We start from the raw sequence: 55,482 nt of genomic DNA, 5'->3' as shown, positions 1-55,482 counted from the left end.
CTGGGCCGGCTCGGACACACGGGGGTGCGCAGCGTCCGCCAGGGCAAGCACTTCGTGCTCGAGGTGGAGGGCACCCCGGACGCCGACGAGCTGCGGCAGATCGCCGAGACCCTGCTGGCCAACCCCGTCATCGAAGACGTCGAGCTGCACCTCCCCACCGACTGAGTCTGGGCGAAGTCCAGACCGGACCACCGACTGAGAGAGACACAGTGCGCATCGGTGTCATCACCTTCCCGGGCTCCCTGGACGACGTCGACGCCGCGCGCGCGGTGCGGCTCGCCGGCGGCGAGCCCGTCTCCCTCTGGCACGCCGACCACGACCTGAAGGACGTCGACGCCGTCGTCCTGCCGGGCGGGTTCTCCTACGGCGACTACCTGCGGGCCGGCGCCATCGCCGCCCGCTCGCCGCTGATGCAGGACGTCGTCGCCGCGGCGAGGGGCGGCCTGCCGGTGCTCGGCATCTGCAACGGCTTCCAGGTGCTCTGCGAGGCCGGGCTGCTGCCGGGCGCGCTCACCCGCAACGGCCACCTGCACTTCCGCAACCGCGACCAGGTGCTCGGCGTCGAGCGCGCCGACACCGCGTGGACGTCGTCCTACGCCACCGGCCAGCGGATCACGATCCCGGTGAAGAACGGCGAGGGCCGCTACGTGGCCGCCGACGCCGACCTGGACCGGCTCGAGGGCGAGGGCCGGGTCGTCGTCCGCTACCTCGACGGCAACCCGAACGGCAGCTCCCGCGACATCGCCGGGGTGTGCAGCGAGGACGGCCGGGTCGTCGGGCTCATGCCGCACCCCGAGCACGCGGTCGAGGACCTCACCGGTCCGAGCACCGACGGCCTGGGCTTCTTCACCTCCGTGCTGACCGCCCTGGTGGTCGCCGCGTGACCGCCGACGTGAGCGCCGTGGAGCACCCGGCCGACGGCCCGGCCGACGCCGCCGTCCGCTCGATGCCGGACCTGGACACCGTCGAGCGGGCCGCGCAGGAGCCCGACGCGCAGCAGCCGTGGGCCGAGCTCGGGCTGCGCGCGGAGGAGTACCAGCGGATCCGGGAGATCCTCGGCCGCCGGCCCACCACCGCCGAGCTGGCGATGTACTCGGTCATGTGGAGCGAGCACTGCTCCTACAAGTCCTCCAAGGTGCACCTGCGGCAGTTCGGCGACCTGCCGCCGAGCGACGCGCTGCTGGTCGGCATCGGCGAGAACGCCGGCGTGGTCGACGTGGGCGACGGCTACGCGGTCACCTTCAAGGTCGAGTCGCACAACCACCCCAGCTACGTCGAGCCCTACCAGGGTGCGGCCACCGGGGTCGGCGGCATCGTGCGCGACATCCTCACCATGGGCGCCCGGCCGGTCGCCGTCATGGACTCGCTGCGCTTCGGCGCGGCCGACGCCCCCGACACCGCCCGGGTGCTGCCCGGCGTGGTGGCCGGCGTCGGCGGCTACGGCAACTGCCTGGGCCTGCCCAACATCGGCGGCGAGCTGCTGTTCGACGCCACCTACGCCGGCAACCCGCTGGTCAACGCGCTGTGCGTCGGCGTGATGAGGCACGAGGACGTCCGGCTGGCCAAGGCCGAGGGCGTCGGCAACAAGGTCGTGCTGTTCGGTGCCCGCACCGGCGGCGATGGCATCGGCGGGGTGTCGGTGCTGGCCAGCGAGACCTTCGACAGCGAGGGCCCGGCCAAGCGCCCCGCCGTCCAGGTCGGCGACCCGTTCACCGAGAAGCTGCTCATCGAGGCCTGCCTGGAGATCTTCCGCGAGGACCTCGTCACCGGCATCCAGGACCTCGGCGGCGCCGGCATCTCTTGCGCCACCAGCGAGCTGGCCAGCGCGGGCACCGGCGGCATGCACATCGACCTGGACGCCGTCCCGCTGCGCGACTCGACGCTCACCCCGGCCGAGATCCTGATGAGCGAGTCGCAGGAGCGCATGTGCGCGATCGTCGAGCCGGGCAAGGTCGAGGCCTTCCTCGCCGTCTGCCGCAAGTGGGACGTGCTGGCCACCGTCATCGGTGAGGTCACCGACGGCGACCGGCTGGTCATCGACTGGCACGGCGAGCAGATCGTCGACGTCCCGCCGCGCACCGTCGCCCACGAGGGCCCGGTCTACGAGCGGCCGATGGCCCGCCCGGCCGACCTCGACGCGCTGCAGGCCGACGCCCCGCCGGCGACCTCGGCCGACCTGCGCGCCGACTGGCTCGCGGTCGTCAGCAGCCCGGACGGCGCGGACAAGACCTGGGTCACCGAGCAGTACGACCGCTACGTCCGAGGCAACACGGTCCTCGCCCAGCCCGAGGACGCCGGCCTGGTGCGCATCGACGAGAGCAGCAACCGCGGCATCGCGCTGGCGCTGGACGGCAACGCCCGGTTCGCCCGGCTCGACCCGTACACCGGCGCGCAGCTCAACCTCGCCGAGGCCTACCGCAACGTCGCGGTCACCGGCGCCACGCCGCTGGCGGTCACCAACTGCCTGAACTTCGGCTCGCCGGAGAACCCCGAGGTCATGTGGCAGTTCGCCGAGGCCGTCCGCGGCCTGGCCGACGGCTGCCGCGCGCTGGGGCTGCCGGTCACCGGCGGCAACGTCAGCCTCTACAACCAGACCGGCGACGTCGCGATCAACCCGACCCCGGTCATCGGCGTGCTCGGCGTGCACGACGACGTCACCCGCCGGGTGCCGGCCGGCTGGCGCGCGGACGGCGAGACGGTGCTGCTGCTCGGCGAGACGAGGGCCGAGCTCGGCGGGTCGGCGTGGGCCGCGGTCGTGCACGGGCACCTCGGCGGGCGTCCGCCGGCGCTGGACCTGGCCGCGGAGCAGGCGCTGGGCGGGCTGCTGGCCACCCTCGCCGCCGACGGGCTCGTCAGCTCGGCGCACGACCTGGCCGACGGCGGGCTGGCCCAGGCCCTCACCGAGTCCGCGCTGCGGTACGGCACCGGGGCCCGGTTGACCCTCGCCGGCGACCCGACGACCGCGCTGTTCAGCGAGTCGGTGGCCCGCGCCCTCGTCACCACCACCGACCCGGCCGCGGTGCGCGCCGCGGCGGAGGCGGCCGGGGTCCCGGTGACCGAGCTGGGGACGACGGGCGGTGACGAGCTGCGGCTCGACGGCGTGCTGGAGCTGCCGCTCGCGGAGCTGCGCGACGCCTGGACCCGCACGCTGCCGGCGCTGTTCGGCAGCCCCGAGGTCACCGTGGGCTCGGTCCCGGCGGGCACGGTCCCGACGAGCTGAGCGTGGCCGGCACGGCACCGATCCCGGCGGACGAGCTGCGCGCCGCCGTCGACCCGGTGCGCGCCTGGCTCGCCGGGGAGGCCGACCGGCCTCCCCGGCCGGTGCTGGGCGCCGCGGTGAAGACCTCCGCCCGCTGGCTGGCCCAGCAGGTGCCCGGCCGGTCGGTGGAGGTGCGGGTACCGCCGTTCGTCGCCGTCCAGTGCATCCCCGGGCCGCGGCACACCCGCGGCACCCCGCCGAACGTCGTCGAGACCGACGCCGAGACCTGGCTGCGGCTGGCGACCGGCGCACTGACCTGGGCCGAGGCGGTCGCGGAGAGCAAGGTCACGGCCAGCGGCAACCGCGCCGACCTCGCCGAGCTGCTCCCGCTGCGCCCGTTGACCCGCTGAGGTGTGCTCTGCCGCGGTGATCATGGAGATCGTGCACGCAGACACGCCGCGCGCCGGCGCGTCGCTGGCAACAACTCCATGATCAACGATTGAGGGCATGAACAACAGCGCCCCCTCTGCCGCATGGCAGAGGGGGCGCTGTCGGGTCAGGTCAGCTGAACAGCTTCGCGGCCGTGCTGATCGTCTGGTAGAGCCCGTAGAGGAGTGGGACGCCGACCAGGGTCCAGGCGAAGGCGACCAGGCCGACGGGGGTGGTGGACTCCTGCTGCTCGCTCATCGGGTGGCACTCGCTTCCTGGGTCTCGGTGGACACGGCATCGGCCGTGGGCTCGTGCCACTTGCCGGCGACGGGCCTGATCAGCAGGTTGGCCACGAACCCGACGGCCAGCAGGCCGACCATGATGAACAGCGCCGGCCGGTAGTCGCCGGCGACCAGGCTGCCGGGCTCGCCCTGGGTGTCCAGGACGCGGTTGACGATGAGCGGCCCGGCGACACCGGCGGCCGCCCACGCGGTCAGCAGCCGGCCGTGGATGGCGCCGACCTGGTAGGTGCCGAACAGGTCGCGCAGGTACGCCGGGGCGGTGGCGAAGCCGCCGCCGTAGAAGCTGATGATCAGCGCGGCGAGGACGACGAACAGCCAGGTGGCGCTGCTGCCGACGGTGGCCAGCAGCACGTAGAGCACCAGCCCGACGCCCAGGTAGACCATGTAGATGGGCTTCCGGCCGATGAAGTCCGAGGTCGTGGACCAGGCGAACCGGCCGGCCATGTTGAACAGCGACAGGACGCCGACGAACCCGGCGGCCGCGGTCACGGCGACCGTGGAGGTGTCGCCGTCGCGGAAGAAGTCCTGGATCATCGGGCTGGCCTGCTCGAGGATGCCGATGCCGGCGGTCACGTTGCAGAACAGCACGATCCACAGCAGCCAGAACTGCGGGGTCTTGATCGCGTTGGCGGCCGAGACGCTGCTGGTGGTGACCAGCGCCTTGGTCCGGACCGTCGACGGGTCGAAGCCGGCGGGCTTCCAGCCCTCGGCGGGCACCCGGACGATGAACGCGCCGAACATCATGAAGACCAGGTAGAGCACGGCCAGGGTGAGGAACAGCTTGGCGACCGCGTCGCCGCTGGCGACCGTGGCGGCGGTGCCGTCGTAGTCGGCGTCGTAGAAGCCCATCAGCTGGCGGGACAGCGGGGTCGCGATGAGCGCGCCACCGCCGAAGCCCATGATCGCCATGCCGGTGGCCAGGCCCGGGCGGTCGGGGAACCACTTGATCAGCGTGGAGACCGGCGAGATGTAGCCGATGCCCAGGCCGATGCCGCCGATGACGCCGTAGCCCAGGTACAGCAGCCACAGCTGGTCGGTGGCGATGCCGAGGGCGCCGACCAGGAAGCCGGTGACCCAGAAGACCGCCGAGGTGAACATCGCGGCACGGGGACCGTTGCGGTCGACCCAGGTGCCGAAGAGCGCGGCGGAGAGGCCGAGCATCACGATCGCGATGGAGAAGACGATCCCGATCGCGGTGAGGCTGGAGTCGAAGTCCGCGACGAGCGCGGTCTTGTAGACGCTGGTGGCGTAGGCCTGGCCGATGCACAGGTGCACGGCCAGTGCAGCCGGCGGGATCAGCCACCGGTTGAAGCCCGGGCGCGCGACGATGCGCTCCCGGGCGAGGAAGCTGGGTACTGCCACGAACGACCTCCGAGGAGCGGGACGGTGGGTTGACGCAACCTGTTCGTCTGCTGTGTGATCCAGGTCGCGGTCCCGGGACCGTACGACGCGCCCGGCGGAACGGCGCGCCGACGTCCCCCTTCCGGGCGACACCGATACCGTTTCGTTGCCTCAGCAGTTCCGGATCTCCGGCCGGGCGGGACCGCCGCAGGGGTCCCTAGGCTGGGCCCATGCCGTACGAAGTGAAGGGCGTCATCGCCCGCAGCAAGGGTGCTCCGGTCGAGCTGGTCGACATCGTGGTCCCCGACCCCGGCCCGGGTGAGGCGGTCGTCGACGTGCAGGCCTGCGGGGTCTGCCACACCGACCTGCACTACCGCGAGGGCGGCATCAACGACGAGTTCCCGTTCCTGCTGGGCCACGAGGCGGCCGGCGTCGTCTCCGCGGTCGGCGAGGGCGTCACCAACGTGGCGGTCGGCGACTTCGTCGTCCTCAACTGGCGCGCGGTCTGCGGCGAGTGCCGCGCCTGCCGCAAGGGGCAGCCGCAGTACTGCTTCAACACCCACAACGCCGCGCAGAAGATGACGCTGACCGACGGCACGGAGCTGACCGCCGCGCTGGGCATCGGCGCGTTCGCGGACAAGACGCTGGTCCACTCCGGCCAGTGCACGAAGGTCGACCCCCAGGCGCCCGCGACGGCGGCCGGGCTGCTCGGCTGCGGCGTCATGGCCGGCGTCGGCGCGGCGATCAACACCGGGGCCGTGCAGCGCGGCGAGAGCGTGGCCGTCTTCGGCTGCGGAGGCGTGGGTGACGCGGCGATCGCCGGTGCCGCGCTGGCCGGCGCGACCACGATCATCGCCGTCGACATCGACGACCGGAAGCTCGAGTGGGCGAAGGGCCTGGGCGCCACGCACACCGTCAACTCGAAGGACTCCGACCCGGTCGAGGCGATCAAGGCGCTGACCGGTGGGTTCGGCGCGGACGTCACCATCGACGCGGTGGGGCACCCGGCGGTCTTCGAGCAGGCCTTCTACTCCCGCGACCTCGCCGGCCGGGTCGTGCTGGTCGGCGTCCCGCGGCCGGACATGGAGATCACCCTGCCGCTGCTGGAGGTCTTCGGCCGCGGCGGGGCGCTGAAGTCCTCCTGGTACGGCGACTGCCTGCCCAGCCGCGACTTCCCGATGCTCGTCGACCTCTACCTGCAGGGCCGCTTCCCGCTGGAGGACTTCGTCTCCGAGACCGTCGGCCTGGGCGACGTCGAGCAGGCGTTCGAGAAGATGCACCACGGCGACGTGCTGCGCTCGGTCGTGGTGTTCGGCAAGTGAGCGTCGACCAGTGAGCAGGGCGCGCATCGAGAAGGTCGTCGTCAGCGGGGTCTTCAGCCTCGACGGCCAGGACTTCGACGTCGACAACAACGTGTGGCTGGTCGGGGACGACGACGAGGTGGTCGTCATCGACGCGCCGCACCGGGCCGAACCGATCGTCGAGGCGGTCGGCGGACGGCGGGTGAAGGCGATCGTGCTCACCCACGGGCACAACGACCACATCACCGCCGCGATCGACCTGCGCGAGGCCACCGGCGCCGCGGTCTGGCTGAACCCGGCCGACCGGATGCTGTGGGAGGCCGTCTACGGCACCACCGGTGCCACCCCGGACGGCGCGCTGGAGGACCACACCCGCTTCCGGGTGGCCGACGTGACGCTGGAGGCGCTGCACACCCCGGGGCACTCGCCGGGCAGCACCTGCCTCTACACCGGCGACCTGCGGACCGTCTTCTCCGGCGACACCCTGTTCCACGGGGGGCCGGGTGCCACCGGGCGCTCCTACAGCGACAAGCCGACGATCCTGACCTCCATCCGGGCGCGGCTGCTCACCCTGCACGGCGACACGGTGGTCCGGACCGGCCACGGCGACGACACCACCGTCGCCGCCGAGGTCGGCAACATCGCCTGAGCACCGTCGTCCGACCTGGCCGTTCCGGGGAACGGCCAGGTCGGACGGGTGTTGCGGACGGTTCCGTCCGACCCCGGTGGTGAGAGGGACCACCCGGGCGGACGGACGACGGGGCCGCGGCACCGGTACCCTCGACCCGTGCCTCGCGGTGACGGACGGCTGACGCACGACCTCGACCCCCATTCCCCCGGACCCCAGGACGCGTGCGGCGTCTTCGGTGTCTGGGCGCCGGGCGAAGAGGTCGCGAAGCTCTCCTACTTCGGCCTGTACGCGCTCCAGCACCGCGGGCAGGAGGCGGCAGGCATCGCGGTCTCCGACGGCTCCTCGGTGGTGGTCTTCAAGGACCTCGGGCTGGTGAGCCAGGTCTTCGACGAGCCGACCCTGGGGAGCCTCCGCGGCCACCTGGCCGTCGGCCACACCCGGTACTCCACCACCGGTGGGTCGACCTGGGAGAACGCCCAGCCGACGTTCCGCACCACCGGCGACGGCACCGGCCTGGCGCTGTGCCACAACGGCAACCTGGTGAACACCGCCGAGCTCGCCAGCCGCGCCGCCGACGAGGGCGTGCAGGGGGCGTTCAGCGCGACCACCGACTCCGACCTGGTGACCTCGCTGATCGCGGCCCGCCAGGACATGTCCGTGGAGGCCGCGGCGATGGAGGTGCTGCCCATGCTGCGCGGCGCCTTCAGCCTGACCTTCATGGACGAGACCACGCTCTACGCCGCCCGCGACCCGCAGGGCGTGCGCCCGCTGGTGCTCGGCCGGCTCGAGCGCGGTTGGGTGGTCGCCAGCGAGACCGCGGCGCTGGACATCGTGGGCGCCTCGTTCGTCCGCGAGGTCGAGCCCGGTGAGCTGCTGGCCATCGACGAGGACGGGCTGCGCAGCCAGCACTTCGCCTCGGCCGACCCCAAGGGCTGCATCTTCGAGTACGTCTACCTGGCCCGCCCGGACACCACGATCGCCGGCCGCGGCGTGCACGCCGCCCGGGTCGAGGTGGGCCGCCGGCTGGCCAGGGAGCACCCGGTCGAGGCGGACCTGGTCATCCCGGTGCCGGAGTCGGGCACCCCGGCGGCGGTCGGCTACGCCGAGGCGTCGGGCATCCCCTACGGCCTGGGCCTGGTCAAGAACTCCTACGTCGGCCGGACGTTCATCCAGCCCAGCCAGACGATCCGGCAGCTCGGCATCCGGCTGAAGCTGAACCCGCTGCGCGACGTCATCCGCGGCAAGCGGCTGGTCGTCGTCGACGACTCGATCGTCCGCGGCAACACCCAGCGCGCGCTGATCCGGATGCTCCGCGAGGCGGGGGCGCTGGAGGTGCACGTGCGCATCTCCTCGCCGCCGGTGAAGTGGCCGTGCTTCTACGGCATCGACTTCGCCAGCCGCGCCGAGCTCATCGCCAACGGCCTGGACGTCGACGGCGTGCGCGCCTCGATCAACGCCGACTCGCTCGGCTACGTCTCCGAGCAGGGCCTGGTCGCGGCCACCGAGCAGCCGGTCAACCGGCTGTGCACCGCGTGCTTCTCCGGCGAGTACCCGATCCCGCTGGGCGAGCCGGAGGTGCTGGGCAAGCACGTGCTCGAGGGCATCGGCCGCCGGGCGATGGCCGGCCACCCCGGCGGCGGCGCCGACGACGCGCTGGCGCGGCCGTGAGCGAGCTGACCTACGCGGCGTCCGGCGTCGACATCGACGCCGGCGAGCGCGCCGTGACCCTGATGCGGGCCGCGGTGGAGAAGACCAACCGCCCCGAGGTGGTCGGCGGGCTGGGCGGCTTCGCCGGGCTGTTCGCGCTGGACACCCAGAAGTACCGCAAGCCCCTGCTGGCCAGCTCCACCGACGGCGTCGGCACCAAGATCGCGCTGGCCCGGCAGCTGGACCGGCACGACACCGTGGGCATCGACCTGGTCGCGATGGTCGTCGACGACCTGGTCGCCTGCGGCGCGGAGCCGCTGTTCCTGCAGGACTACGTGGCCTGCGGCCGGGTGGTGCCGGAGAAGATCGCCGCGATCGTCACCGGCATCGCCACCGGCTGCACGCTCGCCGGTGCCGCCCTGGTGGGCGGGGAGACCGCCGAGCACGGCGACCTGATGGACGCCGACGAGTACGACCTGGCCGCCACCGCCGTGGGCGTGGTCGAGGCCGACGGCGTGCTGGGCCCGGAGCGGGTGCGCGAGGGCGACGTGGTGGTCGCCATGGCGTCGTCCGGCTTCCACTCCAACGGCTACTCGCTGGTGCGGAAGGTGGTCGCGACCGCGGGGCTGGACCTCGCCGCGGCGCACGGCCTGGACCGCCCGCTGGGCGAGGAGCTGCTCGAGCCCACCCGCATCTACGCCCGCGACTGCCTGGCGCTGGTCGACGAGCTCGGCGTCGACGGGGTGCACGCCTTCGCGCACATCACCGGCGGCGGGCTGGCCGGCAACACCGCCCGCGTCGTCCCGGCGGGGCTCGAGGCGGTGCTGGACCGCAGCACCTGGGTGCTGCCCGGCGCGGTACGGCTGATGGAGGAGCACGGGGTGCCGCGGGCGGAGTCCGAGCGCGCGTTCAACTGCGGCGTCGGCATGGTCGCCGCCGTCGCCCCCGAGGTCGCCGGCCGCGCCGTGGCGCTGCTGACCGACCGCGGCGTGCCCGCCTGGGTGGCCGGCACGCTCACCGCCGCCGGTGACGGTGGCGGGACCGCCCGGCTGGTCGGCTCCTACCGCTGACGGAGGAGGGCCCCACCGCTGCCGGCGGGGCCCTGGCAGGGGGCCGTCAGGACGCACGCCAGCACCGCCAGGCCCCGAGGGGGCTGGCGGTGCCCACGTGCACGACCAGGGGCTGAGCTCGCGCTCAGCACGTCAACGGCTGGCAGCCCAGTCGTCGTCCTCGTCGTCCTGTGCCCAGCGATCGGCGAACTCGTCGTCCTCGTCGTCGTCGTCCTTGGTCCCGCGAGCGGGGAACGTCGACGGCTGACCAGCCAGCTCGCGCTGAAGGGCCGTGAGGTCGGTGTTGGGTGAGCTGTACTTGAGCTCACGGGCCACGCGTGTCTGCTTGGCCTTCGCTCGGCCGCGCCCCATTGGCTCGACCCCCTCGTGACGGAGTACGGGCGCCCGGCTCCGGGCTGGACGGCCCGTGCTCGCGACCCCGACTGAGTGACTGTGTCCTGGTGCGAGCTTACGACACGTATCGGTCGGCAGCACGCGTCCGTCTCCGCGTGACCCCCTCGGAAGGGGAGGGGTGACCCAGGTCTCACCCCTCCGGGTGACCTGCGGACGACGAACCGCAGGTCAGCGGGGCAACCGGATGGTGGCCAGCCGGCCGACCGAGGAGATCCGCTCTTCCGCCATCCGGTCCGCGGCGACGGCCGGGGAGACTCCCTCGGCCTCGGCGGCGGCGAACACCCGGACGGCGACGTCGAAGATCGTCGTGGCCTTGGCCTCCGCCCGGGCGAAGGAGAACCCGTGCCGCTCGTCCTCGACCTGGATGACGCCGCCGGCGTTCACCAGGTAGTCGGGGGCGTAGAGGATGCCGCGGGCCTGCAGCAGGTCGGCGGTGCCCTCGTGGGCCAGCTGGTTGTTCGCGCCGCCGCAGACGATCGCGGCCGGGAGCACGGCGACCGTCTCGTCGTCCAGCGCCCCGCCCAGCGCGCAGGGCGCGTAGACGTCGTGGGGGGTGCGCACCAGCGCCGCGGTGTCGGCCACCGCGGTCACCTGCGGGTGGCGCGCCAGCAGCCGGTCCACGGCCGCGCGGTCGACGTCGGTGACCACCAGGGCGGCCCCGTCGGCCACCAGCAGGTCGGCCAGGTGCGAGCCGACCTTGCCCACCCCGGCGATCGCGACGGTGCGCCCGGCCAGCGACGGCGCGCCCCACCGGTGCTGGGCGGCGGCGCGCATGCCCTGGAAGACCCCGTAGGAGGTCAGCACGGAGGAGTCGCCGCAGCCGCCGTACACCTCCGACCGGCCGTGCGCGAAGCGCGTCTCGCGGGCCACCACGTCGAGGTCGGCGTTGTAGGTGCCGACGTCGCACGCGGTGAGGTACCGCCCGCCGAGGCTCTCCACGAACCGGCCGTAGGCGCGCAGCAGCGCCTCGGTCTTGTCGGTGCGCGGGTCGCCGATGATCACCGCCTTGCCGCCGCCGAGGTCGAGGCCGGCCAGGCTGTTCTTGTAGGCCATCGCCTTCGACAGCGCCAGCGCGTCGGTGACCGCGTCGGCCTCCGAGGCGTAGGGGTAGAAGCGGGTGCCGCCCAGCGCCGGGCCCAGTGCCGTCGACCAGATCGCGATGACCGCGCGCAGGCCCGACTGGGGGTCGGAGCAGAAGACGACCTGTTCGTGCCCGGAGGCCAACACGTCCACGGGGCGAGGGTAGGCGGGCCCGCCGGGCCGGGCGGCAGGGTCTCGGGCCGGTCTCGGCGCGGAGGTGCGTGCAGGGTCCCGGCCGGCCGCCAGGCATGATCAGGGGTCGACGACAGGCGCCGGGGCTCCCCGGTGCCGCACACTCTCCAGCGGGTGCCCGAGGCCAGGGTCCGCCAGGAGGGAGACCAGCGGGGCAGCGCTGCGCCGCGACACGGGAGGACACACACGATGGCTCGACCCAAGCGGCTGCTCGCCCTGGCGCTCGCCGCGCCGCTGTTCCTCGCCGCCTGCAGCTCCGACGGTGGCGGCGACTCCAGCGGCTCCGGCGGCGGCGACAGCGACCTGAGCTTCGCGGTGGTCACCCACGGGTCGGCCGGCGACGCCTTCTGGGACGTGGTGAAGAACGGTGCCGAGGCCGCGGGCAAGGACCTGGGCGTCGACGTCGACTACCAGAGCGACGGCGACCCGCAGCGGCAGTCGCAGCTCATCGACACCGCGGTGAACCAGGAGGTCGACGGCATCGTCGTCTCGATGGCCAACCCCGACGCGCTGCAGGACTCGATCTCCAAGGCCGTCAAGGCCGGGATCCCGGTCGTCACCATCAACTCCGGCGCCGACCGCTCGGCGGCCTTCGGTGCCATCGGGCACGTCGGCCAGGACGAGACGATCGCCGGCCAGGGCGCGGGCAAGCGGCTCGCGCAGGACGGCCGCAAGAAGGTGCTGTGCGTCGTCCACGAGGCCGGCAACATCGGGCTGGACCAGCGCTGCGACGGCGCCTCGCAGGGTCTGGGCACCCAGGTGACCCGGGTGCAGGTCGACATCAACGACCTGCAGGCCGCGCAGTCCGCGATCACCGCGCAGCTGCAGAGCGACCCGTCGATCGACGGGGTGCTCGCGCTGAACTCGGCCGTCGCGCAGGTGGCCGCGGCGGCCGCGAAGGCGGCGGACTCCGACGCGGAGATCGCCACCTTCGACCTCAACGCCGACGTCATCAAGGCCATCCAGGACGGGTCGGTGTCCTTCGCGGTCGACCAGCAGCAGTACGAGCAGGGCTACCTGCCGATCGTGATGCTCAAGCTGTACGCGCAGAACAAGAACACCGTGGGCGGTGGCCGCCCGGTGCTGACCGGCCCGGCGATCGTCGACGAGAGCAACGTCAAGGACGTCGCCGACCTCGCGTCGGCCGGCACCCGCTGACCCCGGCGGGCCGGCCACCGGGCCGGCCCGCCCGCCCCGGGCGCGCACGGCGTCCGGGGCTGCGCCACGAGCGGGCCGGGGGCCCGCGCCGCGGCACCGGACTCGAGGAGGACCACCGATGAGCGCCACCCGGGAGGCGCCGGCCGCCCCGCGCGACCGCGTCGACGAACGCGTGGCCCGGGTGGGCTGGTGGCGCCGGCTGCTGGTCAGGCCCGAGCTCGGGTCGCTGATCGGCGCGATCGTCGTCCTGGTGTTCTTCGCGGTGCTCTCCGAGCGGTTCCGCGCCCCCGGCGGCGTCGCGAACTGGCTGGACCCGGCCTCGACGCTGGGCATCATGGCCGTCGCCGTGGCGCTGCTGATGATCGGCGGCCACTTCGACCTCTCCGCGGGCGTCATGACCGGCACGACCGCGCTCACCGTCGGCATCGCCACCAGCGAGTGGGGCTGGAACATCTGGGCGGCGATCGTGCTGTCGCTGGCCGTCGCGCTGCTCATCGGCCTGTTCAACGGCTGGCTGGTCACCCGCACCGGGCTGCCCAGCTTCATCATCACGCTGGGCAGCTTCCTCATGCTGCAGGGCCTCAACCTGGGCCTGACCAAGGCGTTCACCGGCACGGTCATCGTCGGCGGGATCGCCTCGGCCCCCGGTTACGACTCGGCGCAGAAGGTGTTCGCCTCCAGCGTCGAGATCGGCGGCACCGGTTTCCGGATCACGATCCTGTGGTGGGTGCTGGCGACCCTGCTGGGCACGTGGGTGCTGCTGCGCACCCGCTTCGGCAACTGGGTGTTCGCCACCGGCGGCGACGACGTCGCGGCCCGCAACGTCGGCGTCCCCGCCCGGCGGACGACGATCACGCTGTTCATGACCACCGCCGGCGCGGCCTGGTTCGTCGGGACGACGCTCGCGGTGCGGCTGACCTCCGTGCAGGCCAACACCGGCGCCGGGCAGGAGCTCATCTACATCGTCGCGGCGGTGATCGGCGGCTGCCTGCTCACCGGCGGATTCGGGTCGGCGATCGGCGCCTCGCTCGGCGCGCTCGTCTTCGGCATGACCCAGCAGGGCATCGTGTACCTGCGCTGGAACGCCGACTGGTTCTACTTCTTCCTGGGGGCGATGCTGCTGCTCGCGGTCCTGACCAACCGGCTGGTCCGCCGCTACGCCGAGGCGGCCCGGCGATGACCGCGGCCGGGACGAGCGCGGAGGCCGCGCCGCTGCTGGAGCTGCGCGGCATCGGCAAGGACTACGGCTCGGTCATCGCGCTGGACGGCATCTCCACCACCGTGCGCGCCGGTGAGGTCACCTGCGTGCTCGGCGACAACGGCGCCGGCAAGTCGACGCTGATCAAGGTGCTGGCCGGCGTGCACCAGCCCTCCCGCGGGGAGCTGCTGCTCGACGGCCGGCCGGTCACCTTCGCAGCACCGCGCGAGGCGCTGGACGCCGGGATCGCGACGGTCTACCAGGACCTGGCGATGATCCCGCTGATGGCGATCTGGCGGAACTTCTTCCTCGGGTCGGAGCCGACCACCGGGTGGGGCCCGTTCCGCCGGTTCGACAGCGCCACGGCCAAGGACGTCACCCGCCGCGAGCTCGCCGCGATGGGGATCGACATCCGTGACCCCGATCAGCCGGTCGGCACCCTCTCCGGTGGCGAGCGGCAGTCGGTGGCGATCGCCCGCGCAGTGCACTTCGGCGCGCGGGTGCTCATCCTCGACGAGCCGACGTCGGCGCTGGGCGTGAAGCAGGCGGCGGTGGTGCTGCGCTACATCGCGCAGGCCCGCGACCGGGGGCTGGGCGTCGTCTTCATCACGCACAACCCGCACCACGCGCACCCGGTGGGTGACCGGTTCCTGCTGCTCAACCGCGGCCGCAGCCTGGGCGACTTCCGCAAGGACGAGGTCACCCGCGAGGAGCTGACCACGATGATGGCCGGCGGCGACGAGCTGACCGAGCTCGCCGAGGAGCTGGAGCGCCCCGCGGCGGGCTGAGGCGACCGTCGCTCACCGTGATGAGGTGATCGCGGCGTGTTGTCTTTGTGACGGGTGGTACGGCTGCGACAGTCGAGGGGTCCACGATCCCCCGAGCCCACCGTCCCACCCTCTCCCCAGGGAGCACCCATGCCGCGGCAGCCGCTGCGCACGTCCCGGGCTGCCGTCCTCGCCGGCCTGGTGGCCGCCGTCCTCGCCGTCGGGAGCACCGCCCCGGCGCTCGCCGACCCGGTGAACCCCACCGACGGCCAGCTCGCGGACGCCGCCGGCGCCAAGGACCAGGCCGCTGCCGAGGTGGGCCGGCTGCAGGGGCTGGTCGCGGTGGCCCAGTCGGAGCTGGAGAAGGCCGCCGTCCAGGCCGAGGCAGCCGGCGCCGCCTACGACGCCGCCGAGGAGGCCCGCCGCCAGGCGGACGCCGCCGCCGAGCGGGCCGCCGAGGAGCTGCAGGCCGCGCAGGCCGCGGTGGCCGCCGCGCAGGGGCGGATCGCCGACTTCTCGCACGACACCTACAAGAACGGCGGCTCGCTGACCAGCGAGATGGCGCTGCTGGACGTCGCCGGCCCGGGGGAGCTCATCCAGAAGGCGGCGATGCTGCGCTACGTCGCCGACCACCAGCTCGACGTCCTCGGCACGCTGCAGACCGCGCAGGTGCAGCAGGCCCGGGCCGAGACCGCCGCCCGCGACGCCCAGCGGGCCAAGGCGGCCGCCGAGGAGCAGGCCGAGCAGGCCAAGGCCACCGCCGACCAGGAGGTGGCTGCGCACCAGGCGGCGGTGCAGCAGGCGAGCGCGCAGAAGGCGCAGCTGGACCAGCAGCTGCAGGCCGCCGAGGTGCGGCTGCTCGAGCTGCAGGGCGCCCGCAACGCCTACGAGCAGTGGGTGGCGCAGAAGAAGGCCGCGGAGGAGGCCGCCCGCCGGGCGCAGGCGGAGGCCGAGGCCCGCGCGGCCGCCGACGCGGCGGCCGCGGTCAAGGCCGGCGGGTCGGGGTACGTGCGGCCGGCCAGCGGGACCACCAGCAGCTGCTACGGCGCGCGCTGGGGCGTCACCCACCTCGGCGTCGACATCGCCGCCCGGATCGGCACGCCGGTCTACGCCGCCACCAGCGGCGTCGTCCAGCGGGCCGGGGCGGCCACCGGCTTCGGGCTGGCCGTCTACGTCCGTGGCGACGACGGCGCGGTCACCGTCTACGGCCACGTGAACCGCTACTTCGTGCAGGCCGGCGAGCGGGTGAAGGCGGGGGAGCAGATCGCCGAGGTCGGCAACCGCGGCCAGTCGACCGGGCCGCACCTGCACTTCGAGGTGCACCCCGGCGGGGGCATGTACTCCGGCGCCGTCGACCCGGTGCCGTGGCTGCGCGCCCGCGGCATCCCGATCACCGGCTGCTGACCCCCGCGCTAGCGTCGGGCCCGTGACCGCCCCCCTCGACCCGCGCACCGGCTGGGCGCTGCCCGCGCCCGGCCTCCTGCCGCGCACCGCCGAGCTGGAGCCGCTGGTCACCCGGGTGCTCGCGCCCAACCCCTCCGGCATGACCCTCGACGGCACGAACACGTACCTGGTGGGCGCCCCGGGCAGCGGGCAGGTCGTGGTGGTCGACCCGGGGCCCGCCGACCCCGCGCACCTCGCGGCGGTCGAGGCCGCCGCGGCCGACCGCGACGCGCGCGTGGTCGCGCTGCTGGTCACCCACCACCACGGCGACCACGCCGAGGCCGCGGCGCCCTGGTCGGCGCACTTCGCCGCCCCGGTGGCCGCCGCGGAGGCGGACGTCGCCGGGCCCGGCGGCCGGCTGCTGGCGGACGGCGACCGGCTGCGGCTGGCCGGCACCACCCTCGACGTCGTCGCCACCCCCGGGCACACCGCCGACCACCTGGCCTTCCGGCTGGAGTCCGGTGCGGTGCTGGTCGGTGACCACGTGCTCGGCCGCGGCACCTCCGTGGTCACCCACCCCGAGGGGGACGTGGTGGCCTACCTGGCCTCGCTGCGCCGGGTGCACGACCTCGGGCCGGCGGCGCTCTACTGCGGCCACGGCCCGGAGCTGACGCAGGACCCGCTCGCCGTCCTGGACTACTACCTGGCGCACCGGGCGTACCGCGAGCAGCAGTTGCTCGACGCGCTCGCGGGCGGTCCCCGGACGGTCGAGGAGCTGGTGGCCACCGTCTACGCCGCGGTGCCGCGCGAGCTGTGGCCGGCGGCCGGCCAGTCGACCCGGGCCACGCTGGTCAAGCTGACCGCGGAGGGCCGGCTGGAGCCGGCGGACGGCGCGGCGGTGCGGCTGGCGTGAGCGCCTCCTGGGACGTCGTGGTGGTGGGCGCGGGCTCCGCGGGGTGTGCGCTGGCCGCCCGGCTGGTCGACGCCGGCCGCCGGGTGCTCGTGCTCGAGGCCGGCGCCGACCACCCGCAACCGGCCGACTTCCCCGCCGTCCTCACCGACGCCGCCACCCTCGGCGCCGTCACCCCCGGGCACCCGGCCAACTGGACCTACCTGGCCGAGCTCGCCGAGGACGTCACCTACCCGGTGGTCCGCGGCCGGGTGGTCGGCGGCTCCAGCGCGGTCAACGGCGCCTACTTCATCCGCGGCACCCCCGGTGACTTCGACGGCTGGGCGGCCGCGGGCAACCCGCTGTGGTCCTACGAGCAGGTGCTGCCGGCGTTCCGCCGCAGCGAGGCCGACGCCGACTTCGGCGGCCGGCCGGAGCACGGCGCGGACGGCCCGGTGCCGGTGCGGCGGGTGCGCACCGCGCACCCGGTGACCGACGGGTTCGCCGCGGCCTGCGCGGAGCTGGGGTTCCCCGACGAGCCGGACAAGAACGCCGGCGCGGCCCCCGGGCACGGCCCGGTGCCGGTCAACGTCCGCGACGGGGTGCGGGTCAACGCGGCGATGGCCTACCTCTCCCCGCGCCGCGCCGGCCCCGGCCTGACCGTCCGCGGGAACACCCGGGTCACCCGGGTGCTGGTCGAGCGCGGCCGCGCGGTCGGCGTCGCGACCCCGGACGGCGAGGTGCGGGCCGACGAGGTGGTGCTCGCCGCCGGCGCGGTGGGGTCACCGCACCTGCTCATGCTGTCGGGCATCGGCCCGGCCGGGCAGCTGCGTGCCGCCGGCGTCCCGGTGCTCGTCGACGCGCCCGTCGGGGCGGCGTTCAGCGACCACCCCGACCTCTACGTCACCTGGCAGCCGGCCCGGCGGCTGCCCGCGCCGCGCGACCTGCTGCCGCTGGCCACCGCCCTGCACGCCACCGGCGAGGGCTCGCGCACACCCGGCGACCTGGAGCTGATGCCCTGGCTCAAGCCGTTCAGCCGGGTGATCCGGCCTCCGGCCGGCACCGGGCCCGCGGCGCTGGTGCGCACCGCCGGGGCGGCGCTGCGGGCGCTCCGCGGGGCGTCGGTGCACCGGCTGCTCGACCAGGCGCGCCGCCGCGACGACCTGATGATCGGCGTCGCGTTGCAGCAGGAGGAGAGCCGCGGCCGGCTGAGCCTGGTCTCCGCCGACCCGGCGGTGCCGCCGCGGATCGAGCACCGGTACCTCACCGAGGAGGCCGACCGGCGCCGGATGCGGGAGGTGGTGCGGCTGGCCGCCGAGCTGCTGCGGACGCCGTCCCTCGCCCCGCTGGTGGCCGCCCGCACGGGGCTCCCCGACGACGTGCTGACCGACGACCGCGAGCTGGACCGCTGGACCCGCCGGCACCTGGCGACCGCCATCCACCTGGCCGGCAGTGCCCCGATGGGCCCGGACGGCGACCCGGCCGCGGTCGTCGACCAGCACCTGCGGGTGCGCGGCGTCGACGGGCTGCGGGTCGTGGACACCTCGGTGATGCCGCAGGTGACCTCGCGGGGCCCCGCGGCGACCGCGCTGATGCTGGGGGAGCGGGCCGCCGAGCTGATGTCCGGCTCCTGACGACGACAGCCCCGCACCGGGGCCGGTGCGGGGCTGTCGGAGGTCGAGCGGCCGGTCCGGCTACCGGACGGCGCGGATCTGGGTGCTGGTCTGCGACAGCGGCGCCCAGGCGTCCGGGTGCGGCTGACCGGCGTCGACGACCCACGAGGGGGTCCGGTTCGCGGTGGTGGCGCCGCGGGTGGCCGGCCGGCCGCTGAGACCCACGATCAGGGCCAGCAGGACCACGAGGCCGACGAGGACACCGGCGACGACCAGGAGCGTGGAGAGCATGCCCTGGAAAGTAGTGGGGAGGACCGGTCCGTGTCAGCGGTTCGCGCCGGGCAGATGTGGCCGAACATCCGCTCGGGGATGGGCGACTCTGCCAGTTGCCGTCAACATGTCGACCGCACTTGGACGAATCGACCCGTCAGAGTCTGCCAGAGCAGCGCGGGCATTGGGAAGAGTGGGCCAGGTCACTCGCCGCGCAACAGGTCCGCGAGCACCCGGGGGACGACGTCCGGCGGCACGGCGTCCGGGTCCGGGAGTCCCTCGATGGCCAGCCCGTGGGTGAGGCTGACGAGCACGAGGGTGAGCGTGCCGGCGTTCCAGCCGGTGCGGGCCGGGTGCTCGGCTAGGAACCGGTCGACGACCACGGCGATCCTCGCGCGCAGGTCGCGCCGGCTGGCGACGAACGCCTCGCGCACCGCGGGGTCGCGCACGGCCCGCTGCCAGAACTCCAGGAACAGCAGCTGCCAGGTGGGGTCCCGGCGGGACAGCTCGGCACCCACGGCGGCCAGGGCGTCGGGCAGGTCGGTGGTGGCCGCCAGCGACCGCTCGACGGCGGCCACCCGGGTGGTCACCTCGGCCTGCATGAGGGCGAGGAAGAGGTCGTCCTTGCTGCCGAAGTTCGAGTAGACGGCGCCCTTGGTGAACCCGGCGGCCGCGGCGACCTGGTCGATCGTCGCGCCGGCGAAGCCCCGCTCGGCGAACACCTGGCCGGCGGCGCGGATCACCCGCGCCCGCACCTCGTCCTTGGGTGGGCGGGGTGTGCGGGGGGTCTCGTCCGGCGGGGTTGTGCGCGCCATGAGGAAGAGCATACTGGCTGGTATCGAATACCAGCGAGTATCGGAGCGTGGGATGGCGAGCACAGGGCAGCGGTCCGGGACGACCCGGCACGGGCAGCACGAGGCGCCGCGGCGGGAGCTGCTGCCCGGCGTCACCCTCCGGGCGGCGGTGCTCGTCATCGGGGTCCTGCTGCTGCAGCTGGGCTTCGTGCTCAGCTACGTCGGCGCCTTCCACTCCCCGTCGCCGCGGCAGGTGCCGGTGGCCGTCGTCGCCCCGGCGGGTGCGCCGGCGGGCACCGCCGAGCAGGTCGCCGACCGGCTCGACGGGCTGGGCGGCGACCCGCTCGATGCCCGGGTCGCGGCCGGTGAGGACGCCGCCCGCGCGCTGCTGGCCGACCGCGAGGTCGACGGCGTCTACCTGCTGGGCACCGGCACCGAGGACCGGCTGCTGGTCGCCGGTGCCGAGGGCGGCGCGGTCAGCTCCGCGCTCACCGAGGTCGTCACCCGGGTCGACGCCGCGCAGGGCCGCACCGTCACCACCGAGGACGCGCTGCCGGCCGCGGCCAGCGACGCCCGCGGTCTCTCCGCCTTCTACCTCGCCGTCGGCTGGGTGGTCGGCGGCTACCTGGTCGCCTCGATCATCGGCGTCAGCGCCGGCTCGCGACCGGTGACCCGGCTGCGCGGCCTGGTGCGGCTCGGTGCGCTCGCGGTCTACTCGCTCGTCTCCGGCATCGGCGGCGCGGTCATCGTCGGCCCGGTGCTCGACGTGTTCGACGGGCACTTCTGGGCGCTGGCCGGTTTCGGCGCCCTGCTGGTCTTCGCCGTCGGCGCGTTCACCACGGCGCTGCAGGTGTGGACCGGGCTGGTCGGCATCGGCCTGGCGATCCTGCTGTTCGTGGTGCTGGGCAACCCGAGCGCCGGCGGGGCGTACCCCGCGCCGCTGCTGCCGCCGTTCTGGGCGGCGATCGGCCCGTGGCTGCCGCCGGGCGCCGGCACCGACGCGGTCCGCGGCATCGTCTACTTCGGCGGCGCGGGCGTCGGGGCGGCGTCCCTGGTACTCGTCGGGTACGCGGTCGTCGGGGTGGTGGCGACGCTGCTCGGCGCCGGCAGCCGGGGCACCGAGGAGGAGCTCGAGCCGGTCGCCGTCCCGGCGTCCTGACCGCGGAGGACCCCACACTCCCGCTTTCGGCGCCGAAAGCGGGCCGGTTCCTCGCGCGGGAGCGGGAGGGGTCAGCGGTCGAGGGGGAGGCCGGTGTAGTTCTCGGCGAGCTCGCGGGCGGCGGCCTCGGACGAGCAGACCCGGCGCAGCTGGGACAGCTGCAGCTCGGCGTCGAAGTCGTCGCCCGAGCGGTGCAGCATCGAGGTCATCCACCAGGAGAAGTGGGTGCACCGCCAGACCCGCGCCAGCGCCCGGTCGGAGTAGCTGTCGGCCAGGTCGGTCTGCCCCTCCTGCAGCAGCCGGACCAGCGCCTGCGCGAGCAGGGTGACGTCGGCGACGGCGAGGTTGAGCCCCTTCGCGCCCGTGGGCGGCACGATGTGCGCGGCGTCGCCGGCGAGGAACAGCCGGCCGCGGCGCATCGGCGCGCTCACGAACGAGCGCATCGGCAGGATCGACTTCTCGGTGACCGGGCCGGTCTCCAGCTCCCAGCCGTCCAGGGCGAAGCGCTTCGACAGGCCGTCCCAGATCCGGTCGTCGGACCAGTCCTCGATCTTCTCGGTCGGGTCGACCTGCAGGTACAGGCGGGACACCGTCGGCGAGCGCATCGAGGACAGCGCGAAGCCGTCGGGGTGCCAGGCGTAGATCAGCTCGTCCTCGGACGGCGCGACGTCGGCCAGGATGCCCAGCCAGGCGAAGGGGTAGGTGCGCTCCCACGTGCGCCCGGCGGTGCCGGCGGTGACGATCGGCCGCGAGACGCCGTGGAAGCCGTCGGTGCCGGCGATGACGTCGCACTCGAGCACCTGCGGGTTGCCCTCGGCGTCGGTGAACCGGATGCGCGGGCTGTCGCCGTCGACGTCCTCCGGGGACACGTCGGAGACGTCGAACAGCAGCGGCGGGCCGCCGTCCAGCTGCGCCTTGATGAGGTCCTTGGTGACCTCGGTCTGCCCGTAGACCCAGACCTGGCGCCCGCACAGCTCCGGGAAGTCCAGGTGGTGCCGGACGCCGGGGTACTGCAGGTGGATGCCGTCGTGCGGCAGGCCCTCCCGCTGCAGCCGGTCGCCCACACCGGCGTCGATCAGCGTCTGCACGGTGTGCTGCTCGAGGATGCCCGCGCGGATGCGGGCCTCGACGTACTCGCGGGAGCGGCTCTCCAGCACGACCGTGTCGATGCCCTGCAGCTGCAGCAGCCGGGACAGCAGCAGCCCGGCCGGTCCGGCTCCGATGATCCCCACCTGGGTGCGCACGACCAGAGTGTGACCCCGGCTACCGCCGGGACCGGAACCGGCCCTCCCGCTGGCCGGAAACGCTCACCTCCAGTCGGCGGTCCGGGAGAGCTCCCGGCCGATGCCGCGCGCGGCGACCTGCAGCACCGGGGCCAGCCGGGTGGCGTCGCGGCGGTGCGCGGCGACGACGATCCCGAGCGCCGCCACGACCAGCGTCTCCCCGCCACGGTCGGCCACCACCGGGACGGCGACCGACGCGGTGCCCGGGCTCATCTCCTCCGTCGTCCGGGCGAACCCGCGCCGGCGCACCTCGGCCAGCTCCCGGGTGATGACCCGCGGGTCGACGACGGTGTGCCGGGTCTCCCGGCTGAGGTTGCGCAGCGCCTGGTCGACGACCTCGTCGGGGGCGGAGGCCAGCAGCACCTTGCCGACGCCGGTGGCGTGCAGCGGCAGCCGGCTGCCCACGGTGCTGACGATCGGCGTCGACTCCCGGCCGGAGATCCGCTCGACGTACAGCGCGCGCAGCCCCTCGCGGACGGCGAGGTGCACGGTGTCGCGGGTGGTGGTGTGCACGTCGAGCAGGAACGGAGCGGCGACCTGGCGCAGCTCCAGCTGCACGGGCGCCAGCAGGCCGAGGTCCCAGAGCTTGCGGCCCACCTCGTAGCGGCCGTCGGGTCGCCGGGCCAGCGCGCCCCACTCGACCAGCTCGGCCAGCAGCCGGTGCGTGGTCGTGAGCGGGGTGCCCGACCGCTCGGCCACCTCGGACAGCGTCAGGCGCGGGTGGGTGGCGTCGAACGCGTCCAGCACGCCCAGGGCCCGCGAGGTGACCGACCTGCCCGGCACGGTTCCGCCACCGGCCATCCCCACCTCCTCTCATCGCATTCCGTCTTCTGGTGAGCGGAAGCGACCGCTGGGGGAGCGTACTGGCCCGACGTACCGTCCCGGACATGACCGGGACCACATCGCGGCCGCCTCGGCCGGAGTCGGACAGCGCGCTGATCCTGCCGCGCTACCTGCAGGAGGACCCCAGCCGGCGCACCCCGGTGGCGTTCCCCGACTACCGGAGCACCGGGCTGCGCGCCCCGCTGCGCACCCCGGTCGACCTGCCCCAGCGGCTCACCGAGGTCACCTCCCCGGTGCTGGGCGAGGACCGGGTGCGCCCCGGCGACAACGACCTCACCCTGCGGCTGGGCGGCGAGGCCCAGGGCCAGCGGATCATCGTGTTCGGCCGGGTGCTCGACAGCGGCGGTCGCCCGGTGCCCAACGCGCTGGTGGAGGTGTGGCAGGCGAACGCGGCCGGCCGCTACCGGCACGTCGTCGACAACTGGCCCGCGCCGCTGGACCCGCACTTCGACGGGCTCGGCCGGGTGATGACCGACAGCCTGGGCCGGTACGAGTTCACGACCATCAAGCCCGGCGCCTACCCGTGGGGCAACCACCACAACGCGTGGCGGCCGGCGCACATCCACTTCAGCCTCTTCGGCCAGGCCTTCACCCAGCGCCTGGTCACCCAGATGTACTTCCCGGGCGACCCGCTGTTCTGGCAGGACCCGATCTTCAACGCGATCCCGCCGTCGGCCCGCCACCGCGCGATCGCCACGTTCGAGCTCGACCGCACCCAGGACAACTGGGCGCTGGCCTACCAGTGGGACATCGTCCTGCGCGGCCGCGAGCAGACCCCCTTCGAGACCGATGACGACGGAGATGTCGCGTGACGAGCAACGAGGCCGGCTTCCCGGAGGACCTGGTCGCCGGGGGCTGGGTGGACCCGCAGATCCTGGCCGCCGCGGACCAGGAGCAGCGGCTGCCGGGCACGCCGACCCGGGGCAGCGGCTTCCTCACCGAGCCGTTCCGGCTGGGCACCTCGCCCAGCGCCACCGTGGGGCCGTACCTGGCCATCGGGCTGACCTGGGGTGACGGGCCGTACGCCGTCGCCGAGGGCACCGAAGGTGCGGTCTGGCTGCGCGGCCGCGTCTACGACGGCGCCGGCAACCTGGTGCCCGACGCGATGATCGAGACCTGGCAGGCCGACCCGGAGGGTCGCTTCGACCACCCGGACGCCCCCGCCGGTGAGCGCCGGTTCCCCGGCTTCCGCGGCTTCGGCCGGTCGAGCACGGTCACGCCGCCCGGTGAGTACGGGGTGCTGACCCTCAAGCCGGGCCGGGTCGACGACGGCAAGGGCGGCCTGCAGGCCCCGCACGTCGACGTCTCGGTCTTCGCCCGCGGCCTGCTGGACCGGGTGGTCACCCGGATCTACTTCGGCGACGAGGAGGCGGCCAACGCCGAGGACGACGTGCTGGCGAGCCTGCCGGACGACGACTCCCGCCGGACGCTGATCGCCCGGAGGACCGACGACGGCTACTGGCTGGACATCCACCTGCAGGACTGCACCGAGAAGGGCATGCAGGAGACGGTCTTCTTCGCCGTCTGACGCAGACTGCACCCATGACCGGCTTGTTCGACGGCACGTTCGCGCGCGGCGCGGCGGCCGGCGCCGTCTCCGACGACGCCTGGCTCGCCGCGCTGCTGCAGGTGGAGGCCGCCCTGGCCCGGGCGGCCGCCCGCACCGGCCTGGTGCCGCAGACCGCAGCCGACGAGGTGACCCGGGTCTGCACCGAGCCGGGCCGGCTGGACGTCGCTGCGGTCGTCGCCCGCGCGGCGGACGCCGGCAACCCGGTGCCTCCGCTGGTGAAGGCGCTGCAGCAGGCGGTCGGCCCGCACGCGGGCGGAGCCGTGCACGTCGGCGCCACCAGCCAGGACGTCGTCGACACCGCGCTGGTGCTGCTCGCCCGGCGGGCGGTCGCCGCCATCGACGCCGACCTCGCGGCCGCGGCGGACACCGTGGCCCGGCTCGCCGCCGCGCACCGGGACGACGTGCTGATGGGCCGCACCCTCATGCAGCAGGCGCTGCCGGTGACGGTGGGCCTGAAGGCGGCGGCCTGGCTGGCCGGGCTGGACGGTGCCCGCGCCCGGCTGGCCGCGGTGTCCGCGTCGCTGCCGGTCCAGTACGGCGGGGCGGTCGGGACGCTCGCCGCGAGCCGCGGATCGGGCGTCGACCTGCGGGCGGCGCTGGCCGCGGAGCTGGGCCTGGTCACCACGCCGGTGCCCTGGTTCACCGTGCGGCTGCCGATCGCCGACCTCGCCGGCGCGCTCGGCGCCGCGGCCGGCGTGGTCGCCACCATCGCCGTCGACGTCGTCCTGCTGGCCCAGACCGAGGTCCGCGAGGCCGCCGAGGTGTCCGAGACGCGGGGCGGCTCCTCGGCGATGCCGCACAAGGCGAACCCGGTGGCCGCGATCTCCGCGCGGGCCTGCGCGCGCCGCGCGCCGGGCCTGGTCGCGACGCTGCTGGCCGCCATGGAGCAGGAGCACGAGCGGGCCGCGGGCGCCTGGCACAGCGAGTGGCCGACGCTCACCGAACTGCTGCGCAGCGTCGGGTCGGCCGCCTCCTGGCTCGCCGAGAGCCTGGCGTCGCTGCGGCTGGACACCGCCCGGATGGCCGACACCGCCGCGGCGGCGAGCGACCCCCAGCTGGCCCGCGGCCTGGCCGAGGCGCTGGCCCCGTCGCTGGGCGCCGACGCCGCGCACGAGGCCGCGGCGGCCGCCGTCCGCACCGCCGCCGCCGAGGGCCGGCCGCTGGCCGACGTCGTGCTGGCCCGCCCCGACGTCGACGGCGCGGCGCTGGTCGCCGACAGCGTGCCGGACGTGGGCGAGGCCGGCGCCCAGGTGGACGCCGTGCTGGCCGCGCACGTGCTGACCGTGCAGGAACTGACCCCGGGAGAGCCGCAGTGACCGCGATCGAGGTCGACGCCACCGTCGACGGGCCCGAGGACGCGCCGGTCGTCGTCCTGTCCAACTCCCTGGGCGCCACCCGCGCCATGTGGGACCCGCAGGTGCCGGCGCTGGCCGAGCGGTACCGGGTGGTCACCTACGACACCCGCGGGCACGGGACGTCGCCGGCGCCGGCCGGGCCGTACACGCTCGACGACCTCGTCGACGACGTCGTGGCCCTCCTCGACCGCCTCGGCGTCGCACGGGCGCACGTGGCCGGGCTGTCGCTGGGCGGCATGACCGCGCTGCGGCTGGCGGCCCGGGAGCCGCAGCGGGTGCACCGGCTCGCCGTCCTGTGCAGCTCGGCGAAGACCGAGCCGCAGGGGTTCCTCACCCGCGCGGCCGCCGCCCGGGCCGACGGCACCGCCTCGTTCGCGCCCGCCGTGGTCAGCCGCTGGCTGACCCCCGCCCACGCGGCCGCCCACCCCGACCTGGTCGCCCGGCTCGAGGCGATGGTCGCTGGCAGCGACGACGAGGGATACGCCGCCTGCGCCGAGGTCGTCGCCGGCATCGACCTGCGCGCGGACCTCGGCCGGATCACCGCCCCCACGCTGGTGGTGTCCGGCGCCGAGGACCCCGCGCTGCCCCCGGACCACCAGCAGGCGATCGCCGACGGCATCGCCGGCGCCGAGCTGCTCAGCGTCAGCCCCGGCGCCCACCTGGCCAACCTCGAGCAGCCGCTGCAGGTCACCGGCGCGCTGCTCGGCCACCTCGACGCCGCAGGAGACGAACGATGAGCGAGCCGGTCCAGCCCAGCACCGACGACGAGCGCCGCGAGGCGGGCATGCGCGTCCGGCGGGAGGTGCTGGGCGACGCGCACGTCGACCGGGCCGTCGCCGGGGTCACCCCGCTGACCGCCGACTTCCAGGACTTCATCACCCGGGTGGCGTGGGGCGACCTCTGGCAGCGCCCGGAGCTCACCCGCCGGGAGCGCAGCATGCTCACCCTGGCGATCACCGCGTCGCTGCGGCACTGGGACGAGTTCGCCCTGCACGTGCGCGCGGCGGTGAACAACGGGCTGACCGACGACGAGATCGCCGCGGTGTGCCTGCACACCGCCGTCTACGCCGGGGTGCCGGCGGCCAACCACGCGCTCGCGGTGGCGAAGCCGATCCTGGCCGAGGTGCGCGCGCAGGGCTGACGTCCGTCCCCCGGGAGGGGCACCCCGGTGTTTGGAACCGGTCGCGGTGGGTGACGATGAGAGCTGGTCCGGGTCCACTGACGGCCCGTACCGACATCGCACTCGAGCGACCAGCCAGCCCTGGGGTCGAGCGCCGACCACCGGAGGCCAGCACGTCGTCGTCCCACGCGTCCCCGTCCGACCCGGGGCCGGTCCGCCCGCTGCGGGTCGCGACGGTCCCGGCCGCGCACCCCTACCTGGACGCGGCGCTGCCGGCGGACGTCGTCCGGGTGGGCGGCGAGCCCACCGGCACCCGCGGGGTGAGCCCGTGGCTGGACCCGGAGCACCTGGCGAGGTCGGCCGACGCGATCGACGTGCTCCACCTGCACTGGGGCTACGGCGCGCTCACCCTGCCGCAGATGGACGAGTGGACCGCGGCCGTGCGCCGGACCGGGGTGCCGCTGGTGGTCACCGTGCACCAGCTCGTGCCCGACGACGGCGTCTCCCGCGCCCGGCACCGGGCGCACCTGGGCGCGCTGCTGGACACCGCCGAGGTGGTGCTGACGCTGACCCCCGGCGCCGCCGACCGGATCGCCGACGACTTCGGCCGCACCGCGATCGTGGTGGCGCACCCCTCGCTGGCCGCGCCGACGCCGGACGTCGACCGGGGCACCCGGCTGGTCGGGGTGCACCTCGGCGCGCTGGACGGCGACGCCCCCGAGCCGCTGACCGTGGTCCGCGCCGCCCTGTCCGGAGCGGTCTCCGGCGGCGGCCGGCTGCGGGTGGACGTCGCCCCGCAGGTCGACCTGCCCCGCGCGCTGCCCGAGCTGGCCGCCCTCGCCGACGCCGGTGACCTGGAGCTGCAGCGCACCGCCCCGGCCACCCCGGCCGAGACGGTGCGGTACCTGCAGGAGCTCGTGGTCTCCGTGCTGCCGCACCGCGCCCGCAGCCACTCCGGCTGGCTCGAGCTGTGCCGCGACGCGGGCACCCGCGCCGTCGTCCCCGGGGGCGGGCACCTCGAGCAGCAGTGGTCCGACGTCATCCCCTACGGCAACGACCCGCGCACCGGGCTGGACGCCGGGTCGCTGACCTCCGCGGTGCTCGCCGCGCTGGCCCGGCCGCTGCCGGCCCGGGTCGACCGGGCCTGGCGGACCGAGCAGCGCGCCGCCGTCCAGCGGGTGCACGCCCAGGTGTACGAGCAGGTGGCCGCCGACCGGGTGACCGGCTGACCCCAGTGCTCAGGCGGCCGGCACGTCGTCCTCGGGGTCGGGCGCGGCCGCCGTGGCGTGCGGCAGCCGGACGGTGAACACCGTGCGGCCGGGGTGCGAGTCGACCTCGACGGCCCCGCCGTGCGCGCTCACGACCGCGTGCACGATCGCCAGCCCCAGCCCGGTGCTGCCGGCCGACCGGGACCGGGAGGCGTCGCCGCGGGCGAACCGCTCGAACACCTTCGAGCGCAGCGGCTCCGGGATGCCGGGCCCGTCGTCGGTGACCGTGAGCACCGCCCAGCCCTCGTCGACCCGCAGGCCGACGGTCACCAGCGTGCCCTCGGGGGTGTGCGCGCGGCCGTTGGCCAGCAGGTTGGCCAGCACCTGGTGCAGCCGGGCCCGGTCGCCGGGGACGGTGACGGCGGCGGGCGGCAGGTCCAGCTGCCAGCGGTGCTCGTGGCCGGCGGCGTGGGCGTCGCTGACCGCGTCGACGGCGAGCTCGGTCAGGTCGACGTCCTCGGTGGTGAGCTCGCGGCCGGCGTCCAGGCGGGCGAGCAGCAGCAGCTCCTCGACCAGCTCGGTCATCCGGACCGCCTCGCTCTCCACCCGGCGCAGCGCGTGGCCGACGTCGGCGGGCACGTCGCGGCCCTGCCGGCGCACCAGCTCCGCGTAGCCCCGGATGCTGGCCAGCGGGGTGCGCAGCTCGTGGCTGGCGTCGGCGACGAACTGCCGCACCTGGGTCTCCGACGCCTGGCGGGCGGCCAGCGAGCTCTCCACGTGGTCGAGCATCCGGTTGAACGCGGCGCCCACCTGGCCGACCTCGGTGTGCTGGTCGGTGTCGGCCGGGGGCACCCGCTCGGCCAGCCGGACCTCGCCGATGGACAGCGGCAGCTCCGACACCCGGGTCGCGGTGGCGGCCACCCGGTCCAGGGGGCGCATCGTCCGGCGGATCACCAGGGCGCCGAGCCCGGCCGCGGCGGCCAGCCCGATGAGCCCGGCCAGCACCTCGACGGTCGCCAGGTTGCGCACGGCCTCGTCGGTGCCGCGCAGCGGCAGCCCGGTGACGATGAACCGGCCGCCGGGGGCCTGGTTGGCCACCAGCCGGTAGTCGCCCAGGTCGCCGCCGAGGTCGACCGTCTGGATGTCCGAGGAGGCGCTGGCGTAGGCGACCGCGATGGCCTGCGGCCGGCTGATCGTCCGGGCCTGGCCGTCCGGGGTCAGCGTGGCGCCCTCGGTGCAGATGCCGTTCTCGATGACGGCGCTCAACGTGCCGTCCCCCTGGCCGGGGGTGTCGTAGAAGTCCGGGGTGGTGGGCCCGTCGGCGTCGGTGCCCTGCCAGGACGGCTCGGCGGGCGGGGGGCTGCCGTAGCGCACGGCCGCGTGCAGGGCCCGGTCCTGCGCCTGGGCGAGCCGGGCGTCGACCTGGTCGACCAGGTGGCCGCGCAGCACCGTCGTCGACACCACGCCCACCAGCACCAGGACGAGGGCCAGCGGGACGACGAACGCCCACAGCAACCGCGCCCGCAACGTCAGACGTCGCGGGCGCGGTGCGGAGACGAGCGGCAGGCGCATCAGGGGGCGGGCTTGATCACGTACCCGGCGCCGCGCAGGGTGTGGATCATCGGCGCGCGGCCGGCGTCGATCTTGCGGCGCAGGTAGGAGATGTAGAGCTCGACGATGTTGCCCTGGCCGCCGAAGTCGTACTGCCACACCCGGTCGAGGATCTGCGCCTTGGACAGCACCCGCTTGGGGTTGCGCATCAGGTAGCGCAGCAGCTCGAACTCGGTGGCGGTGAGCCGGATGTCGTCGCCGCCACGGGTCACCTCGTGGCTCTCCTCGTCCAGGGTGAGGTCGCCGACGACCAGCAGGCCGTCGTCGGCCACCACGCGGCTGGTGCGGCGCAGCAGGCCGCGCAGCCGGGCGGCGACCTCCTCGAGGCTGAACGGCTTGGTGACGTAGTCGTCGCCGCCCGCGGTGAGCCCGGCGATCCGGTCCTCCAGCGCGTCCTTGGCGGTCAGGAAGACCACCGGCACCAGCGGCGCGTCCGCGCGCAGCCGGCGCAGCACCTCGAGGCCGTCGAGGTCGGGGAGCATCACGTCGAGGACGACGGCGTCCGGCCGGAACTCGCGGGCCGCGGTGACCGCCGACGCGCCGTCGTGGGCGGTGCGGACGTCCCACCCCTCGTAGCGCAGCGCCATCGACAGGAGGTCGCAGATCGACGGCTCGTCGTCGACGACCAGCACCCGCAGGGCGCTGCCGTCCGGGCGGGTCAGCTGGGCCCGGGAGCTGTTCGCGGAGGAGGCGGTCGTGGTCATGTGCCCACTGTGAGGGAGGTTCCTGCGTGTTTCCTGTGCGGCGGCCAGCAACTCGCTGGAGTGGGTGACACGCCGCGCCCCCGGCGTGTCGGTGCAGTTCGAAACTTTTCGTAGAAGTTCTCGGTGAGCCTGTGACCTGCGTTGCAGCGACATGACCACGCTCCGCAGCCAGTCACGGGGTTGACCCACGTCACAGCACGCTCCTAGCTTTCCCGAGTCGTCTTCCGGCCTCGAAAGTTTCGGAACTCGGGTCGGGAGACGGAACCGCATCGACCGTGCAAAGGAGCACCCGTGAGCCTTCGTCGCTCGCTCGTCATCGGGACCGTCGGCGTGACCGCCGTCCTCGCCGCACCGACCGCAGCGCTCGCCCAGCCGGCGGCGCCCGCCCATCCGCAGACCGCCCAGCAGCACGGCCCGCAGGCGCACGCCCCCGGCCGGGTGATGGACGACTCGCTGCGCGCGCTCGCCGCCCGCACCGGGCTGCGGGTGGGCACCGCCGTCAACACGGACCTGCTCGGGGCCGACCCGACCTACACCGGGATCGTGAACACGCAGTTCAGCTCGGTGACGCCGGAGAACGTCATGAAGTGGGAGGTCGTCGAGCCGCAGCGGGGGCAGTACGACTGGTCCGGCGCCGACGAGCTCGTGGCCAGCGCGCAGCGCAACGGCCAGCTCGTGCGCGGGCACACCCTGGTCTGGCACAGCCAGCTGCCCGCCTGGCTGGCGCAGGACGGCGGCACCACCACGTCCTTCAGCAACGAGGAGCTCAAGCAGGTCCTCAAGCAGCACGTGCAGGACGAGGTCGGCCGCTACCGCGGGCGGATCTGGGCCTGGGACGTCGTCAACGAGGCGTTCAACGAGGACGGCACCCCGCGGCAGAGCATCTGGTACAAGGCCTGGGGCAACAGCACCGACTACATCGCCGACGCCTTCCGCTGGGCCAAGCAGGCCGACCCGGGCGCCGAGTTGTTCTACAACGACTACAACATCGAGTACAGCGGCCCCAAGGTGGACGCGGTGTACGAGCTGGTCAAGAAGCTGAAGGCGCAGCGGGTGCCGATCGACGGCGTGGGCTTCCAGACCCACCTGAGCACCGACTACGGCTTCCCGAACCTGCAGGAGCAGCTGCAGCGCTTCGCCGACCTCGGGCTCGACGTGGCCGAGACGGAGGTCGACGTCCGGACCGACGTGCAGGCGGGGACGGAGAACACCCCGGCGTCCGGTCAGCTGCAGTCGGTGCAGGAGGCCTACTGGGACCAGACGGTGAAGGCCTGCCTGTTCGTGCAGCGCTGCATCTCCTACACCGTGTGGGGTGTCGGGGACGCCAACTCCTGGGTGCCGGAGACCTTCCCGGGTGAGGGTGCCGCGCTGCTCTACGACGAGCAGCTGAAGCCGAAGCGGCAGTTCACCGTGGTCCAGCAGGACCTGGCCCTGGCCGGTGGGGCCGCGCCGCACCGCTCCGGGCGGGGCGCCGGCGGCCGCTGACCGCCGCCGCTCGGCGGGGGAGGGCGTCGCACCGCCGGTGCGGCGCCCTTCCCGCGTTCGGGAAGGAACCCCCGGGAACGCCCGAGGGCGCCGCGCGGGATGCGCGGCGCCCTCGGGGAACGTCTGGTGGGCAGGGGCGGGGTCGAACCGCCGACCTCTCGCTTTTCAGGCGAGCGCTCGTACCGACTGAGCTACCTGCCCCTCCCGGTGCGACCGGCCAGGAGCCGGGCACCGGATGGCGACCCTGACGGGACTCGAACCCGCGACCTCCGCCGTGACAGGGCGGCGCGCTAACCAACTGCGCTACAGGGCCTTGCTGTGTGGTGCTGGTGGTGCGTGCCCCCAACGGGGTTCGAACCCGTGCTACCGCCTTGAAAGGGCGGCGTCCTGGACCGCTAGACGATGGGGGCTCGTTCTCGCTCGGGGCATGGAGAACTGTACATGGCCCTCCGGGGGGCCCGTGCACCACCCCCCGGAGCACCCCCCGGGAGGGTCAGCCGAGGGACGCCGAGAGCTTCACCGAGTCGTCGGTGACCTCGGTGCACGTGAGCGTCAGCGGGCCCGCGGAGACCTCCTCGCCCTGCGCGCACGACACCTGGGCATCGCCCACGGACAGGCTCGCCTTGCCGTCCTGCGTGCCGGCGAACGCCAGGTCGTTGCCGAGCACGCTCACCGTGGCGTCGTCGCCGGACAGCGTCGCCGTGCAGGTGCGCCCCGAGCAGGAGACGCCGCTGTCGGAGCCGCAGGCGGCCAGGGGGAGGAGCAGGAGGGCGCCGGCGGCGACCCCGGCGAGCGCGCGGACCGGTCGGATCGGCATGCGGGCCAGCCTAGGGGCGGTGGCGATCTCGAACGGGGACGCCGAGCGGGTCCGGTCGCCGGTCGTCGGTCGGCTCAGCCCCGGTGGGACGTGGCGGGTGCGAACACCCAGCTGCGCAGCGCGACGAAGCGCACCAGGCCGATGAGGCCGGTGACGGCGGCGATCAGGGCGAGCTGCCACTGCTGGGCGATCGGCCCGAGCACCGAGTGGGCGCCGGCGAGGGCCAGCGAGGTGGCGACCAGGCCGACCGCGGCCACGCCGCCGGCCTCCCACTGCGCGGTGAACCAGTGCACCCGGGACCCGGCGTGGAAGGTCAGCCGCCGGTGCAGCTCGTTGGCCAGCAGGGTCGACCCGATCGAGCCGGCGAGGTTGGCGGTCTGGTCGCCCAGCCCGCCGGCGAGGCCGATGAACGCGACCGCGTAGAGCGAGCTGGAGAGGACGCCGACGACCACGTAGCGGGTGAACTGGGCCAGCCCGTCGTCCCCGTGCAGCCGGGTGCGGAGCCGGCGCCAGGCAGTCAGCACCCGGGTCGTCGCCGGGGCGTGCAGCTGCGCGTCCACGGTGCCACCCAGGGTCGGGCGGCGGAGCAGGGACGGGCAGGACACGGGGACTCCTCGATCAACGGGCAGTTCGGTGCTCGATGCAACAGAGGTAACCAGGGTGGCAGGAGAAGATTCCTCTGGCGACCGAATACCGTCCGTGAGGCTCGTCACCGAGAGTGGTCACGGAAAGGTCACAGCCGCCGTCCGGGGTCCTGCCGGGTCCGCGGTCGACGCTCGCGCCATGGCTGATGCGCTCCCCCCGACGTGGTTGTACGACCCCTCGCTCGGCGGCGTGCTGGTGCGCGCGCACCGCCCCCGGACCGGCGGTGCCGTGGCCCCGGTGGTCTCCGACGTCGTGTGGACCGACGTGCTGGGCGCCGTCCGCTGGGCCGGCGCGACCCTGCGCTGCCCGCCGGACCTGATGGGTGGGAGCGCCTGGCGGACCGCCTCCTCCTGCGCCCAGCTGCTGCGCCGGCTGCCCCGGCTGTGCCGCGAGCTCGGCGAACCGTGGCCCGAGCGGGCGCCGCGGCCGGAGACGGCGACGGCCGAGCCGCGGGCCCGGCTGACCGCCGCGACCGAGCGGCTCACGGCCCGGCTGTGCGCGCCGGGGACGGCGGTGCCGCTGGCCGAGCTCGCCGACGACGTCGACGAGCTGGGCGCCGCCGCCCTCGCCGTGCTGGTCGAGCTGACCGACTGGTCGGCGGGCCGTTGACGGGGTTCCCCTCGTGCGCCGGCGGGTAGTGGGCCGCGCATGAGCCTGCTGCGAGTGCTGGACCGGCTGCAAGACGTCGCGGCCTTCGACAAGGGCATCGACTCCGCACGCGACGCGGTCGGCAAGGTGCTCCGGCCGCAAGCGTTCAGGGACGTGCTGCACGGCACCTGGCTGGGGCACCCGCTGCACCCGGTCCTGGCCATGGTCCCGGTGGGCACCTGGCTGTCCGCCGGACTGCTGGACGCCATCCCGCCGGCCCGGCCGGCGGCCACGGCCCTCATCACCACCGGCGTGATCGGCTCGGTGCCCGCGGCGATGGCCGGGGCGGCCGACTGGTCCGAGCAGGACGTCGGCGTCCGCCGGCTGGGCGCGCTGCACGCGGTCAGCAACGTGGCGGCCCTCGGCCTGTACGTCGGCTCGCTGGTCGCCCGCGCCAAGGGGCGGGGCGGCCTGGGCCGGGTGCTCTCGTACAGCGGGCTGGGCATCGCGAGCGCGTCGGCGTCGATCGGCGGGCACATGTCCTACGCCCAGTCCTCGGGTGCCTCGCACGTCCAGCCGTTCGCGCGGCAGCTCACCACCGACTGGATCGACCTCGGTCCGCTCGACGACCTGCCCGACGGCCGGCCGGCGCTGCGCACCGGTCCCGGGCAGGGCACCGACGTGGCGCTGGCCGTCGTCCGCCGCGGGTCCCGCGTCGACGCGTTCGTCGGCGCCTGCTCGCACGTGGGCGGTCCACTGGCCGAGGGGTCGGTCGAGCAGGTGCGCGGCGCCGACTGCCTGGTCTGCCCGTGGCACGGCTCGGCGTTCGACCTCGGCAGCGGCCAGCCGCGGCGGGGGCCGGCGGCCGTGGCGCAGGAGCGGCTCGAGGTGCGGTACGACGCGGGCCGGGTGCTCGCCCGGCTGCCGGAGCACTTCACGGCGAAGTGAGCGGCCCGGGCCGGCACCCCCCCCCGCGCGGGTGGTGCTGGCCCGATGCGCCTCCGGTGCCCCATGATCCCGGTCGATCCCGTCCGTGACGGCGACCTGCCGGACCCGTGGACCCCGAGGACGCAGATGAGCAGCACTCCCGCGCCACCGCCCTCGCTCACGGTGCGACGGCGCCTGCAGCGACCGGCCGAGCCGGTGGAGCAGACCCGGTGGCTGTTCTGCGGGATCGCGCTGGTCTCGTTGGCGATCACCGTCCCCGCCGCGCTGGTCGACAACGGGTGGGCCGGCACGGTGGGGCTCGCGGTGACGTCGCTGGTGCTCGTCGCGTCGTGGACGCACCGGTACCGCGCACGGACGGCGTCCCCGCTGCTGGACGTCGTCGACGTCCTGGCGGTCGCCGCCTTCGCGCTCGCCTGCCCGTTCCCGGCGCTGGCCTGGTGCGTGGTGTTCCCGGCGATGTGGTCCCGGGTGATGTACGGCCGCACCTGGCGGGGAGCCGCGTACGCCGCCGGGCTGGGTGCCGGGCTGGTGGTCGCGGTGCTCTCCCACGCGATCGTGCCCGGGCGCGCCGGGGCCACGGATGCCGGTCCGGTGCTCGGCGGGCTGGCCGTGCTCGTCATGACGTTCGTCGGGGCCCGGCACCTGGCGTCGGGGATGCTCGCCCGGGAGCAGACCCGCGGCCGCGACGCCGCGCTGCGGGAGCTGGGCACCAACCTGCTCGGCCTCACCGACCCGCGCGCCATCCGCGCGCAGGGCTGGGCGGCGGTCGAGGAGGTCAGCCGGATGACCCCCGGCCTGCGGGTGCTCGCCGTCACCGACGGCGACGGCGGTGCGCTGCGGGTGGTGGAGCGCACCGGCCGTTACCTGCGGGAGCCCGGCACGCTCTCTCGCCACGTGGTCGGGCACGGCGCCGCGACCGGGGTGGCGGAGGTCCCCGACCCTCGCCCGCTCGCGGAGCTCGCCGGGTTCAGCCGCCAGTGGCTGCGCCTGCCGCTGCCGGCCTTCCCGCAGCACTCGGCGCTGTTCCCGGGCCACTCGATGCTGGTCGGCGCGCCGGGCGGCGTCCCGGTCGAGGCGGTGACGGCGCTGGAGTCGCTGAACAACCAGGTCGCACTGGCGCTGCGCAGCAGCGAGGCGCACCGGGACCTGGAGGTGCAGGCGCGCACCGACGCGCTCACCGGGCTGCCGAACCGGCCGGCGCTGTCCGCGGCGCTGGGGGACGCCGTCCGCCGGGCGTCGGGCCGCAGCTGGCTGCTGTTCCTCGACCTGGACGACTTCAAGGTGGTCAACGACCGGCTGGGCCACCCCGCCGGCGACGAGCTGCTGCAGCACGTGGCGGGCCGGATGCTCGCCGCGCTGCGGGACGGTGACGTCTGCGCGCGGCTCGGCGGTGACGAGTTCGCGGTCCTGCTGCACGACGCCGGCGAGACGGAGGCCCGCGGGATCGGCCAGCGGCTGCTCGAGCTGCTCTCCGCGCCGGTCACGCTCGCCGGCCGGCTCACCCAGGTCGGCACCAGCGTGGGGCTGGCCCGCCTGGGCCCCGGCCTGACCGCGACCGAGGTGGTGCACCGGGCCGACGTCGCGATGTACGCCGCGAAGGCGGCCGGCAAGAACAGGCTGCAGGTGTTCTCGGCGGGGCTGCTGGACGTGCCGGCGACCGCGGCGCTGGAGGCGGAGCTGCGCCAGGCCGTGGAGGACGGGCAGTTCGTCGTCCACTACCAGCCGATCCTGTCCGCGGCCGACGAGCGGTGCATCGCCGCGGAGGCGCTGGTGCGCTGGGCGCACCCCGAGCGGGGACTGCTGCCGCCGGGGGAGTTCCTCGCCGTCGCCGAGCACAGCGGGGTGGTCATCCCGATCGGCGAGCAGGTGCTCCGCCGGGCGTGCGCGGACGCGGCCACCTGGACCGACGGCGACCGGGCGGTGCGGCTGCACGTCAACGCGTCGCCGTCGCAGCTGGCGCACCCGCGGTTCATGGCCGTCGTCCAGGAGAGCCTCGCCGAGCACGGGCTGGCGCCGGAGCGGCTGGTCGTGGAGATCACCGAGTCGACGGTGCTGGACGCCCCGGCCGTGCAGGCCACCCTGGAGGTGCTCGCCGGGCTGGGGGTCGGGATCGCGGTCGACGACTTCGGCACCGGCTACTCGGCGCTGACCACGCTGCGGGTGCTGCCGGTGGACGTGGTCAAGATCGACAAGTCCTTCGTCGCCGGGGCGGCCACGGTCGACGCCGACCAGGCGGTGCTGGAGGCGATCTCGCAGATGGCCGCCCGGCTGGGGCTGCAGACCGTGGCGGAGGGCGTGGAGGACCTGGCGCAGCAGGAGTTCGTCCGGCGGGCCGGGATCACCGCCGTGCAGGGGCACCTGCACCAGCGGCCGGTGCCGGCGGCGGAGTTCGCCGCCTGGCTGGCCCGGCAGTGGGCGGACCTGCCGCTGACCGGCGCCCAGGCCTGAGGGGAGCCCCGGGCGGTAACCTCGCCGACGGGTCGTCGCACCCGCCGGGCCTCTAGCTCAACTGGCAGAGCAGCGGACTTTTAATCCGCGGGTTGTGGGTTCGATCCCCACGGGGCCCACCTCGGGCTGCGGCCACCGGCTGTCGCGAGGCCGGTCGAGACCTTGCTCGTGGAGCACGGCCCGCGCAACCCGCAGCCGGCGTCGTGCGAACCCCGATGAGTTCCGCGACCGTCGTGCGTCCTGACCACATGGGAACCGGGGAGCAGGCGATCCGCCTGGACATGACCGTGTCGCTCGACGGGTTCGTCGTCGGGCCGCAGGACAGCCCGGAGGAACCGATGGGCAGCGGCGGGTTCCGGCTGTTCAACTGGTTGGACCACCGCCACGACCCGGGGCCGAACGGTCAGGTGGTCGCCGAGTCGGCCGCGACCCGCGCCGTCATCGCTGGCCGCCGCACCTACGAGCACGCGAACCGCTGGCACGGCGACCACCACGACGGCGTCCCGGTCTTCGTGCTCACCCACCACGTGCCGGAGGAGCCTCCGCCGGGCAGCGTGCGCTACGCCACCGAGGTCCACTCCTGCGCCGCGCAGGCCCGCGCCGCTGCCGGCGACTCCGACGTGCTCGTCCTGGGCGCGGGGGTCGCCCAGGCGCTGCTCCGGGCCGGTGAGCTCGACGAGATGGAGCTGCACGTCGTGCCCGTCCTCCTCGGACGAGGACGACGGCTGTTCGACCACCTGCCGGCCGAGCGGACCGAGCTCGAGCTGACCCGCGCGCTGAACGCCGCGGACACCGACCTCGCGCACCGGGTCCTGCACCTCCGCTACCGCGTCCAGCGGCCGCCGCGCGGGCAGGACGGGGGAGCGAGCCGATGAGGACGTTGCACGTCGGCCTCCGGGTCGCCGATGCCGAGCGGGTGGCCGGCTTCTACACGGCCGTCGGCCACGAGGTGGTCGGACGGGTGCCGGACACCCCGGCCGGACAGCTGACCATGCTCAGGCTGCCCGACGACGACGTGGTCAGCATCGAGCTCGTCCTCGACCCCGACGGGGCCCACCGGGACCGTGGCACCGGCTGATGTCAGCACATCCATCGACTCGCGGTAGACATCAATTGACTTTCGATAGGTGTCACGCGACAGTCGATGCATGTCCGAACTGCGCCGGGTGGTCGTCCCGCTCCGGGTCGTGCTCGCCCTCGTGTTCGCCGCGCTGGTGGTCGTCCAGACCGTCGCGCTGCCGGTGGCCCTGCGCGACATCGCCACCGAGTCGCCCGAGCTCGCCCACCTCCGGTGGCCGACCCTGGCGTTCGCCGTCCTCGAGCTGCTGTGCGTGCAGGCCGTCATCGCCTGCACCTGGAAGCTCCTGACCCGGGTCCGCGACGACCTGATCTTCAGCGAGCAGTCGCTCGGGTGGGTCGACGCCATCGTCGGCGCGGTCGTCGCCGCCTGGTTGCTGCTGCTCTCGTCGCTCGGCTACGTGACCGTCAACGGCGACCTGCCCGACCTGCCCGCGGTGCTGCTCGTGCTCTGGGCCGTGCTGCTGCTCGTCACCGGTGCGCTCGGCCTGCTGATGGTCGTCCTGCGCGCCCTGCTCCGGCAGGCGACGACGCTGCGCACCGACATGGAGGCGGTGATCTGATGTCCATCGTCGTGCGCATCGACGTCCAGCTGGCCCGCCGCAAGATGAGCGTCGGCGAGTTCGCCGAGCGGGTCGGGCTGACCCCGGCGAACGTCGCGGTGCTGAAGAACGGCCGCGCGAAGGCGGTCCGGTTCAGCACGCTCGAGGCGATGTGCCGCGTGCTGGACTGCCAGCCCGGCGACCTGCTCGAGTGGGTCGACGACGACGCGGCCGTCGACGAGCTCACCCCGCAGGCCGCCCGGTGACCGCGGCGCAGGAGGTCGACGTCCTGGTCGTCGGCGCGGGCCTGGCCGGGCTGCACACCGCCACCCTGCTCGCCCGGCAGGGGCACGACGTGCTGCTCGCCGAGCGCCGGCCCGCGCTCACCGGCGCGATCCGCACCACCGGCATCTTCGTCCGCAAGACCCTCGACGACTTCCCGCTGCCACCCGAGCACCTGGGCCCGCCCATCCGGCGCGTCGTCCTGCACCCGCCGAGCGGACGCCGCCCGGTGACGCTGGTCAGCGACCGCGACGAGTACCGGGTCGGTGACATGGGCCCGCTCTACGCTGCGGCCGCGCGCACCGCGGTGCGCGCCGGCGTCCGGCTCGCGCTGGGCACCCGCTACACCGGGCGGGAGGACGGCGTCTCGCTGCTCACCGGCCCGGACGGCGCCCGGTGGGTCCGCGCCCGGTTCGTCGTCGGCGCCGACGGCGCGCGGTCGGCCGTGGCCCGCGACCTCGGGCTGGACCGCAACCGGCACCTGCTCACCGGGGCCGAGGAGGTGTTCGCCGTGCCGGCGGGCGACCGGCCGCCCGCGTTCCACTGCGTCCTCGACCCCTCGGTCGCCCCGGGCTACCTGGCCTGGGTCGTCGACGACGGGCGGCACGCGCACGTCGGCGTGGCCGGCTACGTCGACCGCTTCCCCGGCGGGATGCGCGCGGCGCTGGGGAGGTTCCGCGCGTCCGTCCCCCGGCTGGCGGGTCTCGAACTGCCGGCGGACGTCGAGCGCCGCGGCGGCCCGATCCCCGTCGGCGGCCTGCTGCGCCGCATCGGCGGCGCGGACGGCCTGCTCGTCGGCGACGCCGCCGGCGCGGTCTCCCCGCTCACCGCCGGGGGTCTCGACCCGTGCCTGCGGCTGTCCGAGCTCGCGGCCGGTGTGCTGGACGACGCGCTCCGCGCCGGCTCCCCCGGTCCGCTGGCCGGCTACGACGGGGCGGCGCTGCGGGCGCGGTTCCGCGGTCGGCTGCTGCTGCGCCGCGGGCTGGCCCAGGTGCGCACCCCGGCGGTGGCCGAGGCGGTGTTCCCGTTGCTGCGCACCTCCGTGGGGCGGGCCGTGGCCGGTTCCGTGCTGTTCGGCGACCGGTCCTTCCCCGACCCCGCACCGGCGCCCGCACGCCTGCGGCCCGCCGTCCGCTGAGCCGGTCACCCGGGGCACGCCGGGGTCCCGAGGTCACCGGCGCCCGGGGACGGTGACCGACCTGCGGAGCCCGCGCCGACCTGCGGTTTCGCCGCGATCCCTGTCGACATGGCGGCTCGTGGACCGGTGGTCGGACCCGCTCCGGCGGCGCTGCGCAACGATTGGGTGACGCGCTCCGCCGGGGTGTCCGCAGCGGGGCGTGGCGAGCCCGCCGGGTCCCTACCTTCTGTGCTGTCCGCGGTACTTCCCCCGCCGCGACGGACACCCGAGGAGGGCCCGTGCACCCGCCCGCACCACCGACGCCCCGACGCGCTGCCGACGACGGCCTGGCCGGTCTGCTGGAGCTCTTCTCCGCCGACCAGCCGGTGCCGGCCGCGGGCGCGCCGCTGCCCGCACTCGGTGGACGGCTGCGCTCCGGCGCCGCGCAGCTGTCGCGCCGGGCCAGCGAGTGGGGTTCCGGTCCGGAGGGGGCCCGTCGTGCTTGGTGACCTGCTGCTCTGGCCGGCCGTGGCCGTGCTGGGGTTCCTCGTCCTGTCCGGCCTGGTGGTCGTGCTGGCCACCAGCTCGACCGCGCGCTACGAGTTCGAGCGCAACCGGGTGCAGGGGCAGCAGGCCGTGAAGGCGCCCGCGCCGGTCGCCGTGCCGGCCACGGACGCCGCCCCGGCGACCGAGCCCGCCGCGGCCGCGGCGCCCGCTGCCACCGCCCCGGCGGCCGAGGCCGGTGCCGGCCGGCCGGAGACCCAGCCGGCCGGGGCCGTCGCGCTGGCCACCCTGCCGGTCGCGGTGCCGGAGACCGGGCCGAGCACCGCACCGATCGTCATGCCGGGGTCAGGCGCGCACCCGGCCGGACGGCGGATGGGTGAGAGCGGCACGCCGGCCGAGTGGTGGCTGGTCGGCACCGCCGCGGACCGCCCGGGCGCCGGCATCGTCGCCGGGCCCTTCCCCGACCGGGTCGCCGCGGAGTGGGCCGCGCTGGGCTGCCGCGCCGAGGTCGAGGTCGTGCACGGGGTGCGCGGCGACGGCGGCCGCGTGGTGCGCCGCCAGTCGCCGGCGGAGCGGGCGTGGCTGGTCCAGCTCGGCGAGCAGCTCGACCGGCTCCCCGACGACTGGGACGACCGGCTGGACGACGACGACGACGCGCTGGTCACGCTCGTGGTCGAGGTCGCCGCCGCCCTGGTCGAGGCCGGCCTGCAGCTGCACGACTGCGCAGGTGACGCCGGCGTCGGCGGCGTCTGCCTGACCCCGGAGCCGGGGCGGGGCGGCGTCCTGGTCAGCTGGCACCAGCACGACCGGATGAGCCGCGAGCAGGCGCGCGGCGCGGAGGTGGTCGCCGCGGTGCAGGAGGTCATGCAGGACTCGGTGGCCGACTGCCTGGAGGAGCTGGGCTTCGTGGTGGAGGGCTTCGGGGCCTCCGGCGCCTCGCTGGTCACCGCGGCCCGCCGCCAGGGCTGAGCCGACCGCGCATGGTCGACCGGACGTGCGGGCAGGAGAGGGGCCCGCACGTCCGAGGAGGTATCCCGTGTCCCTCCGCAGCCTGCTCGTCGTCGGCGGCCCGCCGCTGGCCGCCGCCGTGGTCGGCGGGCTCGGCAGCCGCCGCGCCCCCGAGGTCTACGGGCGGCTGGCCAAGCCCCGCTGGGCGCCGCCGGCGCAGGCCTTCGGGCCGGTCTGGACGGCGCTCTACGTGTCGATCGGCGTGGTCGGCGGGCGCATGCACCGACGCGGCGCCGCGCCGCGCACCTGGGCGCTGCACGGCACCCAGCTCGCGCTGAACGCCGCCTGGCCGGCCACCTTCTTCGGGATCCGCGACAGGAGGGCCGCCCTCGGGGTGATCGCCGCGCTCGACGCGGTGCTCGTCGCGGAGGTCGCCGACCTGGCCCGCCGCGACCCGGTCGCGGCCGCGACGCTGGGCCCCTACCTGGGCTGGTGCCTGTTCGCCACGGCGCTCACCGCGCGGGTGGGCGATCCCGGCCCGGCGGGCGGGGCGCCCGGCGTGGTCTGATCCTCGGGGAACGGACCGGCACCGGCGCCGGTCCTCCGACGCCGAGGAGCCGCATGTCCGCCGAGGTCCGGCTGGAGGTGGACGGCGGGGTCGCCGTCGTCACCCTCGACGCGCCCGAGCGCCGCAACGCGCTCACCCCTGCGATGGCCGCCGAGCTGATCGCCGCCTTCGACGAGGCCGACGCCCGGCCGGAGGTCGGCGCGCTCGTCGTCCGCGGGGTGGGCAGGTCGTTCTGCGCCGGTGGCGACGTCGCGACGCTCACCGACGCCGGCCGCGACCCGGCCGCGCCGGACGCCTACGAGGCGATGGGCGCCATCTACGACTCGTTCTACCGGCTGGGTCAGGTGCGGGTGCCCACCGTGGCCGCCGTCCGGGGCTCCGCCGTCGGCGCGGGGATGAACCTGCTGCTCGCCGCGGACCTGCGGATCGTCGCCCGCGACGCCCGGCTGCTGTGCGGCTTCCTGCGTCGCGGCATGCACCCCGGTGGCGGCCACTTCGTGCTGCTGTCCCGGCTGGTCGGGCGGGAGGCGGCCGCGGCGATGGCGCTGTTCGGCGAGGAGCTCGACGGGGCGGCCGCCGTCCGGCTGGGCCTGGCCTGGGAGACGCTGGACGACGACGCAGTCGAGGACCGGGCGCTGGAGCTCGCCGCGCGGGTGGCCCGGGACCCGGAGCTGGCCCGGGTGGCCGCGACCAACTTCCGCAAGGAGACCGGGCCGCCGCACGTGAGCTGGGAGGTCGCCACCCAGTTCGAGCGGCCGGCCCAGATGTGGTCGATGCGCAGGTCGAACGACTGACGACAGCCGCGGGAGCATCGCAGCGAGGAACGAGCGAGGAGCGGACCGGGGCGCGGAGCCGGTCCGGGGGGCACCGCCCTGACGCGCCGACGGCCCGGCCCCGCGGGTGCGGGGCCGGGCCGTCGGGACGGCGACCGGGTCAGGTCGTCTGCTTGTCCTTCGGCGTCGCCCGGGCGTCGAGCTGGATCTCCTTCTCCGCCCGCGGGATGCCCTCCTTCAGCTCCTTGGTCCGCTCGATCTCGGCGTCCAGCTCGATGCCGAACAGCAGCGCCAGGTTGATCAGCCAGAACCAGATCAGGAAGATCACGACACCGGCCAGCGTCCCGTACGTCTTGTTGTAGCTGCCGAAGTTGGCGACGTAGAAGGCGAACAGCGCCGAGGCGACGACCGCGACCAGGATGGCCACGGCGGCACCCGCGCTGACCCACTTGAACCCGCGCAGCTTCACGTTCGGGGTCGAGTAGTAGAGCACCGCGATCATCAGCGCCAGCAGCACCAGGATGACCGGCCACTTGGCCCAGCTCCAGATGGAGAGCACTGTGTCGCCGAGCCCGATCGAGCTGCCGATCGCGTCGACGACCGGGCCGCTGAGCACCAGCATCGCCAGGATCAGCGCGGCGAACAGGATGCCGATCAGCGTGATGAGCAGCTGGAGCGGCTTGAGCTTCCAGACCTTGCGCCCCTCGGGCGTCTCGTAGACGACGTTGGCGGCGCGGGTGAAGGCGCCGACGTAGCCGGAGGCGGACCAGATGGCCGCCACGAGACCGATGATCAGGCCGAGGCCGGCCGCGCTCGAGCTCCCGGCGATCTGCTGGATCACCGGGTTGAGGGTGTCGGCCGCCTGGGCGGGGACCACGGCGGTGATCGCGTCGGTCAGCTGCTGCGGGTCGGTGAGCAGACCGACGATCGACAGCAGCGCCGTGAGCGCCGGGAACAGCGCGAGGACGCCGTAGTAGGTGAGCGAGGCCGCCCAGTCGGTGAGCCCGTCCTCGCTGAACTCCTTCAGCGTGCGCTTGAGCGTGCCACCGGTCGTGGGCTTCGGGTCGGCGCCGGTGGGCGCGTAGTCGGCCCTCGTGTGCGTGATCTTGTCGTTCCCGGGGGCGACGTCGCCCTGGTCCTGGGCGACGTTCGGGTCGTGCGTGGTGCCGCCGCTCGCGCGGTCGTGTGCGGAGCGGGCTCTGGCTCCGGCCATCGGTGCCTCCTGGGACGACGGTCGTGGTCCCCGGAGTGCTGCCCCGCCGGGCGGCCGATCATGCCTCGGCGACGGCGTGTTCCGGTTCGCCGCAGTTCCGGTGAACGGCCGGACACGTGCGGGCGAATGTTCGGCGTCGGCCCGCTGCACAGCCGCAGGGAGCGACCATCGTCACATCACGGGGGCGCAACAATCCGCTCTGTGCACGATTGGTCATGACGATCGTCGGGCAGTGACGGTCCAGACGTGAGGTGCCGGTGGGTCGGCGCCTCCCCTGCGAGGACGTGGAGCGAACTCATGGTGATGTGGCCGGCGGTCACGGTGATCGGCTTCCTGCTGCTCACGGCTCTGGTGGTCGCGCTGGGCATGCAGTCCACGGCGCGGTACGAGGCGGAGAAGCGGGCGGCGGCGACGCCCCGCGCCCGCAACACCGTCGCGGACACCGCCCGCGCGGCGGCGACGGTGACCGCGAGCCTCTAGGCAGCGGTCCGCAGACACCCGACGACGGCGGCTCCCCTCCCGGGGAGCCGCCGTCGTCGCGTGTCCGGGGTCCCTCAGAACCAGGAGTCGCGCATCTCCAGCGCCGTGGTGTCCCGGGTGGCCAGCAGGTCCAGCTGCCCGGCCACCTTCGGCAGCTCCCAGCGCTGGAACCAGCGCGCGGCCTGCCGCTTGCCGGCCGCCAGGTCGCCGTCGGCCCCCTCGGCCGCGAGCGCCTGCTCCAGCCACAGCCAGCCGACCACCAGGTGGCCGGTGGCCTCCAGGTAGACGCTGGCGTTGGCCAGCGCGACGGCCGGGTCGCCGTCGGCCCACAGCGTGGCGGTGACCTCCCCGACCCGGCGGACCAGCGCGTCGACGTCCGCGGCGAGGTCGGCCCACGGGGTGCCGGCGGCCCGGCGGGTGGTCGCGGTGATCGTCTCGCCGAGCAGGGCCAGCCCCGCCCCGCCGTCCATCAGCACCTTGCGGCCGAGCAGGTCCAGCGCCTGGATGCCGTGCGTGCCCTCGTGGATCGGGTTGAGCCGGTTGTCCCGGTAGAACTGCTCCACCGGGAAGTCGCGGGTGTAGCCGGCGCCGCCGTGCACCTGGATGGCCAGGTCGCAGGCGACCAGGCACCACTGCGACGGCCAGCTCTTCGCGATCGGGGTGAGGACGTCGAGCAGCAGGTGCGCCCGCCGCCGCTCCTCCTCGGTCTCCGCCGTCCGCTCCTCGTCGACCAGCCGCGCGCAGTACAGCCCCAGCGCCAGCCCGCCCTCGACGTAGCTCTTGCTGGCCAGGAGCATCCGCCGGACGTCGGCGTGCTCGATGATCGGCACCGGCGGGGCGGCGGCGTCCTTGGCGCCGAGCGCGCGGCCCTGGGCGCGGCTGCGGGCGTAGTCGACCGCGTGCAGGTGGGCGGTGTAGCCGAGCGCGGTCGCGCCGAGCCCGACGCCGACCCGGGCCTCGTTCATCATGTGGAACATCGCCGCGAGGCCGCAGTGCAGCTCGCCGACCAGGTACCCGACGGCGCCCGGCCGGCCACCCGGGGTGTGGCCGCCCTCGCCGAAGTTCAGCAGCGTGTTCGTCGTCCCGCGGTAGCCCATCTTGTGGTTGAGCCCGGCCAGCACGACGTCGTTGCGCTCGCCGAGCTCGCCGTCCGGGCCGACCAGCACCTTGGGTACGAGGAACAGCGAGATGCCCTTCACGCCGGGCGGGCCACCGGGGACCTTGGCCAGCACCAGGTGCGCGATGTTCTCGGTCAGCTCGTGGTCGCCGCCGGAGATCCACATCTTGGTGCCGGTCAGCCGGTAGCTGCCGTCGTCCTGGAGCACCGCGCGGGTGGTGATGTCGGCCAGCGACGACCCGGCCTGCGGCTCGGACAGCGCCATGGTGCCGAACCAGCGGCCCTCGGCCATCGGCGGGACGAAGGTGCGCACCTGCTCCGGCGTCCCGTGCGCCAGCAGCAGGTTCATGTTGGCCATGGTCAGGAACGGATAGGCCGACGTCCCGATGTTGGCGGCCTGGAACCAGGCGTGCACCGCGGAGTTGACCACCGCGGGCAGCTGCAGGCCGCCGTGCTCCTCCGGCAGACCGCCGGCCATCAGCCCGGCCTCGGCGAAGACGTCCAGCGCCGCCTTGACCTCCGGCACCAGCACGACCCTGCCGTCGACCACGTGCGGCTCGTGCTCGTCGGCCGCGCGGTTGTGCGGCGCGAACTGGTCACCGGCGATCCGAGCGGCGAGCTCGAGCACCGCGTCGAACGTCTCCCGCGAGTGCTCGGCGTACCGGGGGCGCTTGGTCAGCTCCTCCACCCGCAGCCAGTCGTGCAGCAGGAAGTCCAGGTCGGCGGCGGACAGCACCAGGGACGGGCGCACGGTTCCTCCTCGGGTCCCGCGGGCGGCGGTGCCCGCCTGCGCCAGCCTAGAAGGGTCGGAAAGAGGAAGGCCCCCTCCCACGAGGTGCGGGAGGGGGCCTTCTCGTCAGCCGGCCGTCAGCTGCGGTGCTCCGGCAGGTGGTCGGCCGGGACGCTGGCCAGCCCGGTGGGCTGGTCGGCGGCCGCCTCGTGCCGGCCCCCGCCGGCCGGCCGGTCCGCCTGCGGTGCGTCGGGGCCCGGTGTGGTCGGCGCGTCGGAGCGGTCGGCGTCGGCCACCGGCGGCTCGACCGAGGTCGGCGCCGCGGCGCCCGCGGCGTCGGCGGTGGCCAGCGCCGGGCCGTCGGCCCCGGCCTCGCCGGGGGCACCGCCCTCGGCCGCCTGGATGCCCGACTGGGTGCGCAGCTCCAGCTGGGGCAGGAAGAGCAGCACGAAGAAGCCGATCGCGACGATGACCGCGGCGATCACCAGCACCAGGTCGATGGTGTCGGAGAAACCGGTCTTGAACGGCGCGGCCAGGTAGCCGGGCAGCTTCTGGATGAACGAGGTGTCCGACAGGTCGCCGCTGGGCAGCTGGCCGCCCTGCGCCGCCTCGGCGACCCGCGGGTCGCTGGCGGCGGCGTCGCGCACCGAGCTGCTGATGTTGCCGGGCAGCTTGGTGAACAGCACCGACAGGAACACCGCGGTGCCGAGCGTGCCGCCCATCTGCCGGAAGAAGGTCACCGAGGAGGTGGCCACACCGATCTCCCGGGGGGAGACGGCGTTCTGCACGGCGAGGATGACCGGCTGGAAGTTGAAGCCCAGCCCCAGGCCCATCACCAGCATGAACGGCACCATCGACCAGTAGTTGGTGTCCGCGCCGATGATGAACGACAGGGCGAGCAGCGCCCCGACGATGAAGATGGTGCCGATCAGCGGGAACTTCTTGTACTTGCCGGTGCGGCTGACCGTCTGGCCGGCGATCACCGAGCCGCTCATGATGCCCAGCACCAGCGGGATCATCTCCAGGCCGGCCTCGGTGGGGGTCGACCCGTGCACGATCTGCAGGTACTGGGGGAGCAGCAGGATGCCGCCGAACATGCCCGCGCCGAGCACGATGCTGCTGACGGCGCTGACCGAGAAGGTCCGGTTCTTGAACATCCGCAGCGGCAGCAGGGCGTCGTCCTTGAGGGCCCGCTCGCTGAGCACGAACAGCGCGAAGCCGACGGCGGCGACGACGTAGCAGACCAGCGACTTCGTGTCGCCCCAGCCCCAGGTGCGGCCCTGCTCGGCGACGATCAGCAGCGGCACCAGGAACATGACCAGCGTCGCGGCGCCGGGGTAGTCGATGCGGTGCTCACGCCGGGTGTGCGGCAGGTGCAGCACCTTGAAGACGACGGCGAAGGCCAGCAGGCCCAGCGGCACGTTCACGTAGAAGATCCAGCGCCAGCCGGTGATGCCCAGGATCGAGCCCTGGCCGGAGAGGAACCCGCCGATGACCGGGCCGAGCACGCTGGACGTGCCGAACACGGCCATGAAGTAGCCCTGGTACTTGGCCCGCTCCCGCGGCGGCACGATGTCGGCGATGATCGCCAGCGCCAGCGACATCAGGCCGCCGGCGCCGATGCCCTGGATCGCCCGGTAGACGGCCAGCTGGTACATCGAGTCGGCCAGGCCGCACAGCGCCGAGCCGATCACGAACACCGCGATCGCGAACAGGTAGAACGGCCGGCGGCCGTACATGTCGCTCAGCTTGCCGTACAGCGGGGTCGCGATCGTCGAGGTGATCAGGAACGCCGTGGTCGCCCAGGCCTGCAGGTCGTAGCCCTGCAGGTCGTCGGCGATCGTGCGGATCGCGGTGGAGACCACGGTCTGGTCCAGCGCGGCGAGGAACATGCCGAGCAGCAGGCCGACCAGGATGGTCATGATCTGCTTGTGGCTGAACGTGCCGGCGGCGCTCGGCGCGGCCGCGGCCGCGCGGCTGCCCGCCGGCGAGGTGCGGTCGGTGGTCTGGGTCATCGGTCCTTCTCTGCGGTGTCCGGGGCGCCACCGGTGGCGGTGCCCATGACGGGGAGGGCGTCGGCGAGGTCGTCGACGAAGCGGTGCAGCTGGCGGGTGAACTGGTCGAGCTCGGCGGGCGCCCAGCCGCGGGTGCAGCGGGCGATGAACGCGTTGCGCTCGGTGCGCATCTGACCGACGACGGCCTCCCCGGCGGGGGTGGCGACGAGCCGGGTGACCCGGCCGTCCTGGTCGTCGGCGACCCGGCGCACCAGACCCCGGTCGACCAGCAGCGTCACGTGACGGCTGACCGTGGAGGGGTCGCTGTGCACCAGCTCGGCGAGCGCGCCCTGGCGCAGCGGGCCCGTCCGGACGATCGGGAACAGCAGCACGTGGGCGGCGCGTTCCCGTGCCTCGGGGCTCCCGCCGGCGGTGGAGCTGCTCTTCAGCGCGTGCAGCACCCGGGCCAGCCGGGCCAGCTCGTCCGGCAGCGACACGGGCGCGCCCGGGGCGGCGGCGTCAGGGCCGGCCGAGGTCGCGAGATCGGTCACGGGGGACTCCATGGACGAGGGAGGACGGCGCGACGGTGCGCCGGAAACAGATGCAGCGTACAAGCCGTTGCACCACGCATACAACAAGTTGCAGGGCACATGGACTGTGAGCTGCGCGACCCCGGCGCCCGGGATGGGACGCTGGGACCGAACACCCCCGAGAGGAACGGCGACATCCCGGTGAGCACCCCGCACGACGACCTCCGCTCCCGGCTGCCCGCGGTCACCCTGGCCGACGAGCACCGGCTGCGCCGGCGGCTCGACGGGACCCGGCGCACCAGGGACGCCGCGGCCCGGGCGCGGCAGCTCGAGCAGCTCGCCGCGGACGTCGCCACCGCCGAGGAGCGCATCGCCCGCCGCCGTGCCGCCGTACCGGCCGTGAGCTACCCCGCGGAGCTGCCGGTCAGCCAGCGCCGCGACGACATCGCCGCCGCGCTGCGCGACCACCAGGTGGTGGTGGTCGCCGGCGAGACCGGTTCGGGCAAGACGACCCAGCTGCCGAAGGTGCTGCTCGAGCTCGGCCGCGGGGTGCGCGGCCGGATCGGGCACACCCAGCCGCGCCGGATCGCCGCGCGGACCGTCGCCGAGCGGATCGCCGAGGAGCTCGGCACCCCGCTGGGCGACGTCGTCGGCTGGAAGGTGCGCTTCACCGACGAGGTCGGCGACCGGACGCTGGTCAAGCTGATGACCGACGGCGTGCTGCTGGCCGAGGTCCAGCGCGACCGGATGCTCCGCCAGTACGACACGATCATCATCGACGAGGCCCACGAGCGGAGCCTCAACATCGACTTCCTGCTGGGCTACCTGGCCCGGCTGCTGCCCCGCCGTCCCGACCTCAAGCTGGTCATCACCTCGGCGACCATCGACGTCGACCGGATCGCCAAGCACTTCAGCGTCGACGGCGCCGAGGTGCCGGTGGTCGAGGTCAGCGGCCGCACCTACCCGGTGGAGGTGCGGTACCGGCCGGTGGTCGACCCCGACGACCCCGAGGCCGACCCCGACCGCGACCAGGTGAGCGCGATCGTCGACGCCTGCGCCGAGCTGGTCGCCGAGGGCCCGGGTGACGTGCTGGTGTTCCTCGCCGGTGAGCGGGAGATCCGCGACACCGCCGAGGCCCTGGGCGGGCTCACCGAGCGGGGCGGGGCACCGATCGAGGTGCTGCCGCTCTACTCCCGGCTGTCGGCCGCCGACCAGCACAAGGTCTTCCAGCCGCACACCGGCCGGCGCATCGTGCTCGCGACCAACGTCGCCGAGACGTCGCTGACCGTGCCCGGCATCAAGTACGTCGTCGACCCCGGCACCGCCCGGATCAGCCGGTACAGCCATCGCACCAAGGTGCAGCGGCTGCCGATCGAGCCGATCAGCCAGGCGTCGGCCCGGCAGCGGTCGGGCCGCTGCGGCCGCACCAGCGAGGGCATCGCGATCCGGCTGTACACCGAGGACGACTTCGACGCCAGGCCGGAGTACACCGACCCGGAGATCCTGCGTACCAACCTCGCCTCGGTGCTGCTGCAGATGGCGTCGCTGGAGCTCGGTGACGTCGCCGACTTCCCGTTCATCGACCCGCCGGACCGGCGCGCCGTGAACGACGGCCTGGCGCTGCTGGAGGAGCTCGGCGCGCTCGACGAGCACGGGAAGCTCACCCCGACCGGCCGCGCGCTGGCCGCGCTGCCGCTGGACCCGCGGATGGCCCGGATGGTGGTGGAGGCCGACCGGCGCGGCGTGCTGGAGGAGGTGCTGGTCATCGCCGCCGGGCTCACCGTGCAGGACGTGCGCGAGCGGCCGGCCGAGCACCAGCAGGCGGCCGACGAGCTGCACGCCCGGTTCGCCGACGAGCACTCCGACTTCCTGGCGCTGCTCAACCTCTGGCGGTACCTCGCCGAGCAGCAGCAGGCGCTGTCGGGCAACCAGTTCCGCCGCACGGTCAAGCGCGAGTTCCTGCACTACCTGCGCATCCGCGAGTGGCAGGACCTGCACGGCCAGCTGCGCAGCACCGCCCGCCGGCTGGGCATGACCACCGGCACGCTCGCCGCCGAGCCCGACGAGCGCGGCATCACCGCGGCGCTGCTGGCCGGGCTGCTGTCGCAGATCGGCATGCAGGGGGAGGCACCCAAGGGCGACCGCCGTCCGGTCCGCGAGTACCTGGGCACCCGCGGCACGCGCTTCGTCATCGCGCCGGGCACGCCGCTGGCGAAGAAGCCGCCGCGCTGGGTCGTCGCCGCCGAGCTGGTCGAGACCAGCCGGCTGTTCGCCCGCACGGTGGCGCGGATCGACCCGGAGGTCGTCGAGCGGCTGGCCGACCACCTGGTGAAGCGCACCTACAGCGAGCCGCGCTGGGACGCCAAGCGCGGCTCGGTCGTGGCGACCGAGCGGGTCACCCTCTACGGCCTGCCGATCGTGGTCGGCCGGCGGGTGCAGTACGGCTCGATCGACCCGGTCGTCAGCCGCGACCTGTTCATCCGGCACGCCCTGGTGCAGGGCGAGTGGACGACGCACCACCGGTTCTGGGCCGACAACCAGCGGGCGCTGGAGCGGGTCGCCGAGCTCGAGGAGCGCGCCCGCCGGCGCGACATCCGGGTCGACGACGAGACCGTCCACGAGCTGTACGACCAGCGGATCCCGGCCGACGTCGTCTCCACCCGGCACTTCGACCGGTGGTGGAAGCAGGCCCGGCGGGAGACTCCCGACCTGCTCACCCTCACCCCGGAGATGCTCACCAACGCGGCGACCGCCGGGCAGGTCGACCCGGACGACTACCCGGACGCCGTCGAGCTGGGCGGGTGGGGGACCGGTGGCCTCACCCTGCCGCTCCGCTACGCGTTCAACCCGGGCGCGGCCGAGGACGGCGTCACCGTCGACGTCCCGCTCGGCGTGCTCGACACCGTCGCCGACCGCACCTCCGGCGAGTCGCTGGCCTTCACCGTGCCCGGCCAGCGGGCGGAGCTGGTCACCGAGCTGCTGCGCACGCTGCCCAAGCAGGTGCGCCGCGGGCTGGTGCCGATCCCCGACCGGGTGCGCGAGGTGCTGCCGCGGATCGAGGTCACCGAGCCGCTGCTGCCCGCGCTGGAGCGCGAGCTGCGCCGGGCCGCCGGGGTGACCGTGCCGCCGGACGCCTGGCAGCCCGCGCAGGTGCCGGCCCACCTGCGGGCCACCTTCCGGGTGCTCGACGACCGGCAGCGACCGCTGGCCACCGGCAAGGACCTCGCCGCGCTGCGCACCCAGGTCGCGCCGCAGGCACGGGCCAGCCTGGCCCGCGCGGCGTCGGACCTCGAGCGCACCGGGCAGACCGCCTGGACCTTCGGTGACCTGGCCCGCAGCGTCGAGGTGCAGCGCGGCGGCCACCTGGTCACCGCCTTCCCGGCGCTGGTCGACGAGGGGGAGACGGTCGGCCTGCGGGTGGTCGCGACCGAGGCCGAGGCCACCCGGCTCACCTGGCGCGGCGCGCGCCGGCTGCTCGTGCTGGCCGCCGGCACCCCGGCCCGGCAGGTGGTCAAGGGCATCGGCCCGCGCACCCGGCTGGCGCTGCAGTTCAACCCGGACGGCGAGATCCCCGCGCTGGTCGACGACTGCGTGGACGCCGCGGCCGACGAGCTGCTGGTCGCCGCCGGCGGCCCGCCGCGCACCGGGGCCGCGTTCGCCGCGCTGGCCGAGCGGGCCCGCACCGAGCTGCTGCCGGTCACCTCGGACACGCTGCGCCGGGTGGAGCAGGTGCTCACCGAGGCCCGGGAGGTCGCCGTCGCGATCGGCGCCGCGCCGGGCCGGCGGGTGCCCGAGGCCGCGGTCACCGACCTGCGCCGGCAGATGGCCGGGCTGCTGTTCCGCGGGTTCGTCGCCGCGATCGGCCGGCGCCGGCTGCCGGACGTCGTCCGCTACCTCAAGGCGATGGCCTACCGGCTGGAGAAGCTGCCGGCCAACGCGGCCCGGGACGCCATCGCGACGGCGCAGGTGGCGGCGGTGACCGCGGAGTACGAGCAGCTGCGCACGCAGGTGCCGTCGACCGGGGCGCCCGACGACCCGGTGGTCCGGGTGCGCTGGATGATCGAGGAGCTGCGGGTCGGGCTGTTCGCCCAGCACATCGGCACGCCGCGGCCGATCTCCGAGCAGCGGGTCTTCAAGGCGATCGACGCCGTCCTGGTCTGACCGGCCCGGGCGCCCCACGCGTCACACCCGACGCGCGTCGGGCGCCCGCCGCGGGCCCTGCGTGGGAGAGTTCCGCCGGGACTGGATCGTGCGCAATGCACTTGCGGCCCGGCGGGAACGGGAGCCGATGTCCACCTTCAGCGCGAGCCTCGACCTGCCGCCGCGGGCGGCCAGCGTCCGGGCGGCCCGGCGCGCGGTGGTCGACCTGCTGGGTGCCTGGCGCGCGTCGCACGACCCGGACGACGCCGCGCTGCTGGTCACCGAGCTGGTGGCCAACGTCGTCGACCACGTGGGCGGCGAGGCCTCCCTGACCGTGGAGCTCACGCTGTCGGGGGAGTGGCTGCGGATCGCCGTCGTCGACGGGTCGGCGGTGCGCCCGGTGGTGCAGGAGCTCTCCGGTGAGCGGGAGCGCGGCCGGGGGATGCAGCTCGTCGCCGCGATCGCCGACCGGTGGGGCGTCGAGGACCACGACGGCGGCAAGCGGGTCTGGTTCGACCTCTCACCGTCGGCTACGGGTTTGCCCCGGGCGCGCGGCGGGGACGGCGGAGGGGACGGTGGTCCCCCCGACGAAGGAGTCGTCGCGATGAGCGAGCCCAGCAACAACGTGGAAGCGGCCGGCGAGAAGCTCACCGACCGGGAGATGGTCGAGGCCGTGGCCGGTCAGACCGACAGCGCCTCGGAGCACGCCAGCGAGGCGGGCAAGGACTGGGACGGCGACCCCTCGGCGGCGCCGCAGCAGTAGCGGCCCGGGGCCCTCGGGCCCTGGGACCCCCGGCTCGCGCCCCGTCGACCAGCACGGTCGGCGGGGCGCTCCGGGCTGCCTGCGGCGAACCCCGCTGGTCGCACCGGGTGCCTGCGGGTCGCGGGCCGGGACCAGGGGGTTCCCTGATGGTCGGGACCGTCCGGTCGGCGAAGACTCGCGGCCATGACGGACAGCAGCGTGACCCAGTCGCCGGACCCCGCGGACCCGCCGGACCCGCCGGACCCGCCGGACCCGCCGGATCCCCCGGATCCCCCGGATCCCCCGGATCCCCCGGATCCGCCGGACCCCACGGACCCGCCGGATCCCCCGGACCCGCCCGGCGCCCTCGGCTGACGCGGCAGGGCTGCGGGCACCCGGGGAGCCTGACCACCCGGCCCGTCGGCCACCGGCCGGGGTCCGGTTCCGGCCGCTCGTCGTCCGCCTCACGGAACCCCGTGTGTCCGCCCTCACACCGTCTGACACAGTGTGCCCGTCACCGACGACGGAGGGCTGGCGCATGAGCATCCTGGGCACCCGGGTGGTCCGCACGGAGGACCCCTTGTTCCTGACCCGGGGGGCCGTCTACACCGACGACCTCACCGACGAGAGGCTCACCGGGGCCCTGCACGCGACCTTCGTCCGGTCCCAGGTCGCCCACGGCCAGGTGCGCTCGGTCGACACCTCGGCGGCGCTGGAGGCCCCGGGCGTGGTCGCGGTGGTCACCGCCGCCGACCTGGGCGACCTGGCGCCCATCCCGGCCGGCTTCCCGTTCGTGCCCGCCGGGGTGTCGCGGCCGTGGCTCTCCGACGACCGGGTGCGGTTCGTCGGCGACCCGGTGGCCGTCGTCCTCACGGAGGAGCTCTACCAGGGCGAGGACGCCGCGGAGCTGGTCGAGGTCGACATCGACCCGCTGCCCGCCGTCGTGGGCACCGAGGCGGCCGCCCGCGACGACGTCCTGCTGTTCCCCGAGGCGGGCACCAACGTGCTGTCCAGCTTCGGCGAGCCGGCGCCTGCGGACTTCTTCGACGGCTGCGAGGTCGTCGTCCGGCAGCGGATCGTCAACCAGCGGGTGGCGCCGGTGCCGCTGGAGACCCGCGCCGCCGCGGCCGCGTGGGGCGACGACGGCCGGGTGACCATCTGGTGCTCCAACCAGGCCGCGCAGATGGCCAAGGGCGAGATCGCCGCCTGGCTGGGCCTGGACCCGGCCCGGGTCCACCTGATCACGCCCGCCGTCGGCGGCGGGTTCGGCGCGAAGATCGGCGC

The 55,482-nt window shown here is 74.7% G+C and carries 54 protein-coding genes and 4 tRNA genes (2 of these 58 cut by a window edge); 39 read left to right on the top strand and 19 right to left on the bottom strand.

Annotated elements, in window-relative coordinates:
- The 4 genes in view from purS to AB0J00_RS01145 are tightly spaced (at most 44 nt apart) and all read left to right on the top strand, a layout consistent with a single transcriptional unit that may run on beyond the window.
- Positions 1–165: the 3' portion of a phosphoribosylformylglycinamidine synthase subunit PurS gene (gene purS, locus AB0J00_RS01160; RefSeq protein WP_357738926.1), read on the top strand. It extends 75 nt beyond the left edge of the window; only the last 165 of its 240 coding nucleotides appear in the window; the start codon falls outside the window, past its left edge; it ends in the stop codon at positions 163–165.
- A gap of 44 nt (positions 166–209) precedes the next feature.
- A complete protein-coding gene (gene purQ, locus AB0J00_RS01155) occupies positions 210–884 on the top strand; it encodes a phosphoribosylformylglycinamidine synthase subunit PurQ (RefSeq protein WP_357738923.1) in 675 nt (224 codons plus the stop codon).
- On the top strand, positions 881–3,220 hold the full coding sequence (purL, locus tag AB0J00_RS01150; RefSeq protein ID WP_357738920.1) for a phosphoribosylformylglycinamidine synthase subunit PurL: 2,340 nt from the start codon (positions 881–883) through the stop codon (positions 3,218–3,220). The genes purQ and purL overlap by 4 nt, the downstream gene beginning before the upstream one ends.
- A gap of 2 nt (positions 3,221–3,222) precedes the next feature.
- Entirely contained in the window at positions 3,223–3,609 is a 387-nt protein-coding gene (locus AB0J00_RS01145) for a sterol carrier family protein (RefSeq protein WP_357738917.1), read from the top strand.
- Between the two features lie 151 nt (positions 3,610–3,760).
- Here the strand turns inward: AB0J00_RS01145 and AB0J00_RS01140 are convergent, their stop codons facing one another.
- The gene (locus AB0J00_RS01140) at positions 3,761–3,886 is read right to left on the bottom strand and encodes a hypothetical protein (protein ID WP_357738914.1); all 126 of its coding nucleotides are present in this window, start codon (positions 3,884–3,886) and stop codon (positions 3,761–3,763) included.
- On the bottom strand, positions 3,883–5,292 hold the full coding sequence (locus AB0J00_RS01135; RefSeq protein WP_357738912.1) for an OFA family MFS transporter: 1,410 nt from the start codon (positions 5,290–5,292) through the stop codon (positions 3,883–3,885). Before AB0J00_RS01135 ends, AB0J00_RS01140 begins: the two co-directional genes overlap by 4 nt.
- Positions 5,293–5,501: 209 nt before the next feature.
- Here AB0J00_RS01135 and AB0J00_RS01130 point away from each other — a divergent pair, with 209 nt between their 5' ends.
- From AB0J00_RS01130 to purM, 4 genes are all read left to right on the top strand, one after another.
- Entirely contained in the window at positions 5,502–6,593 is a 1,092-nt protein-coding gene (locus AB0J00_RS01130; RefSeq protein ID WP_357738909.1) for an S-(hydroxymethyl)mycothiol dehydrogenase, read from the top strand.
- Between the two features lie 10 nt (positions 6,594–6,603).
- Positions 6,604–7,221, top strand: coding sequence for an MBL fold metallo-hydrolase (locus AB0J00_RS01125; protein WP_357738906.1), 618 nt, complete (start codon positions 6,604–6,606; stop codon positions 7,219–7,221).
- A gap of 138 nt (positions 7,222–7,359) precedes the next feature.
- Positions 7,360–8,871, top strand: a complete 1,512-nt coding sequence (purF, locus tag AB0J00_RS01120; RefSeq protein WP_357738903.1) for an amidophosphoribosyltransferase — start codon at positions 7,360–7,362, stop codon at positions 8,869–8,871.
- Positions 8,868–9,920 carry a phosphoribosylformylglycinamidine cyclo-ligase gene (gene purM / locus AB0J00_RS01115; protein ID WP_357738900.1) on the top strand — a complete coding sequence of 351 codons (1,053 nt, stop codon included), beginning with the start codon at positions 8,868–8,870 and terminating at the stop codon, positions 9,918–9,920. Before purF ends, purM begins: the two co-directional genes overlap by 4 nt.
- A 132-nt stretch (positions 9,921–10,052) precedes the next feature.
- Here purM and AB0J00_RS01110 read toward each other — a convergent pair whose 3' ends face one another.
- Entirely contained in the window at positions 10,053–10,271 is a 219-nt protein-coding gene (locus tag AB0J00_RS01110; protein WP_357738897.1) for a DUF3073 domain-containing protein, read from the bottom strand.
- A 210-nt stretch (positions 10,272–10,481) separates the two neighbouring features.
- Positions 10,482–11,546, bottom strand: a complete 1,065-nt coding sequence (locus AB0J00_RS01105) for a Glu/Leu/Phe/Val dehydrogenase dimerization domain-containing protein (RefSeq protein WP_357738894.1) — start codon at positions 11,544–11,546, stop codon at positions 10,482–10,484.
- Positions 11,547–11,774: 228 nt separating this feature from the next.
- Between AB0J00_RS01105 and AB0J00_RS01100 the strand changes: the two genes are divergently transcribed.
- The 6 genes from AB0J00_RS01100 (at position 11,775) to AB0J00_RS01075 (ending at position 18,614) form a co-directional block, all read left to right on the top strand.
- Positions 11,775–12,743, top strand: coding sequence for a sugar ABC transporter substrate-binding protein (locus AB0J00_RS01100; RefSeq protein WP_357738891.1), 969 nt, complete (start codon positions 11,775–11,777; stop codon positions 12,741–12,743).
- A 118-nt stretch (positions 12,744–12,861) separates the two neighbouring features.
- Positions 12,862–13,923: an ABC transporter permease gene (locus tag AB0J00_RS01095; protein WP_357738888.1), complete on the top strand. Its 1,062-nt coding sequence runs from the start codon at positions 12,862–12,864 to the stop codon at positions 13,921–13,923.
- Positions 13,920–14,729, top strand: coding sequence for an ATP-binding cassette domain-containing protein (locus AB0J00_RS01090; RefSeq protein WP_357738884.1), 810 nt, complete (start codon positions 13,920–13,922; stop codon positions 14,727–14,729). The genes AB0J00_RS01095 and AB0J00_RS01090 overlap by 4 nt, the downstream gene beginning before the upstream one ends.
- A 129-nt stretch (positions 14,730–14,858) precedes the next feature.
- Positions 14,859–16,112 (top strand): M23 family metallopeptidase, encoded by a 1,254-nt coding sequence (locus tag AB0J00_RS01085; protein WP_357738881.1) that lies wholly within the window; start codon positions 14,859–14,861, stop codon positions 16,110–16,112.
- 22 nt (positions 16,113–16,134) lie between these two features.
- Positions 16,135–17,004, top strand: coding sequence for an MBL fold metallo-hydrolase (locus AB0J00_RS01080; protein ID WP_357738878.1), 870 nt, complete (start codon positions 16,135–16,137; stop codon positions 17,002–17,004).
- Positions 17,001–18,614: a GMC family oxidoreductase N-terminal domain-containing protein gene (locus AB0J00_RS01075; RefSeq protein WP_357738875.1), complete on the top strand. Its 1,614-nt coding sequence runs from the start codon at positions 17,001–17,003 to the stop codon at positions 18,612–18,614. The genes AB0J00_RS01080 and AB0J00_RS01075 overlap by 4 nt, the downstream gene beginning before the upstream one ends.
- Positions 18,615–18,674: 60 nt before the next feature.
- Here AB0J00_RS01075 and AB0J00_RS01070 read toward each other — a convergent pair whose 3' ends face one another.
- Positions 18,675–18,884 carry a hypothetical protein gene (locus AB0J00_RS01070; RefSeq protein ID WP_357738872.1) on the bottom strand — a complete coding sequence of 70 codons (210 nt, stop codon included), beginning with the start codon at positions 18,882–18,884 and terminating at the stop codon, positions 18,675–18,677.
- A gap of 182 nt (positions 18,885–19,066) precedes the next feature.
- Entirely contained in the window at positions 19,067–19,678 is a 612-nt protein-coding gene (locus AB0J00_RS01065; protein ID WP_357738869.1) for a TetR/AcrR family transcriptional regulator, read from the bottom strand.
- Between the two features lie 52 nt (positions 19,679–19,730).
- On the opposite strand from AB0J00_RS01065, the gene AB0J00_RS01060 reads away from it, so the two are divergent.
- Complete coding sequence (locus tag AB0J00_RS01060; protein ID WP_357738866.1) at positions 19,731–20,816, top strand: DUF3533 domain-containing protein; 1,086 nt, start codon at positions 19,731–19,733, stop codon at positions 20,814–20,816.
- A 71-nt stretch (positions 20,817–20,887) separates the two neighbouring features.
- Here the strand turns inward: AB0J00_RS01060 and AB0J00_RS01055 are convergent, their stop codons facing one another.
- The gene (locus tag AB0J00_RS01055; RefSeq protein WP_357738863.1) at positions 20,888–22,060 is read right to left on the bottom strand and encodes a 4-hydroxybenzoate 3-monooxygenase; all 1,173 of its coding nucleotides are present in this window, start codon (positions 22,058–22,060) and stop codon (positions 20,888–20,890) included.
- Between the two features lie 63 nt (positions 22,061–22,123).
- Complete coding sequence (locus AB0J00_RS01050; RefSeq protein WP_357738860.1) at positions 22,124–22,900, bottom strand: IclR family transcriptional regulator; 777 nt, start codon at positions 22,898–22,900, stop codon at positions 22,124–22,126.
- Between the two features lie 86 nt (positions 22,901–22,986).
- On the opposite strand from AB0J00_RS01050, the gene pcaH reads away from it, so the two are divergent.
- The 6 genes from pcaH (at position 22,987) to AB0J00_RS01020 (ending at position 28,216) form a co-directional block, all read left to right on the top strand.
- Positions 22,987–23,754 carry a protocatechuate 3,4-dioxygenase subunit beta gene (gene pcaH / locus AB0J00_RS01045; RefSeq protein WP_357738857.1) on the top strand — a complete coding sequence of 256 codons (768 nt, stop codon included), beginning with the start codon at positions 22,987–22,989 and terminating at the stop codon, positions 23,752–23,754.
- On the top strand, positions 23,751–24,470 hold the full coding sequence (gene pcaG, locus AB0J00_RS01040; RefSeq protein ID WP_357738854.1) for a protocatechuate 3,4-dioxygenase subunit alpha: 720 nt from the start codon (positions 23,751–23,753) through the stop codon (positions 24,468–24,470). Before pcaH ends, pcaG begins: the two co-directional genes overlap by 4 nt.
- A 14-nt stretch (positions 24,471–24,484) precedes the next feature.
- Positions 24,485–25,828, top strand: a complete 1,344-nt coding sequence (pcaB, locus tag AB0J00_RS01035) for a 3-carboxy-cis,cis-muconate cycloisomerase (protein ID WP_357738851.1) — start codon at positions 24,485–24,487, stop codon at positions 25,826–25,828.
- Entirely contained in the window at positions 25,825–26,604 is a 780-nt protein-coding gene (pcaD, locus tag AB0J00_RS01030) for a 3-oxoadipate enol-lactonase (protein WP_357738848.1), read from the top strand. The genes pcaB and pcaD overlap by 4 nt, the downstream gene beginning before the upstream one ends.
- Entirely contained in the window at positions 26,601–27,008 is a 408-nt protein-coding gene (pcaC, locus tag AB0J00_RS01025) for a 4-carboxymuconolactone decarboxylase (protein ID WP_357738845.1), read from the top strand. Before pcaD ends, pcaC begins: the two co-directional genes overlap by 4 nt.
- Before the next feature lie 269 nt (positions 27,009–27,277).
- Positions 27,278–28,216: a hypothetical protein gene (locus AB0J00_RS01020; protein WP_357738842.1), complete on the top strand. Its 939-nt coding sequence runs from the start codon at positions 27,278–27,280 to the stop codon at positions 28,214–28,216.
- Between the two features lie 9 nt (positions 28,217–28,225).
- Here AB0J00_RS01020 and AB0J00_RS01015 read toward each other — a convergent pair whose 3' ends face one another.
- Positions 28,226–29,722 (bottom strand): HAMP domain-containing sensor histidine kinase, encoded by a 1,497-nt coding sequence (locus AB0J00_RS01015; RefSeq protein WP_357738839.1) that lies wholly within the window; start codon positions 29,720–29,722, stop codon positions 28,226–28,228.
- 44 nt (positions 29,723–29,766) lie between these two features.
- Positions 29,767–30,444, bottom strand: coding sequence for a response regulator transcription factor (locus tag AB0J00_RS01010; protein WP_357740109.1), 678 nt, complete (start codon positions 30,442–30,444; stop codon positions 29,767–29,769).
- A gap of 357 nt (positions 30,445–30,801) precedes the next feature.
- On the opposite strand from AB0J00_RS01010, the gene AB0J00_RS01005 reads away from it, so the two are divergent.
- On the top strand, positions 30,802–31,995 hold the full coding sequence (locus AB0J00_RS01005) for an endo-1,4-beta-xylanase (protein WP_357738836.1): 1,194 nt from the start codon (positions 30,802–30,804) through the stop codon (positions 31,993–31,995).
- Between the two features lie 124 nt (positions 31,996–32,119).
- On the opposite strand, the gene AB0J00_RS01000 is transcribed toward AB0J00_RS01005, so the two are convergent.
- From AB0J00_RS01000 to AB0J00_RS00980, 5 genes are all read right to left on the bottom strand, one after another.
- A tRNA-Phe gene (locus AB0J00_RS01000) sits at positions 32,120–32,196 on the bottom strand.
- A 35-nt stretch (positions 32,197–32,231) separates the two neighbouring features.
- Positions 32,232–32,308: transfer RNA gene (locus tag AB0J00_RS00995), tRNA-Asp, on the bottom strand.
- 24 nt (positions 32,309–32,332) lie between these two features.
- A tRNA-Glu gene (locus AB0J00_RS00990) sits at positions 32,333–32,405 on the bottom strand.
- A gap of 83 nt (positions 32,406–32,488) precedes the next feature.
- Positions 32,489–32,812, bottom strand: a complete 324-nt coding sequence (locus AB0J00_RS00985; protein ID WP_357738834.1) for a hypothetical protein — start codon at positions 32,810–32,812, stop codon at positions 32,489–32,491.
- 74 nt (positions 32,813–32,886) lie between these two features.
- Positions 32,887–33,417 (bottom strand): GtrA family protein, encoded by a 531-nt coding sequence (locus AB0J00_RS00980; protein ID WP_357738831.1) that lies wholly within the window; start codon positions 33,415–33,417, stop codon positions 32,887–32,889.
- A 178-nt stretch (positions 33,418–33,595) separates the two neighbouring features.
- On the opposite strand from AB0J00_RS00980, the gene AB0J00_RS00975 reads away from it, so the two are divergent.
- The 13 genes from AB0J00_RS00975 to AB0J00_RS00915 all read left to right on the top strand — a co-directional run bounded on the left by AB0J00_RS00975 (position 33,596) and on the right by AB0J00_RS00915 (position 43,273).
- Positions 33,596–34,066, top strand: a complete 471-nt coding sequence (locus AB0J00_RS00975) for a hypothetical protein (RefSeq protein ID WP_357738828.1) — start codon at positions 33,596–33,598, stop codon at positions 34,064–34,066.
- 39 nt (positions 34,067–34,105) lie between these two features.
- A complete protein-coding gene (locus tag AB0J00_RS00970) occupies positions 34,106–34,993 on the top strand; it encodes a Rieske 2Fe-2S domain-containing protein (protein ID WP_357738825.1) in 888 nt (295 codons plus the stop codon).
- Positions 34,994–35,119: 126 nt separating this feature from the next.
- Positions 35,120–37,441 (top strand): EAL domain-containing protein, encoded by a 2,322-nt coding sequence (locus AB0J00_RS00965; RefSeq protein ID WP_357738822.1) that lies wholly within the window; start codon positions 35,120–35,122, stop codon positions 37,439–37,441.
- A gap of 46 nt (positions 37,442–37,487) precedes the next feature.
- A tRNA-Lys gene (locus tag AB0J00_RS00960) sits at positions 37,488–37,560 on the top strand.
- A 129-nt stretch (positions 37,561–37,689) separates the two neighbouring features.
- Positions 37,690–38,316 (top strand): dihydrofolate reductase family protein, encoded by a 627-nt coding sequence (locus tag AB0J00_RS00955; protein WP_357738819.1) that lies wholly within the window; start codon positions 37,690–37,692, stop codon positions 38,314–38,316.
- Positions 38,313–38,519: a hypothetical protein gene (locus AB0J00_RS00950; RefSeq protein WP_357738816.1), complete on the top strand. Its 207-nt coding sequence runs from the start codon at positions 38,313–38,315 to the stop codon at positions 38,517–38,519. The genes AB0J00_RS00955 and AB0J00_RS00950 overlap by 4 nt, the downstream gene beginning before the upstream one ends.
- A 70-nt stretch (positions 38,520–38,589) precedes the next feature.
- Positions 38,590–39,081 (top strand): DUF2975 domain-containing protein, encoded by a 492-nt coding sequence (locus AB0J00_RS00945; RefSeq protein ID WP_357738813.1) that lies wholly within the window; start codon positions 38,590–38,592, stop codon positions 39,079–39,081.
- On the top strand, positions 39,081–39,326 hold the full coding sequence (locus tag AB0J00_RS00940) for a helix-turn-helix transcriptional regulator (RefSeq protein ID WP_357738810.1): 246 nt from the start codon (positions 39,081–39,083) through the stop codon (positions 39,324–39,326). Before AB0J00_RS00945 ends, AB0J00_RS00940 begins: the two co-directional genes overlap by 1 nt.
- On the top strand, positions 39,323–40,480 hold the full coding sequence (locus AB0J00_RS00935) for an NAD(P)/FAD-dependent oxidoreductase (RefSeq protein ID WP_357738807.1): 1,158 nt from the start codon (positions 39,323–39,325) through the stop codon (positions 40,478–40,480). Before AB0J00_RS00940 ends, AB0J00_RS00935 begins: the two co-directional genes overlap by 4 nt.
- Positions 40,481–40,758: 278 nt before the next feature.
- Positions 40,759–40,968: a hypothetical protein gene (locus tag AB0J00_RS00930; protein WP_357738804.1), complete on the top strand. Its 210-nt coding sequence runs from the start codon at positions 40,759–40,761 to the stop codon at positions 40,966–40,968.
- Entirely contained in the window at positions 40,958–41,932 is a 975-nt protein-coding gene (locus AB0J00_RS00925) for a hypothetical protein (RefSeq protein ID WP_357738801.1), read from the top strand. Before AB0J00_RS00930 ends, AB0J00_RS00925 begins: the two co-directional genes overlap by 11 nt.
- Before the next feature lie 67 nt (positions 41,933–41,999).
- Positions 42,000–42,479, top strand: a complete 480-nt coding sequence (locus AB0J00_RS00920; protein ID WP_357738798.1) for a TspO/MBR family protein — start codon at positions 42,000–42,002, stop codon at positions 42,477–42,479.
- A gap of 53 nt (positions 42,480–42,532) precedes the next feature.
- Positions 42,533–43,273 carry an enoyl-CoA hydratase/isomerase family protein gene (locus tag AB0J00_RS00915; protein WP_357738795.1) on the top strand — a complete coding sequence of 247 codons (741 nt, stop codon included), beginning with the start codon at positions 42,533–42,535 and terminating at the stop codon, positions 43,271–43,273.
- 139 nt (positions 43,274–43,412) lie between these two features.
- Here the strand turns inward: AB0J00_RS00915 and AB0J00_RS00910 are convergent, their stop codons facing one another.
- The gene (locus tag AB0J00_RS00910; protein ID WP_357738792.1) at positions 43,413–44,465 is read right to left on the bottom strand and encodes a YihY/virulence factor BrkB family protein; all 1,053 of its coding nucleotides are present in this window, start codon (positions 44,463–44,465) and stop codon (positions 43,413–43,415) included.
- A gap of 297 nt (positions 44,466–44,762) precedes the next feature.
- On the opposite strand from AB0J00_RS00910, the gene AB0J00_RS00905 reads away from it, so the two are divergent.
- Positions 44,763–44,945 (top strand): hypothetical protein, encoded by a 183-nt coding sequence (locus tag AB0J00_RS00905; RefSeq protein WP_357738790.1) that lies wholly within the window; start codon positions 44,763–44,765, stop codon positions 44,943–44,945.
- 74 nt (positions 44,946–45,019) lie between these two features.
- Here AB0J00_RS00905 and AB0J00_RS00900 read toward each other — a convergent pair whose 3' ends face one another.
- From AB0J00_RS00900 to AB0J00_RS00890, 3 genes are all read right to left on the bottom strand, one after another.
- Entirely contained in the window at positions 45,020–46,813 is a 1,794-nt protein-coding gene (locus tag AB0J00_RS00900) for an acyl-CoA dehydrogenase (protein ID WP_357738787.1), read from the bottom strand.
- A 116-nt stretch (positions 46,814–46,929) separates the two neighbouring features.
- Positions 46,930–48,807, bottom strand: a complete 1,878-nt coding sequence (locus AB0J00_RS00895; protein ID WP_357738785.1) for a DHA2 family efflux MFS transporter permease subunit — start codon at positions 48,805–48,807, stop codon at positions 46,930–46,932.
- The gene (locus AB0J00_RS00890) at positions 48,804–49,337 is read right to left on the bottom strand and encodes a MarR family transcriptional regulator (RefSeq protein ID WP_357738784.1); all 534 of its coding nucleotides are present in this window, start codon (positions 49,335–49,337) and stop codon (positions 48,804–48,806) included. Before AB0J00_RS00890 ends, AB0J00_RS00895 begins: the two co-directional genes overlap by 4 nt.
- Positions 49,338–49,436: 99 nt before the next feature.
- On the opposite strand from AB0J00_RS00890, the gene hrpA reads away from it, so the two are divergent.
- From hrpA to AB0J00_RS00875, 3 genes are all read left to right on the top strand, one after another.
- On the top strand, positions 49,437–53,477 hold the full coding sequence (gene hrpA / locus AB0J00_RS00885) for an ATP-dependent RNA helicase HrpA (RefSeq protein WP_357738782.1): 4,041 nt from the start codon (positions 49,437–49,439) through the stop codon (positions 53,475–53,477).
- A 127-nt stretch (positions 53,478–53,604) separates the two neighbouring features.
- Positions 53,605–54,219: an ATP-binding protein gene (locus tag AB0J00_RS00880; protein WP_357738780.1), complete on the top strand. Its 615-nt coding sequence runs from the start codon at positions 53,605–53,607 to the stop codon at positions 54,217–54,219.
- Positions 54,220–54,736: 517 nt separating this feature from the next.
- Positions 54,737–55,482: the 5' portion of a xanthine dehydrogenase family protein molybdopterin-binding subunit gene (locus AB0J00_RS00875; RefSeq protein WP_357738778.1), read on the top strand. 1,537 nt of this gene lie beyond the right edge of the window; 746 of the gene's 2,283 nt are visible here — the first part of the coding sequence; the start codon lies at positions 54,737–54,739; the stop codon falls past the right edge of the window.

It is taken from the genome of Modestobacter sp. NPDC049651, assembly GCF_040659695.1.
In the GTDB taxonomy this organism is placed as follows: Bacteria; Actinomycetota; Actinomycetes; order Mycobacteriales; family Geodermatophilaceae; genus Modestobacter.
The sequence above is the reverse complement of the archived record's forward strand: the minus strand, read 5'-3'. Positions and strand labels throughout refer to the sequence as shown.

What these genes read in the sequence shown, in the direction of transcription:
- AB0J00_RS01140 (WP_357738914.1), bottom strand. Translation starts at nt 3,886, where the DNA reads ATGAGCGAGCAGCAGGAGTCCACCACCCCCGTCGGCCTGGTCGCCTTC.
- AB0J00_RS01130 (WP_357738909.1), top strand. Translation starts at nt 5,502, where the DNA reads ATGCCGTACGAAGTGAAGGGCGTCATCGCCCGCAGCAAGGGTGCTCCG.
- AB0J00_RS01110 (WP_357738897.1), bottom strand. Translation starts at nt 10,271, where the DNA reads ATGGGGCGCGGCCGAGCGAAGGCCAAGCAGACACGCGTGGCCCGTGAG.
- AB0J00_RS01100 (WP_357738891.1), top strand. Translation starts at nt 11,775, where the DNA reads ATGGCTCGACCCAAGCGGCTGCTCGCCCTGGCGCTCGCCGCGCCGCTG.
- AB0J00_RS01095 (WP_357738888.1), top strand. Translation starts at nt 12,862, where the DNA reads ATGAGCGCCACCCGGGAGGCGCCGGCCGCCCCGCGCGACCGCGTCGAC.
- AB0J00_RS01090 (WP_357738884.1), top strand. Translation starts at nt 13,920, where the DNA reads ATGACCGCGGCCGGGACGAGCGCGGAGGCCGCGCCGCTGCTGGAGCTG.
- AB0J00_RS01085 (WP_357738881.1), top strand. Translation starts at nt 14,859, where the DNA reads ATGCCGCGGCAGCCGCTGCGCACGTCCCGGGCTGCCGTCCTCGCCGGC.
- AB0J00_RS01070 (WP_357738872.1), bottom strand. Translation starts at nt 18,884, where the DNA reads ATGCTCTCCACGCTCCTGGTCGTCGCCGGTGTCCTCGTCGGCCTCGTG.
- AB0J00_RS01065 (WP_357738869.1), bottom strand. Translation starts at nt 19,678, where the DNA reads ATGGCGCGCACAACCCCGCCGGACGAGACCCCCCGCACACCCCGCCCA.
- AB0J00_RS01060 (WP_357738866.1), top strand. Translation starts at nt 19,731, where the DNA reads ATGGCGAGCACAGGGCAGCGGTCCGGGACGACCCGGCACGGGCAGCAC.
- AB0J00_RS01050 (WP_357738860.1), bottom strand. Translation starts at nt 22,900, where the DNA reads ATGGCCGGTGGCGGAACCGTGCCGGGCAGGTCGGTCACCTCGCGGGCC.
- pcaH (WP_357738857.1), top strand. Translation starts at nt 22,987, where the DNA reads ATGACCGGGACCACATCGCGGCCGCCTCGGCCGGAGTCGGACAGCGCG.
- pcaB (WP_357738851.1), top strand. Translation starts at nt 24,485, where the DNA reads ATGACCGGCTTGTTCGACGGCACGTTCGCGCGCGGCGCGGCGGCCGGC.
- pcaC (WP_357738845.1), top strand. Translation starts at nt 26,601, where the DNA reads ATGAGCGAGCCGGTCCAGCCCAGCACCGACGACGAGCGCCGCGAGGCG.
- AB0J00_RS00985 (WP_357738834.1), bottom strand. Translation starts at nt 32,812, where the DNA reads ATGCCGATCCGACCGGTCCGCGCGCTCGCCGGGGTCGCCGCCGGCGCC.
- AB0J00_RS00975 (WP_357738828.1), top strand. Translation starts at nt 33,596, where the DNA reads ATGGCTGATGCGCTCCCCCCGACGTGGTTGTACGACCCCTCGCTCGGC.
- AB0J00_RS00970 (WP_357738825.1), top strand. Translation starts at nt 34,106, where the DNA reads ATGAGCCTGCTGCGAGTGCTGGACCGGCTGCAAGACGTCGCGGCCTTC.
- AB0J00_RS00965 (WP_357738822.1), top strand. Translation starts at nt 35,120, where the DNA reads ATGAGCAGCACTCCCGCGCCACCGCCCTCGCTCACGGTGCGACGGCGC.
- AB0J00_RS00955 (WP_357738819.1), top strand. Translation starts at nt 37,690, where the DNA reads ATGGGAACCGGGGAGCAGGCGATCCGCCTGGACATGACCGTGTCGCTC.
- AB0J00_RS00950 (WP_357738816.1), top strand. Translation starts at nt 38,313, where the DNA reads ATGAGGACGTTGCACGTCGGCCTCCGGGTCGCCGATGCCGAGCGGGTG.
- AB0J00_RS00945 (WP_357738813.1), top strand. Translation starts at nt 38,590, where the DNA reads ATGTCCGAACTGCGCCGGGTGGTCGTCCCGCTCCGGGTCGTGCTCGCC.
- AB0J00_RS00940 (WP_357738810.1), top strand. Translation starts at nt 39,081, where the DNA reads ATGTCCATCGTCGTGCGCATCGACGTCCAGCTGGCCCGCCGCAAGATG.
- AB0J00_RS00915 (WP_357738795.1), top strand. Translation starts at nt 42,533, where the DNA reads ATGTCCGCCGAGGTCCGGCTGGAGGTGGACGGCGGGGTCGCCGTCGTC.
- AB0J00_RS00910 (WP_357738792.1), bottom strand. Translation starts at nt 44,465, where the DNA reads ATGGCCGGAGCCAGAGCCCGCTCCGCACACGACCGCGCGAGCGGCGGC.
- AB0J00_RS00905 (WP_357738790.1), top strand. Translation starts at nt 44,763, where the DNA reads ATGGTGATGTGGCCGGCGGTCACGGTGATCGGCTTCCTGCTGCTCACG.
- AB0J00_RS00895 (WP_357738785.1), bottom strand. Translation starts at nt 48,807, where the DNA reads ATGACCCAGACCACCGACCGCACCTCGCCGGCGGGCAGCCGCGCGGCC.
- hrpA (WP_357738782.1), top strand. Translation starts at nt 49,437, where the DNA reads ATGGACTGTGAGCTGCGCGACCCCGGCGCCCGGGATGGGACGCTGGGA.
- AB0J00_RS00880 (WP_357738780.1), top strand. Translation starts at nt 53,605, where the DNA reads ATGTCCACCTTCAGCGCGAGCCTCGACCTGCCGCCGCGGGCGGCCAGC.